Annotated in this window: 44 protein-coding genes (2 of these 44 cut by a window edge); 23 read left to right on the top strand and 21 right to left on the bottom strand. The window is 61.4% G+C overall.

The genetic code is table 11. The annotated features are described in order from the left end of the window. Window positions 1–41, top strand: the final stretch of a protein-coding gene (locus tag ACZ5WW_RS19810; protein WP_377169211.1) for an exonuclease SbcCD subunit D C-terminal domain-containing protein. 1105 nt of this gene lie to the left of the window's left edge; only the last 41 of its 1146 coding nucleotides appear in the window; the start codon falls outside the window, past its left edge; its stop codon occupies window positions 39–41. Between the two features lie 4 nt (window positions 42–45). Continuing rightward, window positions 46–2853, top strand: a complete 2808-nt coding sequence (locus ACZ5WW_RS19805) for an AAA family ATPase (protein ID WP_377169209.1) — start codon at window positions 46–48, stop codon at window positions 2851–2853. 18 nt (window positions 2854–2871) lie between these two features. Here ACZ5WW_RS19805 and ACZ5WW_RS19800 read toward each other — a convergent pair whose 3' ends face one another. Then, complete coding sequence (locus ACZ5WW_RS19800; protein WP_377169207.1) at window positions 2872–4587, bottom strand: amidohydrolase; 1716 nt, start codon at window positions 4585–4587, stop codon at window positions 2872–2874. Window positions 4588–4660: 73 nt separating this feature from the next. Between ACZ5WW_RS19800 and ACZ5WW_RS19795 the strand changes: the two genes are divergently transcribed. Next, window positions 4661–4963 (top strand): hypothetical protein, encoded by a 303-nt coding sequence (locus ACZ5WW_RS19795; protein WP_377169205.1) that lies wholly within the window; start codon window positions 4661–4663, stop codon window positions 4961–4963. Window positions 4964–4966: 3 nt separating this feature from the next. Here ACZ5WW_RS19795 and hrpA read toward each other — a convergent pair whose 3' ends face one another. Next, window positions 4967–8740, bottom strand: a complete 3774-nt coding sequence (gene hrpA / locus ACZ5WW_RS19790) for an ATP-dependent RNA helicase HrpA (RefSeq protein WP_377169203.1) — start codon at window positions 8738–8740, stop codon at window positions 4967–4969. Window positions 8741–8827: 87 nt separating this feature from the next. On the opposite strand from hrpA, the gene ACZ5WW_RS19785 reads away from it, so the two are divergent. After that, entirely contained in the window at window positions 8828–9562 is a 735-nt protein-coding gene (locus tag ACZ5WW_RS19785) for a DUF1003 domain-containing protein (protein ID WP_377169201.1), read from the top strand. A 1-nt stretch (window position 9563) separates the two neighbouring features. Here the strand turns inward: ACZ5WW_RS19785 and ACZ5WW_RS19780 are convergent, their stop codons facing one another. After that, window positions 9564–9989, bottom strand: coding sequence for a hypothetical protein (locus ACZ5WW_RS19780; RefSeq protein WP_377169199.1), 426 nt, complete (start codon window positions 9987–9989; stop codon window positions 9564–9566). Between the two features lie 61 nt (window positions 9990–10050). Next, entirely contained in the window at window positions 10051–10527 is a 477-nt protein-coding gene (locus tag ACZ5WW_RS19775; protein ID WP_377169197.1) for a cupin domain-containing protein, read from the bottom strand. Between the two features lie 132 nt (window positions 10528–10659). Here ACZ5WW_RS19775 and ACZ5WW_RS19770 point away from each other — a divergent pair, with 132 nt between their 5' ends. The 4 genes from ACZ5WW_RS19770 to sufD are packed head-to-tail and all read left to right on the top strand — an operon-like array spanning window position 10660 to window position 14767. After that, the gene (locus tag ACZ5WW_RS19770) at window positions 10660–11115 is read left to right on the top strand and encodes a Fur family transcriptional regulator (protein ID WP_377169195.1); all 456 of its coding nucleotides are present in this window, start codon (window positions 10660–10662) and stop codon (window positions 11113–11115) included. A 19-nt stretch (window positions 11116–11134) separates the two neighbouring features. Beyond that, complete coding sequence (gene sufC, locus ACZ5WW_RS19765; protein ID WP_377169193.1) at window positions 11135–11890, top strand: Fe-S cluster assembly ATPase SufC; 756 nt, start codon at window positions 11135–11137, stop codon at window positions 11888–11890. Between the two features lie 37 nt (window positions 11891–11927). Next, window positions 11928–13376: a Fe-S cluster assembly protein SufB gene (gene sufB, locus ACZ5WW_RS19760; protein WP_377169191.1), complete on the top strand. Its 1449-nt coding sequence runs from the start codon at window positions 11928–11930 to the stop codon at window positions 13374–13376. A 32-nt stretch (window positions 13377–13408) separates the two neighbouring features. Beyond that, window positions 13409–14767, top strand: coding sequence for a Fe-S cluster assembly protein SufD (gene sufD, locus ACZ5WW_RS19755; protein WP_377169189.1), 1359 nt, complete (start codon window positions 13409–13411; stop codon window positions 14765–14767). Window positions 14768–14780: 13 nt separating this feature from the next. Here the strand turns inward: sufD and ACZ5WW_RS19750 are convergent, their stop codons facing one another. The 3 genes from ACZ5WW_RS19750 to ACZ5WW_RS19740 form a co-directional block, all read right to left on the bottom strand. Continuing rightward, window positions 14781–15359, bottom strand: a complete 579-nt coding sequence (locus ACZ5WW_RS19750; protein ID WP_377169187.1) for a 3'-5' exonuclease — start codon at window positions 15357–15359, stop codon at window positions 14781–14783. A gap of 69 nt (window positions 15360–15428) precedes the next feature. Further along, window positions 15429–16550, bottom strand: a complete 1122-nt coding sequence (alr, locus tag ACZ5WW_RS19745) for an alanine racemase (protein WP_377169185.1) — start codon at window positions 16548–16550, stop codon at window positions 15429–15431. Window positions 16551–16565: 15 nt separating this feature from the next. After that, on the bottom strand, window positions 16566–17141 hold the full coding sequence (locus ACZ5WW_RS19740) for a DUF1802 family protein (RefSeq protein ID WP_377169183.1): 576 nt from the start codon (window positions 17139–17141) through the stop codon (window positions 16566–16568). A gap of 87 nt (window positions 17142–17228) precedes the next feature. On the opposite strand from ACZ5WW_RS19740, the gene ACZ5WW_RS19735 reads away from it, so the two are divergent. From ACZ5WW_RS19735 to ACZ5WW_RS19725, 3 genes are read left to right on the top strand one after another with little or no spacing between them, the layout of a single operon-like run. Next, window positions 17229–18626: a DUF1501 domain-containing protein gene (locus tag ACZ5WW_RS19735; RefSeq protein WP_377169181.1), complete on the top strand. Its 1398-nt coding sequence runs from the start codon at window positions 17229–17231 to the stop codon at window positions 18624–18626. Continuing rightward, the gene (locus tag ACZ5WW_RS19730) at window positions 18623–19144 is read left to right on the top strand and encodes a hypothetical protein (protein ID WP_377169179.1); all 522 of its coding nucleotides are present in this window, start codon (window positions 18623–18625) and stop codon (window positions 19142–19144) included. Before ACZ5WW_RS19735 ends, ACZ5WW_RS19730 begins: the two co-directional genes overlap by 4 nt. After that, on the top strand, window positions 19144–19725 hold the full coding sequence (locus ACZ5WW_RS19725) for a methyltransferase domain-containing protein (protein WP_377169176.1): 582 nt from the start codon (window positions 19144–19146) through the stop codon (window positions 19723–19725). The genes ACZ5WW_RS19730 and ACZ5WW_RS19725 overlap by 1 nt, the downstream gene beginning before the upstream one ends. Here ACZ5WW_RS19725 and ACZ5WW_RS19720 read toward each other — a convergent pair. The 4 genes from ACZ5WW_RS19720 to ACZ5WW_RS19705 all read right to left on the bottom strand — a co-directional run bounded on the left by ACZ5WW_RS19720 (window position 19712) and on the right by ACZ5WW_RS19705 (window position 24367). Further along, complete coding sequence (locus tag ACZ5WW_RS19720) at window positions 19712–21103, bottom strand: neutral/alkaline non-lysosomal ceramidase N-terminal domain-containing protein (protein ID WP_377169174.1); 1392 nt, start codon at window positions 21101–21103, stop codon at window positions 19712–19714. The two genes, ACZ5WW_RS19725 and ACZ5WW_RS19720, sit on opposite strands and share 14 nt — an antisense overlap. A gap of 92 nt (window positions 21104–21195) precedes the next feature. Beyond that, complete coding sequence (tpiA, locus tag ACZ5WW_RS19715) at window positions 21196–21996, bottom strand: triose-phosphate isomerase (protein ID WP_377169172.1); 801 nt, start codon at window positions 21994–21996, stop codon at window positions 21196–21198. Between the two features lie 106 nt (window positions 21997–22102). Continuing rightward, on the bottom strand, window positions 22103–23317 hold the full coding sequence (locus ACZ5WW_RS19710; RefSeq protein WP_377169170.1) for a phosphoglycerate kinase: 1215 nt from the start codon (window positions 23315–23317) through the stop codon (window positions 22103–22105). A 120-nt stretch (window positions 23318–23437) separates the two neighbouring features. Continuing rightward, window positions 23438–24367, bottom strand: a complete 930-nt coding sequence (locus tag ACZ5WW_RS19705; protein ID WP_377169168.1) for a LysR family transcriptional regulator — start codon at window positions 24365–24367, stop codon at window positions 23438–23440. A gap of 69 nt (window positions 24368–24436) precedes the next feature. Here ACZ5WW_RS19705 and ACZ5WW_RS19700 point away from each other — a divergent pair, with 69 nt between their 5' ends. Genes ACZ5WW_RS19700 through ACZ5WW_RS19690 form a run of 3 tightly spaced genes read left to right on the top strand, consistent with a single transcriptional unit; the run spans window position 24437 to window position 30210 of the window. After that, window positions 24437–25636, top strand: a complete 1200-nt coding sequence (locus tag ACZ5WW_RS19700; RefSeq protein ID WP_377169166.1) for an efflux RND transporter periplasmic adaptor subunit — start codon at window positions 24437–24439, stop codon at window positions 25634–25636. Between the two features lie 7 nt (window positions 25637–25643). Beyond that, window positions 25644–28826 (top strand): efflux RND transporter permease subunit, encoded by a 3183-nt coding sequence (locus tag ACZ5WW_RS19695; RefSeq protein ID WP_377169164.1) that lies wholly within the window; start codon window positions 25644–25646, stop codon window positions 28824–28826. Beyond that, window positions 28813–30210 (top strand): efflux transporter outer membrane subunit, encoded by a 1398-nt coding sequence (locus tag ACZ5WW_RS19690; RefSeq protein WP_377169162.1) that lies wholly within the window; start codon window positions 28813–28815, stop codon window positions 30208–30210. Before ACZ5WW_RS19695 ends, ACZ5WW_RS19690 begins: the two co-directional genes overlap by 14 nt. 91 nt (window positions 30211–30301) lie before the next feature. On the opposite strand, the gene ACZ5WW_RS19685 is transcribed toward ACZ5WW_RS19690, so the two are convergent. From ACZ5WW_RS19685 to ACZ5WW_RS19670, 4 genes are all read right to left on the bottom strand, one after another. Then, window positions 30302–31219 (bottom strand): anti-sigma factor, encoded by a 918-nt coding sequence (locus tag ACZ5WW_RS19685; protein ID WP_377169160.1) that lies wholly within the window; start codon window positions 31217–31219, stop codon window positions 30302–30304. Then, window positions 31216–31782, bottom strand: coding sequence for an RNA polymerase sigma factor (locus ACZ5WW_RS19680; protein ID WP_377169158.1), 567 nt, complete (start codon window positions 31780–31782; stop codon window positions 31216–31218). Before ACZ5WW_RS19680 ends, ACZ5WW_RS19685 begins: the two co-directional genes overlap by 4 nt. 115 nt (window positions 31783–31897) lie before the next feature. Beyond that, entirely contained in the window at window positions 31898–35074 is a 3177-nt protein-coding gene (locus ACZ5WW_RS19675; protein ID WP_377169156.1) for a UvrD-helicase domain-containing protein, read from the bottom strand. Window positions 35075–35118: 44 nt separating this feature from the next. Then, on the bottom strand, window positions 35119–36000 hold the full coding sequence (locus ACZ5WW_RS19670) for a DMT family transporter (protein WP_377169154.1): 882 nt from the start codon (window positions 35998–36000) through the stop codon (window positions 35119–35121). Window positions 36001–36270: 270 nt separating this feature from the next. Between ACZ5WW_RS19670 and bamA the strand changes: the two genes are divergently transcribed. The 7 genes from bamA (at window position 36271) to ACZ5WW_RS19635 (ending at window position 47292) form a co-directional block, all read left to right on the top strand. Beyond that, complete coding sequence (gene bamA, locus ACZ5WW_RS19665; protein ID WP_377169152.1) at window positions 36271–38598, top strand: outer membrane protein assembly factor BamA; 2328 nt, start codon at window positions 36271–36273, stop codon at window positions 38596–38598. Between the two features lie 72 nt (window positions 38599–38670). After that, window positions 38671–39309 carry an OmpH/Skp family outer membrane protein gene (locus tag ACZ5WW_RS19660; RefSeq protein ID WP_377169150.1) on the top strand — a complete coding sequence of 213 codons (639 nt, stop codon included), beginning with the start codon at window positions 38671–38673 and terminating at the stop codon, window positions 39307–39309. An 88-nt stretch (window positions 39310–39397) separates the two neighbouring features. Continuing rightward, window positions 39398–40459, top strand: coding sequence for a UDP-3-O-(3-hydroxymyristoyl)glucosamine N-acyltransferase (lpxD, locus tag ACZ5WW_RS19655; protein WP_377169148.1), 1062 nt, complete (start codon window positions 39398–39400; stop codon window positions 40457–40459). A gap of 73 nt (window positions 40460–40532) precedes the next feature. After that, window positions 40533–41759 carry a tryptophan synthase subunit beta gene (trpB, locus tag ACZ5WW_RS19650; RefSeq protein WP_377169145.1) on the top strand — a complete coding sequence of 409 codons (1227 nt, stop codon included), beginning with the start codon at window positions 40533–40535 and terminating at the stop codon, window positions 41757–41759. A 139-nt stretch (window positions 41760–41898) separates the two neighbouring features. Continuing rightward, window positions 41899–42519 carry a methyltransferase domain-containing protein gene (locus ACZ5WW_RS19645; RefSeq protein WP_377169143.1) on the top strand — a complete coding sequence of 207 codons (621 nt, stop codon included), beginning with the start codon at window positions 41899–41901 and terminating at the stop codon, window positions 42517–42519. 70 nt (window positions 42520–42589) lie between these two features. After that, entirely contained in the window at window positions 42590–44746 is a 2157-nt protein-coding gene (locus ACZ5WW_RS19640; RefSeq protein ID WP_377169141.1) for a tetratricopeptide repeat protein, read from the top strand. A 38-nt stretch (window positions 44747–44784) separates the two neighbouring features. Continuing rightward, window positions 44785–47292 (top strand): M15 family metallopeptidase, encoded by a 2508-nt coding sequence (locus ACZ5WW_RS19635; RefSeq protein ID WP_377169139.1) that lies wholly within the window; start codon window positions 44785–44787, stop codon window positions 47290–47292. 2 nt (window positions 47293–47294) lie between these two features. Here the strand turns inward: ACZ5WW_RS19635 and ACZ5WW_RS19630 are convergent, their stop codons facing one another. From ACZ5WW_RS19630 to recF, 6 genes are all read right to left on the bottom strand, one after another. After that, window positions 47295–48881 carry an Rne/Rng family ribonuclease gene (locus tag ACZ5WW_RS19630; RefSeq protein WP_377169137.1) on the bottom strand — a complete coding sequence of 529 codons (1587 nt, stop codon included), beginning with the start codon at window positions 48879–48881 and terminating at the stop codon, window positions 47295–47297. A 33-nt stretch (window positions 48882–48914) separates the two neighbouring features. Further along, window positions 48915–51203 carry a penicillin-binding protein 2 gene (mrdA, locus tag ACZ5WW_RS19625; protein WP_377169135.1) on the bottom strand — a complete coding sequence of 763 codons (2289 nt, stop codon included), beginning with the start codon at window positions 51201–51203 and terminating at the stop codon, window positions 48915–48917. Continuing rightward, a complete protein-coding gene (locus tag ACZ5WW_RS19620) occupies window positions 51193–51807 on the bottom strand; it encodes a hypothetical protein (protein WP_377169133.1) in 615 nt (204 codons plus the stop codon). The genes mrdA and ACZ5WW_RS19620 overlap by 11 nt, the downstream gene beginning before the upstream one ends. A gap of 6 nt (window positions 51808–51813) precedes the next feature. Beyond that, window positions 51814–52665 (bottom strand): rod shape-determining protein MreC, encoded by an 852-nt coding sequence (mreC, locus tag ACZ5WW_RS19615; RefSeq protein ID WP_377169131.1) that lies wholly within the window; start codon window positions 52663–52665, stop codon window positions 51814–51816. An 80-nt stretch (window positions 52666–52745) separates the two neighbouring features. Beyond that, complete coding sequence (locus ACZ5WW_RS19610; protein WP_377169129.1) at window positions 52746–53777, bottom strand: rod shape-determining protein; 1032 nt, start codon at window positions 53775–53777, stop codon at window positions 52746–52748. 213 nt (window positions 53778–53990) lie between these two features. Continuing rightward, window positions 53991–55061, bottom strand: a complete 1071-nt coding sequence (gene recF, locus ACZ5WW_RS19605; RefSeq protein WP_377169127.1) for a DNA replication/repair protein RecF — start codon at window positions 55059–55061, stop codon at window positions 53991–53993. Window positions 55062–55137: 76 nt separating this feature from the next. On the opposite strand from recF, the gene hisS reads away from it, so the two are divergent. Continuing rightward, window positions 55138–56427, top strand: coding sequence for a histidine--tRNA ligase (gene hisS / locus ACZ5WW_RS19600; RefSeq protein WP_377169124.1), 1290 nt, complete (start codon window positions 55138–55140; stop codon window positions 56425–56427). A gap of 48 nt (window positions 56428–56475) precedes the next feature. After that, window positions 56476–57671 carry the 5' portion of a neutral/alkaline non-lysosomal ceramidase N-terminal domain-containing protein gene (locus tag ACZ5WW_RS19595; RefSeq protein ID WP_377169122.1) on the top strand. The gene runs 4159 nt beyond the window's last position, so only the first 1196 of its 5355 coding nucleotides appear in the window; it begins with the start codon at window positions 56476–56478; the stop codon falls past the right edge of the window.

Here is a 57671-nt window from a genome sequence, read left to right as displayed (position 1 = left end):
ATGAGCTGCTGGCCATCCGGGAACAAAAAATCACGGCCTGAAGCCATGCGACTCCTTGCTGTAAGACTCCAGAACCTAAACTCCCTCAGCGGCATGCATGAGGTGCGGTTTGATGCGGTGCCGCTGAGCACTGCAGGGGTGTTTTTGATCACAGGTCCGACAGGGGCGGGGAAATCGACACTGCTGGACGCCATGACGCTGGCGCTTTACGGTCGCGCAGCACGCTATGGCAATGACAAGGCGGATGAGATGATGAGCCGGCACACCATGGAGTGCTTTGCCGAGGTGGACTTTGAGACCGGCGGCCGCAAGCTCCGCGCGACGTGGCGGCTGGGAAAGACGAAGGGCGGCAATTTGAGGCCTGTGCAGCGGACACTGGCAGATGCCAGCACGCTCGAGATCCTTGCCGACAAAGGGCGTGAGATGGACCCGATGATCGAGTCCCTGACCGGACTGGATGCGCAGCGCTTTCTGCGCTCCGTGCTGCTGGCGCAGGGGCAGTTTGCCGCGTTTTTGAAGGCGAAGCCGAATGAGCGCGCGGAACTGCTGGAGAAGATCACGGGGACGGAGATCTACAGTGACCTCTCCGTCCTGGCCTATGAAACACACAAGGCGAAGGATGAGGCGGCGCGTCTGCTGAAGGAGCGGCTGGGGGCGGTGCAGGTGCTGGATGAAGAAAAGCGGACGCAACTGGAGACTGACCTGACGGCAGCGCGGACGAGCGCCGAAAGCCTGCGCATGGACAGCGATGCGGCGAGCAGGCAGCTGCATGCGCAGCGGGAGCACGGAAGCATTGCACGAGAGATAACCAAGCTGATAGTGACGAGCCGGTCACAGCAGGAAGCAGTGACGGCTGCGAGTCACGAAGCGAGCCATGCGAAGGCCGGCGCTGAAGCCGCAAAACAGGAACGCGCGAGGCGGGAACCTGTGTGGGAGCAGGCGGCGGGCATGGCAGCACAGAGCGAGCAGTTTGAAAAACAGCTCGGCGAGAGCCGGACGATGTACCAGACATGGGCGAAGGATCAGAAAGAAGCATCCGCCCGCCGTGCAACCGCTGAAAAGGCGCTGGCGACTCACCTGGAGGCCACCGAGGCGCTCGAAGAGTGGCTCAGGCAGAACGCAGGCGATGCACAGCTCGGCGAAGCCCTGCCAAAGCTGCGCACGTCCCTGCGTGCATGGCGTAGTGCGTATGAAAAGCTCGCCGAGCACCGGAAGTGTCACGCCGAAGCGGCGGCTCTGAAGCAAAAACTCGCCGAGGTAGAGGCTCATGCCAATGAGCTGGCAAAGCAACGGGACGAAAAGAATGCGAAGCTGAAACGGGACCGTGCGGAATCTGAGCGCCTGGGCAAAATGCTGGAGGGGCAGAGAGAGGTGGTGCGGCGGGCTGAACTGGTGGCGGGCTTTGATGAACATCGCCACGACTTAAAGACGGGCGAGCCCTGCCCGCTGTGCGGTGCGCTGGAGCATCCGTATGCGCACACCACCACCGATTTTGAATCGCAACTCCAGGGAGCGCGGAAACTTCTCGGCACCTTGGAGAAGCAGTGGGAAAAAGCCGGGCGTGATCTCGGAACGCTCGAGCGTGAGCTGGCAAAAAACGAGGCGGAAGTGGCGGCAGAGAAAAAAAGGGCCGCGGAGATGAAGAAGCGGGTGATGGAGCTGGAGGCGCCCACTGATGAAGAACTGCGGCAATGGGAGGCCGAAGAAAAAGAAAAACGCATGGCTCTGGCGGGCCTGCCGCACTCCGGCGAGCCCGGCTACGGCCCTGACGCGGCCGAACGCGAACTCGGCGCGCTGGAGCAGCGTGTGACGGTCTTTGCAAAGAGACGCGATGAGGCGGCACAAAAACGTGGCGAGCGGCAGAGACTTGAAAGCGACATCCAACTGGCAACGCAGGAAGACGCCGCAAAATCAAAGCGCCTGGAGGAACTGAAGAATGAAGGTGTGACGCTGCGGGCAAAGGCGGATGCGCTGAAGTCTCAGCTGAATGAGCTGCTCGGCGGCAGGACTCTGGCGCAAGACCGCGAGCAGCATGAAAACCGTGTCGCAACAGCAGAGAAGATCTGGCGCGAAGCGGAGGCAAAGCTCAATGCGCTGCAAACCCAGATGGCCGCAACCCTGGCGAAGCTGGAACAGCTCGAGGTGCGAAGGAAGCCCTTTGAAGGCCAGGCGGTGCCAGATGAAGAAGGGTTGCGACATCTGGAAATGGCGGCGAAACGGCTGGATGATGAGTTTGCAGCCAGGCGAACGGAGCTGGGATCTCTGCAACAGCAGGTGATCAATGATGATGCGGCGCGGAAGCGGCGTGAAACAGGTGGCGCAGAACTGCAGGCGGCGGAGGCCGAGGCACTGCGCTGGGGACGGCTGAGGGAGCTGATCGGATCGGCAGATGGAGCAAAGTTTTCCAAATTCGCCCAGTCACTGACGCTGCGGCAGCTCATCGGTCTGGCGAACGAGCATTTGAAGGTCCTGGCGGAACGCTACCGGCTGATGGCGGCGGAGGGCGATGAGCTGGATCTGCGCATCGTGGACCTGTATCAGGCGAATGTGGACCGGCCGATGGAAAGCCTTTCAGGTGGCGAGAGCTTCCTCGCGAGTCTGGCCCTGGCGCTGGGCCTCAGCGAGCTGGCCAGCCGCCATCACCCGATTGATTCGCTGTTCATTGACGAAGGCTTTGGCACCCTGGACACCGGGACGCTGGAGGTGGCGCTGAGCGCACTCGAAAATCTGAGATCGCGCGGAAAGACGATCGGTCTGATCTCACATGTGGAGCTGCTGAAAGAGCGGCTGACAACGCAGGTGCGCGTGGTGCGCGGAGCAGGAGGGACGAGCAGGATTGAGGTGGTGGCGTAAAAGCGCGATATCTTCGAGTCACTCCTTCTCGAAGACGACTTTCCCACCCAGCCAGGTTTTGAGCACCTGGGTTTGCACGAGGTCGTCGATGGGGCAGGTCAGAGGATCGCGATCGAGGAGGATAATGTCGGCGAGTTTGCCGGGCTCGAGGCTGCCGGTGTTTTTTTCGGACTTGAGGAGGAAGGCGTTGTTGGAAGTGTAGAGGCGGATGGCTTCCTCACGGGTGAGGCCGTTTTCAATGTGAACGGGCTGGTCGAGCTTGCGTGCCTTGCGGGTGATGGAGGTCCACATGCCGAGCCAGGGATTGTAGGGATTGATGCTGCGGAAAGAGCCGATCTTCTGCATGTGGTCGCTGCCGCCTCCGACGATGACTTTTTGGTCGAAGCAGGCACGGAGAGGCTGGAAGCGCGACATGCGCGCCTCGCCGAAATGCCCGGTGAGCGTGCGCCCGTCCATGTGCAGCCAGATGGGCTGGAGATCGATGCAGACGCCGAGCTTGGCAGCCTTGGCGATGGAGTCCGGGTGCATGAAATTGCAGTGGGTGACACTGCTGCGCGCGGCGCGGATGCTTCCGGGCTTCTGACCATCGACGGCCTCGTAGGTGTCGATCAGGAGCTGCACGGCGGCATCGCCGACACTGTGGGCGGTGAACTGCAAACCGGAGGCGGTGACTTTTTCGACGAGCTGCTTGAGGCGGTCGGCGGGAATTTTCTGCACACCACGATATTGAGGATCGGTGATGCCGTAGGCTTCGCTGATGCCCCAGGGCTCCAGCATCCAGGAGCTGCCGGTAAGCATGCCGCCGTCGAGATAGACCTTGGTGCCGATGATCTGCAGCATGGGATCTTCCTTGGTCAGCGGATGCTGGATGACTTCGTCGATGGCTTTTTCACAGGCCGGCCAGAGGCTCATGCTGGGAATGCCTGGAGAGGGGCGCATGCGCACGGTGAGATCGCCATTGGAGAGCATCTTTTGATAAAGCTCGCACTGCTTGAGGCTGGAGTCGCGATCTGCCACGGTGGTGAGGCCGACGGAGTTGTAGTCGTGGAAGAGCTCCACGGTGCGGCGGTAGGTGTCCTCGGGTTTGGGAGACTTTACCGAGATGGGTGCCTTGACGTTGTGGCTGAGGCTGCGGAGCAGTCCGGTGGGTTCGCCCTTGGCGTCCACTTCCATTTTGCCGGCGCTGCCTGCGGGCACTTTGTAGTCGCGGCTGTAACCGCCGAGCTTGAGAGCCAGACTGTTGAGCATGGAGTCCGGCCCGGTGGAGAAGACGACAGGATTGTTGGGTGCGATGCGGTCCAGCTCCTCGCGCGTGGGGTAGCGCTTCTCTTCGAGGCGGGTGATGAAAATCTGCCGCACGCTGATGAGATCGCCCGGCTTGGAGACTTTGACGCGTTCGCTGAGGTAGGCGAGCACATCGGCGATGGTCTCCATCGTGGGGATCTCGTGGTCAAACTCGATCATCGCCGCGCCGGGATGGACGTGGGAGTCCATGAGTCCCGGAAGGACGGCCTTGCCCCCGAGATCGACCAGCTGGCTCCCCTCCCCTTTCAGCTTCAGGACGTCGTCATTGCTGCCGACGGCCTCAATGCGTCCATCTGAATCGATAGCGATGGCTTCGGCGATGCGGAAATCTTTGTCCACTGTGACGACCTTGCCGTGATGGAGGATCAGGGCCGGAGCGGCGTGCAGGGAGACAGATGCCAGGGCGGTGAACAGGAGCGCGAGTTTCATCCGCATACCAACGCCGTAAAAATCCAGTTTGTGCTTCTCTGAATCGTCAGCCCGTGCTTGGTTGAATCCAGCAATGGCCATCTCCAATGTCGAAAACAAAGAGTCCCAGATCCGGGTGTATGATGAAAACAGCCAGTGCGTGGGACACATGCCAAACAAGCGGGTGGAGATAGCCGGATTTACCTCCGACTTCTTCGTCACCGTGGAGGGTGGCTGGATCCGCACCTATGACCAGGAATGCGAGCGCCTGGGCAGCATGAGCGGCATCGGTGTCACCGTACGCAGCGTGTCGGGCGGAAACTTCACGGTGTCCGAGGCGGGTGATGTGAGGACGTATGACCGAAAGTGCAAGGAAGTGCGTCCGCGCCGCACTTGACCGTCACACCCACATGGCCTCCAGCCGCTTGGCGCTCACGGGCTGGGCGGTGCCAAGCTCCTGGGCGAAGGTTTGAACGCGGTATTCCTCGAGCATCCAGCGGAAGGTTTCATGCTGCGATTTGGGCACGTGAGACTGCCAGCCGTCGAAGTCGGCGATGAGGTTGTATTTCTCCATGTCCTTGGCGGGATTCGCGAGGCAGCGCTCGTTGCGAATCTGGATGGCTTTTAAGTAGCGCGGCAGATGCTGCAGCTGCTCGTGCGGCGTGGTGGCCAGGAGATCGGCAGGAATGAGGCGGGCGACATCCTGCTCCAGGCCAGGGTAGCGTTTGGGCAGGGCGAGAAGCTTGGCGCGCAGATCGTGGATCTGGGTGAAGAGTGTCTTCACACGATGGGTGACCGCAGGGAGCTCGCGGCGGACGGTTTCGCACAGCTTGAAGAAGCGCTCCTGGGTGAGAGGAAAAGTGGGCTGCAGACGCAGCATGTGCGCGAGGATGTGCTCGTGGGCCTGCTGGGCGAGATTGGACGCGGGCGCTGCAGCGGGAGCATTAAGCTGGCTGAGCGCGGCCTGGAAACTGGCGGGCTGCTGCGGCTTGGCGGAAACTGAACCGCCGATGCTGCGGAGTTCCTTGGGCAGCCAGGCGAGATCTTTGCTCAGCGTGTTTTCGGCAAGCTTTCGGACAGCCGCAGGCGTGCCGCGGGCAGCTTCGGCAGCCGTGCGGAAGAGTCGCACGTCCACTTCGCCGTCACGCAATACGAGACCGAGATAACCGAGAACAGGAGTGCCGTTGATCTCTTCGACGACGATGGATTCCGGCAGATCGCCAAAGGACCAGGTCTTGAGGGCGAAGCGTTCGACGCGGGGCAGTGTCTTTTCCCAGGCATCCGAGCGCGGGTTCTGCTTCTGCACACTGCTGCGGAGCTCGTCCAGATCGCGGCTGGCGGCGATAACAGTGTTCTTTTTCGGATCGAGCACCTCGACACGCGGCTGCAGGTGCGCTGGCAGGCTTTGAGGAGGCCAGTCCTCCGCGCGCACATGGATGCGGTAGCGGCGCGTGATGAAATCAGCGAGCGCCGCATGAAAATCCTCCCGCCCGGGATCAAAAGCGGCGGCAATCTCGCGCGCCTTGGGATCGATGGGCATCAACTGGCGGCGGATGACTTTCGGCAACGCACGCAGCATGACGTTGGCAAGCTCTTCCCGGATGCCGGGCACCATCCACTGGATCTGACCGGTGGTGAGATGACCGGCAAGTTGCGCGGGCACGCGCACGGTGACGCCGTCGGTTTCCTCGCCTGGCTGGTAATTGTAGGTGACCGGCAGCGCGGTATTGGCCAGGGCCACCTGATCGGGAAACATCTGCAGGTCGGCCTCAAATTCTTCGCCAGCCGTGAGATCGTGCTCGGTGGCGCAGAGGAAGTCCGGCTGCTCCTCGATGTGCTCTTTGACGAGACGATTGAGGTCATGAATGGACGAGACGTTTTTAATGCGCTCGTCGTAGAAGCGGAACAGACGCTCCTCGATGGCATAGACGCGATTGCTGCGTACGCGGGTGAGCATGGTCTCGATCTTTTGGCGCAGCTTGTTGTTATGCGTGTAGAAGCGCTGAGTGATGGGCACTTCCTGACTGTCAATGAGCGCAGCGCGAATGAACATCTGAGTAGCCGCCACGGCATCGACCTTGAGGAAGTCGATATGCTGACGCCTCACCTCCAGGCCGTGAATAAGGACACGCTGAGTCACGAGCACGCGCCCCGCTTTGAGGTTCCAGTGTGGCTCGCTGTATTTGAACTGGCAGAGATGCGCACCGAGTTCAGCAATCCAGTTGGGGTCAATTTTCGCGAGCGTGCGCGCAAAGAGCTGCGAGGTCTGCACGATCTCGCCAGCGACGATCCACTGCGGCTGGCGGCCTTTGTCCTGACCCGGCTTGCCCTTGCCATTCTTCTCACGGCGCTCGTAAAGGTTTGAGCCGGGGAAGACGCAGACCTGGCGGTTGCCCGCGGCCTTGTAGAGATTGCGCTCCTCCTTCATGGCGATGTGGCCGAGCTGAGCCGTGAGGATGGAGCGGTGGATGGCGTTTTGCGTGGCCTGATCCAGGCCGCTGTCATCATCGGATGAGCTGGCGGCCTGATTTTGATTTCGCTGCCGCTCCCGGGGGCTGGAGCTGTTTTTCAGATCATCGCTGAAGCAGTCACAGAGCTGCTTCCAGACATCGCGCCACTCCTGCATGCGGGTAAAGGAGAGAAAGCTGCCTTTGCAGAATTTGCGCAGGGCGTTGCGTGAGTTGCCCGTGGGCTCAGGCGAGGCGCTCCAGATCTTAAAGAGGGTGAGAAAATCGGAATCGGGTGCCGCGAAGGCTTTGTGGGCGGCGTTGGCGAGTTCGCGTTTTTCTTCGGGCCGCTCGCGTGGATCCGGGATGCTGAGACCGGCGGCGATGATGAGCATCTCTGGCAGGGCTTTCTCAATGCGTGCCTGGAGCAGCATGCGGCCCAGCGTGGGGTCGAGCGGCAGACGGGCGAGCTCGCGACCTAGCGGCGTGAGTTCATGCACTTCGCTGAGGGAGCCAAGCTCGTGGAGCAGATCGTATCCGGCACGGATGGCAGCGCTGACGGGCGGATTGATGAAGGGGAAGTCCTCGATCTCTCCGAGCTTGAAGGCCTTCATGCGCAGGATGACCTCGGCCAGATTGGCGCGCTGAATCTCCGGCATGGTGAAGCGATCGCGCTTTTCAAAATCCTCCTGCGAATAAAGACGGATGCAGACGCCGTCCTGCACACGCCCGGCGCGGCCCGCACGCTGGTTGGCGCTGCTCTGGGAGACGGGCTCCACGGGCAGGCGCTTGGTGCGGGTGCGGGGATTGTAGCGGCTGATGCGGGCGAGGCCTGTATCCACCACATAGCGAATGCGCGGGATGGTGATGGAAGTTTCCGCCACGTTGGTGGCGATGACGACGCGGCGCTTGCGCCCCGGCTGGAAGATGCGCTGCTGCTCGGCGGAGGCCATGCGGCCAAAGAGGGCGAGGACTTCAAAGCCAGCACCCAGACGGCCATCAAGAAGATCGCGCGTGTCGCGGATGTCGCGCTCGGTGGGCATGAAGACGAGGACGTCTCCGTCGTCGGTTTCGATGAGGGCGTTTTCCACAGCGGCCACGGCGCCGTCGATGAAGCCGTAGTCATCCTCCCCGCCAGCAAGAGGCGCATAGCGAATATCCACGGGATACAGACGGCCTGAGACTTCGATGATGGGGGCACCGCCAAACGCGGCTGAGAAGGCCTCAGTGTCGATGGTGGCGGAGGTGACGAGGAGCTTGAGATCCGGGCGCTTCTTCAGCAAGCCGACGAGGTAGCCGAGGAGGAAGTCGATGTTGAGTGAGCGCTCGTGCGCTTCATCCAGAATGAGGACGGAGTAGGCCCGGAGCATGGGATCGCTCTGGATCTCGGCCAGCAGAATGCCGTCCGTCATGAATTTGATGCGGGTGTCGCGGCTCGTGTCGTCGCTGAAGCGCATCTTGCAGCCCACCTCCCTGCCCCAGGGCACGTTCAGCTCTTCGGCCACGCGTTTGGACACGCTCATGGCCGCCACACGGCGCGGCTGGGTGCAGCCGATCTGGCCGCGCACGTCCTGCAGGGCCTCCAGGCACATCTTCGGCAGCTGGGTGGTCTTTCCAGAGCCCGTCTCGCCCGCGAGAATGACGACCTGGTTCTGACGGATGGCCGCGATGATCTCCTCACGGCGGGCCGTGATGGGGAGGTCTGCGGGATAGCTGATCTGCGGCATGGGGCGAAAAGGGGGCGCGAAGAGTAGGCGGAAAATGAAGAATGACGAATTCCGAATGACGAATGTGCCGGAGATGTATTGTCCAGGATGGAATCCACCCGCGCCAAGTCGGCCCCCATGGGGGTCTGTTCTGTCACCGGCAAGACACAGCCTCTGGCCAAGATGCAGATGCTGCGGGAGCTGCGGCCCAACATCTCTCAGACGCTGCGCAACCGTCATCCTGAGCTGGCTGAGGACTCGCTGCTGTGCGCAGAGGCGGTGAATGCCGCACGGCTCGAGTATGTGCGCCATGTGCTTGAAAACCAGGTGGGCGACCTGACGCGGCTGGACGAGGAGGTGGTGGAGAGCCTGCACAAGCACGAGGTGCTGAGCGAGCGCCCGCTCTCTGAGATCGAGGAGGAGCAGCACCTCACCTTTGGCCAGCGGCTGGCGGACAAGATCGCAGACTTCGGCGGCAGCTGGCGCTTCATCATCCTTTTCTGCTCCTTTTTGCTCGTGTGGGTCGTCATCAACTGCGGCGTGCTGCTCAAGCAGCCCTATGACCCCTACCCCTTCATTTTGCTGAACCTGATGCTTTCATTCCTGGCCGCCCTTCAGGCCCCCGTCATCATGATGAGCCAGAACCGCCAGGAAGCGCGCGACCGCCAGCACGCCGAAGGGGACTACAAGGTGAACCTCAAGGCCGAGCTGGAAATCCGCCACCTGCATGAAAAGATGGACTACCTGCTGCACCAGCACACGACGAAGCTGATGGAGGTGCAGCAGATCCAGCTGGACCTGCTGCGCGAGCTGGCGCATTCACGGACCAAGGCAGCCAATTGATTCAGATAGACCGTGGCAGCGGACCGCGAGGTGTCAGCTCCACGTTCTGGGCAGGCAACGGCGCACCGTCCCTGATCCAATGGCGGAGAATCTGCGCATCCTTCCTGGAGATGGCATGCCCGCTGGGTGGCATGGCCCCCGGGATTTCATCCGGGAAAATGACCACCTGATAAAATCGGCTGGCCTCAGGCCTCCCAGGCACAATCCAGCGGGAGCCGATGAGCTTCGAGATCGCCCGGGTGTCGTTGATCGGCGGCATGGTGGAGAGGCGGTTGTCTCCATGGCAGTGCACGCAGTTGTGCTCCAGCACACGGAGCGCAGCCTCAGACTTGCCAGTTTCGGCACGGGCGGCGGTTTCTTCACTCACAGGCTGTGCGCATGAAGACAGCAATGCGGTGAACACGAGCAGCAGGCGCAGGCTTTTCATGCCGCACAGTTTGCCAGATCTTCGGCCTCAGGGAAACTGCAATGCATGCGCAGAAATTGGCTCACTCCTCGCCTTTGAAGTAGTCCGCCTCCTGCATTTCAAAGACCTTCCGCTGCGGCTTGGTCATCCATTTGCCGGAGTCGGGGTAGTGGATCACATCGGCGCGGGGCTGGTCGGCAACGACGATGAACGTCAGGTCTTCGGAGCCGTTGTTGATCAGCTGATGAGCCTCGCCGGGCGGAAAAACAAGGTAGTCGCCTGCCTTGATGGACTCCTTGCCGGCCGGGGTGCGCACCTGGCCGAAGCCGCTGAGGATGTAGTAGGCCTCCCACTGCGCCGAGTGCTCATGCAGGGGAAAATTGACTTTCCCCGGCGGGATGCGGTGGATCTCAAGGTCAAAAGGGTGCCCCCCTCCCCAGGTGCCCACATCCTTCTGCCCACCGGCGGCGATGGAGAGCGAGCGGCGGGCAAGGCCATACTTGCCCAGAGGCGAGTTTTGCTGGGTCCAGGGGAGATCTTCGGCGTGCGTGCGGGTCATGGATGCAGGATGTAGCACGCCAGTGGTGGTTTGGCGTCGCCGGGAGCAAAGAATTTTCAGGGAAAATGGCATCCCCGCTTGCCAACAGGCCGTACCCAATGCAGTTAGAATCATTCTAATTCTAAAGTTGTCATGCCCCCCTCCCCTTCACGCACTCCTGCCAAACCTTCCGGTCTGGACTGCCGTCTTGCCGTGCTGGGTTCGGACGTACGCCTCACGCCGCATCGGCGCGAGGTCTTTGAGGTACTGGCCTCCTCCACGGACCACCCCACGGCCTACGACATCCTGGACCGGGTCAAAAGCCGCAGCCCGGGCATCTCCCTGGCCACGGTGTACAACTGTCTGGAGCACCTGACCACCGCCGGCCTCATCAAGCTCGTCCATCTGGAGCGCGGACAGTCCCGCTACTGCGCAAACCTGCACGAGCACGTCCATTTCCACTGCGAGTCCTGCGGCAAGGTCATCGATGCACATCCGGTGACGGATTTTGACCCTGCCAAATTCTGGAATCTCCCCGCAGGCACCAAGGTGACCCGGACGGACCTCGCCATCCACGGCACCTGCTCCGCCTGTGCCGCCAAATCATAACCCCCATTTCTCCTCCCACATGTCCCTCGAAATTAAAGCCCTCCACGCCCAGATCCCCGGCCGCGAAATCCTCAAAGGCCTGAACCTCACGATCAACCCCGGTGAAGTCCACGCCATCATGGGTCCGAACGGCTCTGGCAAAAGCACCCTGAGCAAGGTCCTCTGCGGCCACGAAGACTATGAAGTCACAAGCGGCGAAGTCCTGCTGGATGGCGAAAACATTCTCGACATGGCCGTGGACGCCCGCAGCCGTGCCGGCCTCTTCCTGGCATTCCAGTACCCGCATGAAATCCCTGGCGTGAGCAACGCCAACTTCCTCCGCGCCGCGCTGAAGGCCCGCCTGCCCAAGGGCGAGGACATCGACGCCGTGAAATTCTACAAGCAGCTCTACGCCCGCATGGACCAGCTTGAGATGGACCGCAGCTTCACCAGCCGCAGCGTCAATGAAGGCTTCTCCGGCGGTGAAAAGAAGCGCAACGAGATCCTGCAGCTCATGATGCTGGAGCCCAAGTACGCCATTCTCGACGAAACCGACTCCGGCCTCGACATCGACGCCCTCAAGATCGTCTCCCGTGGCGTGAACGCCATGCGCAGCGAGAACCGCGGCTTCCTCGTGATCACCCATTACCAGCGCCTGCTGAACTACATCCAGCCTGACATCGTCCACGTCCTGATGGACGGCCAGATCGTCCACACCGGCGGCAAGGACTTGGCCCTCAAGCTGGAGGAGAAAGGCTACGACTGGGTGAAGGAGGAGATGCTGGCGGCAGCTTGAACATCTCACCGGCTTTAAACCCTCAACTTTTCTTCTTATGGTCTCCGCTCCTGACACAACCCTCGAAGCTCAAGCTTCCGAAATTCCCGACATCTCCGACATCAAGGTGGACAGCGTCGGCGATTTCACTTTCCCTGAGCGCAATAAGTACGACTCCGGCTTTGGCATCACCGAAAAGACGGTCGATTACATCGCCGATGTGAAGGGCGACCCCGACTGGATTCGTGAGTTCCGCCACAAGGCGCTCAAAGTCTTCCAGGAAAAGCCCATGCCCACGCATTGGGCCACCAAGGATCTGGAGAACATCAAGTTTGACGAATTCCGCTACTACCTAAGCGACGGCCAGAAGCCCAAGCGCTCCTGGGACGACGTGCCCGAGGACGTGAAGAAGACCTTTGACCGCCTGGGCATTCCTGAGCAGGAACGCAAGTTCCTGGCGGGCGTGGAGGCGCAGTATGACTCCGAAGCCGCGTACTCGAACATCAAGGCGGCGGTTGAAGAACAGGGCGTCATCTTCGTGAACAGCACCGAAGGTCTGCACAAATACCCGGAGATCTTCAAGAAGTGGTTCGGCAAGGTCATCCCCACGGGTGACAACAAGTTTTCCGCGCTGAACAGTGCCGTGTTCTCCGGCGGCTCCTTCATCTACGTGCCCCCGGGCGTGAAGGTGAAGCACCCGCTGCAGGCCTACTTCCGCATCAACAGCGAGCAGTTCGGCCAGTTTGAGCGCACGCTCATCATCGCTGACGAAGGCGCGGAAGTGATGTACATGGAAGGCTGCACGGCGCCGAAGTTTGAAACCGCCACGCTGCACAGCGCGGTGGTGGAACTCGTCGCCATGAAGGGCGCCAAGATCCAGTATGTGACCGTGCAGAACTGGAGCAGCAATGTCTTCAACCTGGTGACCAAGCGCGGCATCGCGCATGAGGACGCGGAAGTTCGCTGGATCGACTGCAACATCGGCAGCCGCCTCACCATGAAGTACCCCGGCGTGATCATGAAGGGCAAGCGTGCCCGTGGTGAAGTCATCAGCATCGCCCTGGCCAACAGCGGCCAGCATCAGGACACGGGAGCCAAGATGGTTCACGCCGCCGATGACACGACGAGCAACGTCATCTCCAAGTCCATCTCCATCGGCCAGGGCCGTAGCACCTACCGCGGCCTCGTTCACATCCCGAAACACCTCAAGGGCTGTAAGAACAACACCGAGTGCGATGCGCTGCTGATCAACAGCAACAGCCACACGGACACCTACCCCGCGATCAGCGTGCGGGGCAACCAGCACTCCACGCAGCATGAGGCCAGCGTGAGCCAGGTGAGCGCGGATCAGATTTTCTACCTCATGCAGCGCGGCCTCACCGAAGCCGAGGCCATGAGCCTCTCCGTGAACGGCTTCATCAACGATCTCGTGAAGGAATTCCCGATGGAATACAGCGTGGAACTCAAGCGCCTCATCGACCTCGAAATGGAAGGCAGCGTCGGCTAACCAGAACCACCGGCCCAACAACCTCCCCTGCCATGTCCGCCACTCTCGCACCAGCCCCCAAAAACACTCCCGCCCCAGTGTCCCCCGACTCCGACTCCCCTGCTCCTTCCGGCCTCGAAATCACCGTGCCTGTGCGCGATGAAAAATCCGCACCCGGCTGGTTCCTGGCCCGCTCCGAAGCGGCCTGGGCTGAATTCCAGGCGCTGCCGATGCCGGGCATCAAGGACGAGAACTGGCGCTACTCCAGCTCGAAGAAAATTGAGCTCGCTGATCACACCCCTGCCGCCGCACCCACGGCTGCAAACACCGCCGCTGCTCTCGCGGCCACAGAGGGCCTCAAGGAACGTGCCGCACGCTTTGTCTTCGTGAACGACGTGCTCGTCGAGTCCGACACCGCAAACCTGCCTGCCGGTGTGGTCTGCGTGACCTTCGCCGAGGCTCTGCGCGATCACAGCGACGTCCTCAAGCAGCACTTCATGCAGCGCGAGATGACGCTCGGCTCCGCCAAGTTTGCAGCGCTGCATCTCGCGCATGTCAAAGCTGGCGTGGTGGTCATCGTCCCCAAGAACGTGGCCATCGAAAAGCCCGTCGAAATTTTCCACTGGGTGGTGGGCGATCACGCCGCCATCTTCCCGCACACGCTCGTGGTCACCGGAGACAACGCCGAAGTCAGCGTGGTGGATCACTACCGCAGCCTCGACGGTGAAGGCGGGCTGAGCATCGCCATTGCCGACCTCGTGGGCGGTCGCGGCAGCAAGATCACCTACGCCGCCTGCCAGGAGCTGGCGGATGACGCGCAGGCGCTGCACCTTTCCAGCATCGTGGCCGGACGTGATGCTGCGGTGAAGAGCTTTCAGGTGCAGCTGGGCGCGAGCTTCAGCCGCAGCGAGAGCGTGAGCGACCTCATCGGAGAAGGCTCCCGCAGCGACATGCTCAGCGTGTCCCTGCCCATCGGCGAGCAGATCGTGGATCAGCGTACGCTGCAGAACCACAAGGCCCCTCATGCCAGCAGCGACCTTCTCTACAAGAACGCCCTCTACGGCAAATCGCGCAGCATCTTCAGCGGCCTCATCACCGTGGATGAAGGCGCACACTACACCGACGCCTACCAGACCTGCCGCAATCTGCTCAACAGCAACGAGGCCGAAGCGACGAGCCTGCCAGGCCTCGAAATCAGTGCTGACCAGGTGAAATGCAGCCATGGCGCCACGAGCGGCCCCATCAGCGACGAAGAACTCTTTTACCTCAAGGCACGTGGCATCAGCGACAGCGAAAGCCGGAAGCTCATCATCGAAGGCTTCCTGGCCGGTGTGATCGAGCGCTTTGGCAACGGCGAACTGCTCGACACGCTGGTCGCCCGCATTGATGAAAAACTGGAGCGTGCCGAGTAAGGCGGGTCCCGGCTCAGACCACGGCAGGAATCACCCCGACGGACAGATCCACCGGGCATTGGGTGACGCTTGGCGTGAGCCGTTCCCACATGTACTGCACGGCCCTTGCCAGCAGACGCACGTCCACACGCGCGTCATGCCGTTTCACCCCCTTGCTGGAGACCCCCACACGGCCGAGCACGGCATCCAGCCCGTGCCCGCCTTTGCCGCCCCAGATTTTGCGGGAAAAATCACGCGAATCCAGAGCGCTTGTCTCACGCACGGGAATGCCGTGGCGTTTGCAGTTTTCGGCGATGAAGCGCATGTCGAAGCGAATGCCGTTGTGCGCAATGAGCGTGGCATTCTCTCCGACAAAGCGGGAGAAATCCATGAGGACATCCACCGGTGAAGGGGCGTCCGCCACCTGCGCCTGCGTGATGCCGGTCAGCTTGGTGATGAAAGAGGGGATGCGGTTCTCGGGCCGGACGTAGCTGTCAAAATATTCCCCCTGGTCCCACCGTCCAGCCGTCACCTTCATCGCCGCGATCTGGATGATCTCGTGTTGAGAAGGGAGGAGGCCGGTGGTTTCGAGATCAAAGATGACAATATTCATGAATGCGGTCGGAACACGCCTTCGCATCCCGCCTCTTTGTTGCGGTCATCAGAGGCCGATTGCAAGCCTTTAAACGTACACCCTTGGAACACGGGTGTTGATGTTGGTCAGTACCTCGTAGGCGATGGTGCCTGCCGCATCTGCCACATCCTGGGCGGTGATGGACTCAGAGCTGTCGCTGCCGATGAGGGTGACGGTATCTCCATTGTAGGCGGTGCCCCACTCCAGATTCACCATGAACTGGTCCATGCACACACGTCCGACAATGGGGTGACGCTGGCCGCGAATGAGCACGGAGCCACGGTTGGAGAGGGCACGAAAATAGCCGTCCCCATAACCGACCGGCACCGTGACCACGCGCACTTGATGGTCGCTGCTCCAGGTGCCACCGTAGCTGATCGGGCTGCCCGGTTGCACCACCTTGAAAAACACGACCTGGGATTTCCAGCTCAGCGCCGGTGTCAGTTGCACCGGGCGCAGCACGTCCTTGGAGGGATACACGCCATAGAGCATGATGCCCGGCCGCACCAGGTCCAGATGACTCTCCGGCAGTTGCAGCACACCGCCGGAATTGGCAATGTGGCGCAGCGGAGTCTGCAATCCGTGTTTGGGATAGAACTCCAGCACCTCAAGAAAACGGGATAGCTGCTCCCTGGCGGCAGAGAGGTCGGAATCGTCCGAGCAGGCAAAATGGGAGTAGATGCCCGCCACCTCCACATTGGAAAATTGCAGGCTGGCCTCCAGCAGCTTCTCAGCGCTGTACCAGTGCACCCCGATGCGCTCCATGCCGGTGTCGATCTTCAAATGCACGCATGCCTTGGTCTTCACCGCCGCAGCCGCCTCGTCGATCTGCCTCAGCTTGTCCACGGATGAGGCGGCCATCATCAGGCCATGCTGGATGAACTGCGGGATCTGCCGCGTGGCCACACCACCAAAGACGAGGATGGGGATGCTGATGCCCGCCTGGCGCAGGACGATGGCCTCCTCCAAAAGGGCCACCCCAAGGCAGGGGGCCCCGTGGTTCATCAGATGCCGCGCCACCTCGACGATGCCGTGGCCGTAGGCATTGGCCTTGACCACCGGCATGACCTGCGCCGTGCCCACATGGGCGCGGATGGCGTCATAGTTCTGCGCGATGGCGCCGAGGCTGACCTCGACGTGGGCTGGGCGGATGGCGTCGGCTGGGTTCAAGTCGGGGACACTCGACTAACCCAGGATCGCTTTCAACTTCGCAGACACATCGGCAAAGGCTTCGTCGCTCAGCGCAGGTGTGGCAGCGGCAGCCAGTGGCAGTCCTTCCTCCGGCAGGGTGATCCAGGAGCGGCAGCCGCCGTAGCTCTTCGCATAGGGGAAGTGCCAGTTCTGCGGCAGCCTGTAGGCACGCACCAGCGCGATGTGCAGGCAGCTCTCGTCGTCATAGACAAAGCGCTCCTTCACCACGTCCTCGTTCCAGATGTGCAGCGGGGCCAGAGCGGCCACCTTGTCCCAGTCCGTGACCTTCCAGACCTGCTCCAGCGTCGCGCAGCCGTCGATGTCCACGCTGGTGCGCTGCTCCTCGGGCGGGAAGTCGCGCTGAGTATTTTCCGGCACCCAGCTGAGCTTTTCGGCCTGATTGTGAAACCAGGTGGGGAAGAGGAAAAACTGGCGGTGCTTCCACTCAAAGCCGCCGCGGCCTTCATGGATGCCGCCCTTGCGGAGAATGATGCTGAGGCGGCCCTGCGCGAGGGCATCGCAGACGAAGGACCATTCTTTGAATCCGGTGGGGGTGGTAAGGTTGGGCATGTGTGCGGATACATCGCCGCTCAGCCCCCCGCAAGTGCTGGCAGAGCGTGGAAAGTGCGGCATGCTGCGCCACGTTTGACTCCTCACATGTCATCCGCCCGCAATCCCACCGGGGCCTGCACCCAAATCAGCCGCCGCCAGCTCCTTTCCGCCGGCGGGCTGGGGATGTTTGGCCTCACGATGCCCCGCTTTCTCCGTGGCCTGGAAAGCCAGGGGGCGGACAAGCTCATCGCGCGCGCCAAGTCGGTGATCTTCTGCTTTCAGTGGGGCGGCCCCAGCCACCTGGAGACTTTTGACATGAAGCCGGACGCGCCCGAGGGCATTCGCGGCTTTCACAAACCCATCAAGTCCAATGCCGACGGCATCTGGGTCTCAGAGAAGCTGCCAAAGACCGCCAGGGTGATGGACAAGGTGACACTGGTCCGCTCCGTGCATCACACGATGAAGAACCACAACAGCGCCGGCTACTACGCTCTGAGCGGCCATGCCCCGCCCAGCGATGACCAGCGGCTGAAGGATTCGCCGGAGCTTTTCCCCGCCTACTCCTCCGTGGTGGACAAGATCGCGCCGCTGAGGGGCGAGATCCCCACGTCGGCCACCTTCCCGTACATCGTGAGCGACGGCTCGGTGACACCGGGCCAACGCGGAAGCTTTCTGGGCAAAGAACACGATCCTTTCATCGTGCTGCGCGACCCAAACGCGGCGGGCTTTGCCCTGCCAGAGCTGAGCCTGCCCAGCGGGGTGAGCTTTGAGCGGCTCAATGCACGCCGCGAGCTGCAGAAGCTCGTGGACTCCCAGGCCCGGTTGCTGGACTACTCCGCCGAGGCACGGGGCATCGAAAGCTACTACGACAAGGCGCTGGCCATGCTGCACAGCGAGAAGCTGCGCGCGGCCTTTGACCTCACCAAGGAGCCCGACAAAGTACGAGACGGCTACGGCCGCACCCCCTATGGCCAGAGCCTGCTGCTGGCACGCCGTCTGGTGGAGGCGGGGGTGAAGTTTGTCACGGTAAACTTTGCCCAGAGCATCGGCGGACAGAGCACCACTGAAGGCGGCTGGGACACGCACGGCTTCAATGACACACGCATGTTCCCCATCATTGAGAAGTACCACCTGCCCATCACCGAGCAGACGCTGCCGACCTTCCTCACGGACCTCGATGAGCGCGGCCTGCTGGACGAGACGCTGGTGGTCTGGATGGGCGAGTTTGGCCGCACGCCCAAGATCAACAAGAACGTCTCACGCGACCACTGGCCGCAGTGCTACACCGCACTGCTGGCAGGCGGCGGTGTGAAGCGCGGCTACGTGCACGGCGCCTCGGACAAAAACGGGGAACACCCTGCGGACAAACCAGTGAAGCCGGATGATCTGGCCGCCACCATGTACCACCTGCTGGGCATCCAGCCAGACACCGAGGTGCGTGATGTGGTGAACCGTCCCGTACCCATCAGCTACGGAAAAGTCATCCAGGAGATCATCTCATGAAAGCACTGCTCACCACCCTCTGCCTTCTGGCCTGCGCCAGTCTCAATGCCAGGGATCTTGGCATGAGTCCTCTCTTTAAACACTACATCGGCAGCTGGAAAGCCGCTGGTGAACTCAAGGGGGAAAACAACACCCTGGAGATCAAGGAGGAATGGACCGGCGCAGCGGAGGGGGACAATTCCTTTGTGATCAAAGGCACCCGCACCATCAACGGCGACACCCAGCCCTTTCAGTGGACCATCACCTACAATGAGGGCGCAGACAGCTACGAAGCGAACCTCACGGGCGCTGACGGCTCCCAAAACATCCATTTCGAAGGCCATGTGTCTGAGGTGAATCTCACGCTCGAGCTCAAGGCCATCACCGGCAGCGGCCAGAGCAGCATCACCATCACAGAAGCGTTCGCAGGCACAGGAGAAGCCAAAGATGTGATCGAGAGCAAGGTGACCTTCACTGGAGATGCAGGCCAGACGACGCTGGAAGGCGTAATCAAGCACGAGAAGGAGAAACAACCGTAGTGAACATCACCAACTGGGACCAGGCGTATCAGGAGAACTTCACCCCGTGGGACAAAGGCCTGCCAGCCCCTCCGCTGGCGGAATGGCTGGAGCACAACACCCTCACAGGCCGCGTGCTCGTGCCCGGCTGCGGCGTGGGCCACGATGTGGCTCATCTGGTGTCGCGCGGCATTGACGCCCACGGGCTCGACATCGCCCCCACGGCTGTGGAGCGGGCCAGGGCGCACTACCCCCAGCTGGCGGAGCGCTTTGTGTGCGCAGATCTGTTTGAGTTTCGCGGTGAATACGATGCCATCGTGGAGCACACCTGCCTCTGCGCGCTGCCGCCCGAGTGGCGGACGAAATACCGGGATGCGGTGGCGGGCCTGCTGAAGCCCGGCGGGCTGTTCGTTGGCGTGTTTTTCATCAATCCGGAAATGGACCCAGGTGAAACAGGGCCGCCGTTTGGCATCGCTCATGACGAGCTCAGCGCCCTGTTTGCCCCTCGCTTTGAAGTCCTGGAAAGCTGCATCCCGGCCAAGGCCTACCCGGGCCGTGAGGGACGTGAGTGCTTTCGCGTGATGCGGCTTACTGCCGCCTGATCTCCCCGGACAAAGGCGACGCAGGGACCATGACCCGCCGGGTGCTGAAATCCTGCGGCACCAGCTCTTTGACCGTACCTGCGATGATGTCTTCAATGCCGGAGGCAAACCGGGTGGGGCGGCCATAATACACCATGGCTCCGCCGCCTTCATAGCCTCCTTCCTCCCAGACCCGCTGAGATGGGATGTAGCAGGGCACATCGTTGGTGTAGCCGTTCACCCAGGTGCGGGCGGGGTCAAACTCACGTTTGAAACGCAGGCTGTAATCCACCACCACTTCCCCCGGGAGATTGATGGTGATCAAGTCGCTGCCATAATTCCATACCTGGATGCTGTATGGCAGCGCAGATGGAATTTTCTCTCCTCGCCCGAGCATGGCGAGATGCTGCCGGGCATGATATGCCGTCCATTTGTTCGGGTCAGCCGCCCGTGCCTGCCATTCCTCCTGCTTGGGCAGCGTGTCGTATGGGAGCATCACCTCGCGCTGGGCACAGTTGAGCGGGCCGTTCAAAGTCTGCATGGGACTGTTGATGAGGCGCACGGTCTCCTTGGCGATGCTGACGCCATGATCCACGGCAAAACGGTTCTCCCTGCGCGGGTAGGGGTTCTGGTCCGCACCACAGCCGACGGCGATGAGGCAGACAGAATCCGGAAAGCGCAATTCGAGTTCTTCGTGTGCCAGACCCGCCCAGTCGCCGTGCAATTCATTGATGCCCAGCGTCGTACAGTGACAGGCGTAGCTGATGTGCGTGGCAATCAGCTTCTGCCCATCAGCAGAACGGACACACAGCACGGGCAGCGCGCGGTCCGTTGGCCCGCTGAAATTTTGCGCATTTTGGAACCCGGCATCTGTTTTGAGCCGGCGGTTGAAGGCGAAATAGACCTTCCCCACATTCCATTCGAGCTTGGCCGGCACCATCTTGTCCAGAGCCCGGGTCACGATGCTGACGATGTGCGCGGTCAAATCCTCCGTGTAGCGCTCGATGTGCTTGGCGTGCTCCGCCGGCAGGTCTTCCCCGAAAAGACAGGTCAGCACACCTTTGAGCATCGGTGCACAGTGCGTATGCGTTGAGTGCAGGGCGAAGCGCTCGTCAGCAAGGGCCCTGCCTCCGGCAGCAAGCCGTTTCAGCACTTCGGCACGGACAGCCCCCGGCACACCGCAGTTGTCGACACAGACAAGCACTGCGGGCTTGTCGCCACGCCACTGCAGGGCCAGGGCATTGGCATGCAGACGCTGCGCGACCTTGGTGGCTTCCTCTGTCCGGCTGCCGTAGCCGCTGAGCCTTACGGGATAGTCGGGAGTGATGTCCACATCCGCCGCACCAGCTTTCCAAGCCACAGCCTGCTCCGCCAGCAGCGGCGAATGAACCAACAGCAAGAATATCGGGAGGATGATTCGTCGCATTTGTCCGATTATGGACAAATACGACGAATGCTGACAAGGCTAATGTGACCCCAGCCTACGAAATGCTAGGCATTTGCATTGGTCCAGTCGATGGCAGCACGGCAGATTTCCCAGAAACTGCCGGGTTCCATGCTGGCACCGCCCACGAGCGCGCCGTCCACATCCTTCTGGCTGATGAGCTCGGCCATGTTGCCGGGCTTCACGCTGCCACCGTACTGAATGCGGATCTTCGCGGCAACGTCTTCGCCAAAGAGTTCTCCGAGCACCTGGCGCGTGAAGGCGTGGGCCTCCTGCGCCTGCTCAGGGCTGGCGGTGCGGCCGGTGCCGATGGCCCAGACGGGCTCATACGCGATCACACAATCCGTGATGCGGCGGGGGCCGACGTCAGCGAGGGATTCACGAAGCTGGCTGCCGAGCACCTGCTCGATCTGGCCGTTGTCGCGCTCAGCGAGGGTTTCACCGATGCAAAGGATCGGGTGCAGACGTGCCTCGAGAGCCGCGAGCACCTTGGCGTTCACAATGGCGTTGGTTTCGCCATAGAGGCTGCGGCGCTCACTGTGGCCGAGGATGACGTGCCTGCAGCCGCACTCTTTGATCATACGTGCGCTGATCTCTCCGGTGAAGGCACCGGCAGGCTGGGCGCTCATGTTCTGGGCGGCCAGTTCGACGCTCTGCTCACGGGCGTTGATGAGCACATCCTGGGCTTTGGCCAGGCTCACAAAGGGTGGAGCCACGACGATCTGCACCGGCACCTTGTCGGGCACGAGACGGGCAAAGGAGCGGAGGAAGTCATCCGTCTCCTGGGGTGTCATGTGCATTTTCCAGTTGGCGGCGATGATGGGTTTGCGGAAGTGGACGAAGGCCATAAGGGGAGGGTTGCAGTTGTTTACAATGGTTGTCGGTGTTGACAGTGATTGGGCAAACAATTGTCAACCATCGTCAACAACCGTAAACCACCGTCAACGGTTTGAGTTACTTGTCTTTCAGGCAGGCGACGCCGGGGAGGACTTTGCCTTCGAGGAGCTCGAGGGAGGCACCGCCGCCGGTGGAGATAAAGGTCATTTTGTCGCCAAGCTTGGCCTTTTTGACCGCCTTCACGCTATCGCCACCACCGATGATGGTCTTGGCGCTGGAGTTGGCAGCCACGGCTGCGGCCACGTCAAAGGTGCCCTTCGAGCTGTCCTTGATCTCAAAAACGCCCATCGGGCCGTTCCAGATGACCGTCTTGGCCTTGGCGATTTCTTCGGAGAAGAGCTTCACGGACTCAGGGCCGATGTCCACACCTTCCCAGCCGTCCGGGATGCTTTCGCCAGCAGCGGTAAACTTGAGGTTGCCCAGCTTTTTGGTGTCGAAGTCAAAGGAGTCGGTGATCATGGCATCCACCGGGATGAGGATTTTCACGCCACGCTCCTTGGCCTTGTCCAGTGCGGCCTGCGCGATGGGCTCCCACTCCGGCTTGTAAAGGCTCTTTCCGATCGAGATGCCCTCCACGATCTTGCGGAAGGTGTACGCCATGCCACCGCCGATGATGATGGTGTCTGCCTTTTCGAGCAGGCGGTTGATGACGCCGATCTTGTCGTTCACCTTGGCACCGCCGAGGATCACCACAAAGGGGCGCTCGGGGTTTTCGAGTTCATCGTGCAGCCAGGTCAGCTCCTTCTCCATAAGCAGGCCGGAGACTGCTGGCAGGTAGTCGGCAATGCCGGCTGTGGAGCTGTGCGCACGGTGCGCGGAGCCGAAGGCGTCGTTCACAAAGATTTCGGCCAGCTCGGCCATGCCCTTGGCCAGGGCGGCGTCGTTTTTCTCTTCGCCAGCATGGAATCGGGTGTTTTCCAGAAGGAGCACATCGCCATTGCCCAGCGCCAGGGCCTTGGCCTTGGCTTCTTCGCCGATGCAGTCGCTGGCGAAGGCCACAGGCTTGCCGATCAGGGCGCTCAGAGCCGGAGCCACCGGAGCCAGGCTCTGCTTGGGGTCACGCTGGCCCTTGGGACGGCCCAGGTGGCTCGCGAGGATGATTTTAGCGCCTTTTTCGATCAGAAAATTGAGCGTGGGCAGAGTCTCCTGGATGCGCGTTGCGTCGGTGATGACCATCTGGCCGTCCTTCTCTTCGAGCGGCACGTTGAAATCTACGCGCACAAAAACGCGTTTTCCGGCGAGGTCGAGGTCACGAATGGTCTGCTTGGGCATGGTGTTTTTTAATGTGGGGTAAACAGGCCGCAAGGCGGCGGGGGCGTGATTCCTAGCACAGAGCGTGCTCGGTGCGCATGCAATTTTTTGCAGACAGGAACTGCGGGATCGGCGAAATGCCTATCGCTCATTCAAGTCCAGCCGGTGAATTTCCAGAGGAAGCTCCTGCTCCAGGAACTCGATCAGGCTTTTCACCCGCTGCGGCAGGTGCTCGTGCGCCGAATGGGCAATCTGGAGGTCGATGGGGGCCAGATGCCAGTCCGGGAGCAGTTGTACCAGGCGCCCCGCAGTGATGTCCCGGGCTGCCATCCACTCCGGCAAAATCGTGAATCCGGCACCCTCGATCGCGGCTTCTCTCAGAGCTGTCACGGTATCCAGCAGCATGACCGGGCTCAGCTTGAGCTTCTTGACCTGTCGGGACCGCTCCAGCTCCACACGGTCTCTGGAATAGAAATGCGGCTGCAAAATGCCCAGCCACGGCAGATCGTTCAGGTCATCCGGCCGGATGGGCAGACTGTGATATTTGAGCAGGGAGGGAGCCGCCACCAGCCTGCGATGCAGCTTGGCGATCTTGCGGATCGTCACCCTGCGGTCCGTCGGAGCCCCCACCATGATGCCGCAGTCAAAGCCCTCCTTGATGAACTTGGTGGGCCTGTTGATGAGATGCAGTTCGGTCGTGACATCCGGGTGCTGTCTCTGAAAGCGGGAGAGCACGCGCGAGACGATCCACTGCCCCACATCCACCACGGAGACCATGCGCAGGTGCCCGCGCAGGGCACGGCGCTCCGCACGCAGCCGGCTGCCCAGACGGTCTGCCACGGTGAGAAGCTCCCGGGCATCTGCCAGCACGATGCTCCCCGCGTCCGTCAGCCTCATCGTGCGCGTGTCCCGCCGGATCAGCGGAGCGCCAATCTGAGCCTCAAGGGATGCAAGATGCCTGCTCAGCGTGGGCTGAGCCACCCCCAGAACTCTGGCGGCACGCGAGATGCCGCCCGAGTCGGCAATCTGCACAAATTCACGCAAAAGGTGGAGGTCGTTCAAGCTGCTCATGCATTTACTGTATAAGTGATATGTCGATTATGCACTATTTAAGCTGTCGCATTGTTCGTAACTCTGATCATGGCGCGCGCATCGTTCTTTTCCGTCCCCCTTCTTCCAGCTCTGCGGCAGGCCCTTGTCGGCCTGCTCGTCCTGAGTTCCATGACCGCCTGCAAACGCAGCAGCACGGCCACCGCCGGCCCGCCACAGACAGCGGTCCCTGAAGTGACCGTGGCCAGGCCGGTCGCCAAGCGGCTGATGGACTGGGACGAATTCACCGGCCGCCTGACAGCACGCAAACGCGTTGAGGTTCACGCCCGGGTCTCGGGTTATGTGACCAAGGTCAGCTTCAAGGAAGGTGCCGAAGTCAAGGCCGGAGACCTGCTCTTCACCATCGATCCTCGCCCTTACCAGGCCATCGTTGAACGCGCCGAGGCCATGCTCTCCCAGGCAAAATCTGCGGCAGAAGTGGCCAGCGTGGAAGCACGAAACGCCACCGCACTGCGTCAGGGGCAGGCTATTTCTGTGGAAGAGTCCGAACGCCGTCTGAAAAGCGCCACCGGTGAAATGGCGGGCGTGCGCGGCGCTGAGGCAGCCCTGCGCGCCGCCAAGCTGGATCTCGAATTCACCGAAATTCATGCCCCCATCAGTGGTCGCATCAGCGATGCCCGTGTGACTGAGGGCAACCTCGTCAGCGGTGGCAACCAGGGGGCCACCCTGCTGACCACCATCGTCGAGCTGGACCCCATTTACTGCGAGATCGAGGCCGATGAGCGTTCCGTGCTCAAATACCGCGAAATGCACAAGACCGGCGAGCGCACGAGCGCCATGTTCGCCCGCATTCCCGCCCAGATGGAACTGCTGAACCAGGATGGCTGGCCCAACCACGGCGAAATCGATTTCGTGGACAACCAGATCAATCCCGCCACCGGCACCATCCGCGCCCGCGCGGTCTTTCCCAACGCTGACCGTCTGATGTCCCCCGGCTTCTTCGCACGCGTGCGCATCCCCGGCAGCGGCGAATACGACGGCCTGCTCATCCGTGACTCCGCCGTGGGAGACGACCAGGGCAGCAGTTTTGTGTGGGTGCTGGATGCCGAGGACAAGGCTGTTTACAAGCCCGTCACCCTCGGCCCGCTTCTGGATGGCATGCGCGTCATCCGCAAAGGTCTGGCAGCGGACGACCGCGTGGTGGTGCTGGGCCTCATGAGCGTGCGCAACGGCGCCAAGGTGAAGCCCACACTGACAGACATGCAGCCAGCGGCGGAAGCCACCAAATAACATCGACATGAATTTCGCCCGCTTCTTTGTGGACCGGCCCATCTTTGCGGCCGTGCTGAGCATCGTCATCACCCTGCTGGGCGTGCTGGCCTACCTGGCGCTGCCCATCGCGCAGTATCCCGAGGTCATCCCGCCCACCGTCGTGGTCTCGGCCACCTATCCTGGCGCAGATGCGCGCACGCTGGCGGAAACCGTCTCCACACCGCTGGAGCAGGAGATCAACGGCGTGGAAAACATGCTCTACCTCTCCTCATCATCCACCAGCGATGGCAAGGTGCAGATCACCGTGACTTTCCGCCTCGGTTCGGATTTGAATGAGGCCCAGGTGCTGGTGCAAAACCGTGTGAACGCCGCCGTCTCACGCCTGCCTGAAGAGGTCCGCCGTCTGGGGGTGAACGTCAACAAGCGCTCGCCTGACCTCACACTGGCCGCGCAGTTCTACAGCCCCGACGGTTCGCGTGAAGTCTCGTATCTCAGCAACTACGTCACACTCCAGGTGCAAAACGAGATCGCCCGCATTCCGGGCGTCGCCGAGGCCTCCTCCCTCGGAGGTCTGGACTACTCCATGCGCATCTGGCTCGACCCTGAAAAAGTGGCCAGCCTTGGCCTCACAGCGGGTGACGTCGTCCGTGCCATCCGTGAGCAAAACGTGCAGGTGGCCGCAGGCTCGCTCGGCCAGCCGCCTGCCTCCAAGGACTCGCAGTTTCAATACACCCTCACCGCTCCGGGCCGCCTGAAGAAGGCCGAGGAGTTTGGCGACATCGTGCTCAAGACCGGAGAACAGGGCGACGTCGTGCGTCTGGCCAACGTGGCACGCATTGAGCTCGGCTCCCGCGACTACTCCAGCCGCACCTACATGGACGGCTACAACGCCGTCTCGCTGCGCGTTTTCCAGCTGCCCGGCAGCAATGCCATCGAAACCGCCGACGCCGTCTACAGGCGCCTCAAGCAGCTCAAGGAGCGCTTCCCTCCAGGAGTCGATTACGTCATCAATTACGACACCACCAAGTTTGTGCGCGCCTCGATTGAGTCCGTGCTTCACACCCTCATGGAGGCGGTGCTTCTCGTGGTGTTCGTCGTCATCATCTTCCTGCAAAACTGGCGCGCCTCCATCATCCCGCTGCTCGCCGTTCCGGTCTCCCTCATCGGCACCCTCGCCGTGATGCAGTGGATGGGCTTCTCGCTGAACAACCTCTCGCTGTTCGGGCTCGTGCTCGCCATCGGCATCGTGGTGGACGACGCCATCGTGGTGGTGGAAAACGTCGAGCGAAACATCGCACTCGGACTGAGCCCGCGTGAGGCCTCGGTGCGTGCGATGAATGAGGTGAGCGGCGCTGTCATCGCCGTGGCCCTGGTGCTCTGCGCGGTGTTCGTTCCCACGGCTTTCATCAGCGGCATCACCGGCCAGTTCTACCGTCAGTTCGCGCTGACCATCGCGGTGTCCACCGTGATTTCCGCCTTCAATTCCCTGACGCTCAGCCCCGCCCTCTGCGCCCTGCTGCTGCAGCCGCACGGTGTGAAGCAGGACTGGTTCAGCCGCATGCTGAACTTCCTCCTGGGCTGGTTCTTCAGCGCCTTCAACCGCGTGTTCCAGTTTGGCTCCGACCTTTATGCCTCTCTCGTCGGCAAACTCATCCGTCTGGCCGTGCTGGTGCTCATCGGTTACGGCGGGCTCATCGGCCTTGCCGGCAAGCTTTTCAAAGACGTCCCCGCAGGCTTCATCCCCTCCCAGGACATGGGCTACGCCATCGTGCTGGTGCAGCTGCCTGACGCCGCGTCCTTTGAACGCACCGACACCATTGTGCGCCGCATGGATGCCATGGCACGCGAAATCCCCGGAGTGGCACACACCTTCGCCATCTCCGGCTACTCCTCCGTCCTGCAGGCCAACCAGCCCAACGTCGGCGCGGCCTTCCTTGTCTTTGACGAATTTTCCAAACGCCAGTCTCCCGAGCTGAAGGGAGACGGCCTTCTGGCAGTCATCCGCAAAAAATTCTCCACCATCCAGGAAGGCCGTGTGCTGGTTCTTCCACCACCACCCCTCCGTGGCCTGGGCAATGCCGGTGGCTTCAAAATCCAGGTCCAGGACCTCAACAACGCCGGCCTGCCAGCACTGGAGGCCGCCACGCAGAAGCTGCTGGCCGCCGCCCAGCAGGAGCCGGGGCTGATCTCCCTCATCACCGGCTTCCGTGCCCGCACGCCCCAGTTCAAGCTGGAGATCAACCGCGCACAGGCCAAGACCATGGGCGTCTCCCTGGCCGACCTCAATGAGGCGCTGCAGATCTACCTCGGCTCCGTTTACGTCAACGACTTCAACCTTTTCGGCCGCACCTACCAGGTCACCGCTCAGGCAGAAGCCCAATACCGCAAAGACCCCGCCGATGTGAGCCGCATCAAAATCCGCAACCAGGCAGGCGAGATGGTGCCGCTGGCAGCACTGGTGAAAGTGGTTAAAACCGGCGGGGCTGACCGCGTGCAGCGCTACAATCTTTACTACTCCGCAGACATCAACGGCAACACCCTTCCCGGCATCAGCTCCGGCCAGATGATCGAGAAAATCGAGCGCCTCGCCAAGGAACACCTGCCGGTCGGGTTTGCCATCGAGTGGACGGACCTCACCTACCAGCAGATCCTGGCGGGAGACACCCTCATCTACATCTTCCCCCTTTGCGTCATCTTCGTTTTCCTGGTGCTCTCCGCACAGTATGAGAGCTGGAGCCTGCCCATGGCCATCATCCTCATCGTCCCGATGTGCCTTCTCTCCGCCATCGGCGGCGTGTGGCTCCGTGCGCAGGACAACAACATCTTCACCCAGATCGGCCTGGTGGTGCTCGTCGGCCTCGCGGCCAAAAACGCCATCCTCATCGTGGAATTCGCCAAGCAGCTGCAGGACACCGGCATGGACCGCGTGAAGGCGGCCGTGGAGGCCTGCCGGCTCCGCCTTCGTCCCATCCTCATGACCAGCTTTGCCTTCATCCTCGGCGTGCTCCCGCTCGTGCTGGCCACGGGCGCCGGCGCGGAAATGCGTCAGGCTCTTGGCACGGCGGTGTTCTTTGGCATGATCGGCGTCACCATCTTCGGCCTTCTTTTCACCCCGGTGTTTTATGTCATCATCCGCGCCTTCGTGGAACGCCGCGAACACCGCCTCCAGTCAGCCGCCCCCGCCCCTGTGATTCATGAAGCCCACTAATCCGCTCCTCCTCGTCGCCTGCCTGGTTTCCAGCTGCAATGTGGGGCCGAAGTTTGTCAAACCGCAGCCCAAAATGCCCGCGGACTATGCCTCCCGCAACACGCAGGAGCAGCAGTCACACGAAGTGGACGCAGCCTGGTGGCGCAAGCTCAATGACAGCACTTTGAACGAACTGGTGGCCCAGGCCGAGACGCAGAACAAGGACATCGCCGCCGCCCGCGCACGTCTGCTGGAGGCCCGTGCCCTGTGGCGCGAGTCCCGCTTCAACTACGCCCCCACCGTCACTCTGGGCTCCACCTATGAAAACACCCGCAACGGTGCCACTTCCTTCTCCGGCCTGCGCACTCGCGACTTCGAGCTCTACCGCACCGGCTTCGATGCAGACTGGGAGCTCGACTTCTTTGGCCGCATCCGCAACTCCGTCAAAGCCGCCAAGGCGAACTCCGGCGCCATGGACACCAATCTGCAGGACCTCCTCATCTCCCTCCAGTCCGAAGTCGCCAGCAACTACATGGAACTCCGCGGCGCCCAGGCCCAGTTGAGAGTGGCCAATGAAAACGCCAGCAACCAGCGCGACGCCCTCCACATCGCGGAGGCCTCTCTCAAAGGAGGCCGCGGTACGCAGCTCGATGTCGCACGGGCCAATGCCCTCTGGAATGCCACCCTGGCGCAGATTCCCACCTACCAGGAAAACATCGCCAGATCGATTCACCGCATCGCCGTGCTCTGTGGTCAAAACCCCTCGGAGCTGCGCGGAAAACTTCAGGTCAGCAAAAAACAGCCCTCCGTCCCCAGCCGCATCGGCATCGTCAAGCCTGCCGATCTGCTGCGCAGACGGCCGGACATCCGCACCGCCGAAAACATTCTGGCGGCGGAAACGGCACGCATCGGAGTCGCCGTGGCAGATCTGTTTCCCCGCGTCACCTTCAACGGGCGCATTGGCTTTGAGTCCTCCACCCTGTCCTACATGACCAACCAGCCCAACGCTGACGGCTACAGCTTCGGGCCGCGCATCACCTGGGCGGCTTTCAATCTTGGCCGGGTCAGGCAGCAGATCGCCGCCGCCGGAAAGCGGGCAGACGCAGCGCTCGCACGCTATGAGCAGACCGTCCTGCTCGCGCTCGAAGAGGCTGAGAACGCACTCACCGTGTATGATCGTGAGCGCCTCCGGCTGCACCACCTCGAAGCCTCCGCCGCCTCCGCACGCGAAGCCGCCACCCTTGCTCGCAAACGCTACCAGGATGGCATCGCCGACTTCCTGACGGTTCTCGACGCAGAGCGTATGGCTCTGGGAGCTCAGAATGACATCGTCGTCAGTCGCACCCGCGTCGCCACGGCTTGGGTCACGATCTACAAGGCGATGGGCGGCGGCTGGAACGGCTAGCTGCGCCGCCTGGCAAAAACCCGGCACGCGGGCACGCTTTCACACGCGTGCCTCGACGGCAGATTCCCCCCCGGCTTGCCCAGCAGACACATCACGGACCGACCATCAGGAGCTGCCCCTCGCTTTTGGGCACGCCGCCTTTTTTCTCGACACTGAGAGCAAACTTGGCCTCGCCAGTCACCGGTTCCACAGGCCTGAAGCTGACTTTCGCTGACCCTTTGGCATCGATGCTCACCACTCCGGCGCTGACCGGAGCCGGCTTGCTGGGGTCCACCACCCACAGCTGGTAATCTTTGTCAGACTCCACTTTGGGCATCTTTTCGAGCACGATCACCCCCTGGCTGCGCTTTTGGTCCCAGACCACAAGCATTTCGCTCCGGCGGTATTCCCACACTTTGCTCTGCAGCGTGGCGATCTGAAGCTGCGACTGCTGCTCCTGCTCCTTCAAAGTCTTCACTTCAGCGGTGAGCTGGGCGATCTGCCCCTTCGCTTCGGACTCCCGCTTGTTCAAAGATTCGATCTCCAGCGCCAGCGCCCTTTTCTGCGCCTCAAATTCATCGCGCCGTTTTTTGAGCTCTTCTTCCAGCGTACGCGTCTTGCCGTCGTCCACGACAGGGACGGTCTGGTTCACAGGCGCAATGGCGCGCGAGGCTGCTGCAAGCTGCTGGGTCAGGCCAGAACGCTCCTGCCACAGCCACACAGAAGTCACGGCAAAGCTGGCGGCGATGGCCCAGCCGATGCCTCCCACAATCACACCGGGTGAAAGCCCGGCGCCCTTGACCCCGGTGGCACGCATCTTGGCACGGATGCGCTTCTTCATGTCCGCAGGCGGCTCCACCGGCTTGATCAGAGTGCCCATGTCCGCCGCTGCCTGCTCCAGCTCCCAGGCCAGCGCGCGCAGCTCCTTGTCACGTGCCACGGCACCGTCCAGAGAGCGCTTTTCGTCATTCTCCAGCATGCCGAGAGCATTCATGGCAGCCAGTTCTTCAAATCGTTCCTGTTCCATCATGCCCCTCCTTTCAAAAGATCGCGCAGGCGCATCAGCCCGCGGCGGATGTTGGTCTTCACAGTGCCGAGCGGGAGCCCCAGCGATTCGGCGATCACATGGTGTGTGAGCCCCTTCAGGAAGGCAAATTCGATCAGCTGGCGCTGCTCCGTAGGCAGCTCGCTCAGGGCCGCGTGCACCACCACGCCACGCTCACGGGCCTGCACATCCTCGTCAGCCCCGGCTTGGGCGGGTGCACCCAGCGTCGTTTGTTCCAGCAGCGCACTGTCCACCAGGCGGTTGCGCCGGCCCAGCATGCGCATGCGGTCGATCGCTTTGTGCCGGAACAGCATCACCGCCCAGGTGAAGGCTTTGCTGCGCTCCGCATCAAAGGTGGAGGCACGCTCCCACAGCAGCACAAACCCGTCCTGCAGCACATCTTCGGCTTCACGTTCATCGTGCAGCATCTGGCGCAGAAGGCCAAAAAGCCGCGGAGCCATGCGGTCATAGAGCTGGTCAAATGCACGTGAATCCCCACGTCCAGCACGCTGGAGCAGGTCTTCATCGCTAAGTTCTGGCTGGCTCATGTGGGGTTTGGTCGCAGTTCGTGCCGAAAAAGCCTCGATGCGCGGATTCCATGCCAGAGCTAATGCGATCACACAAGTTTTTGCGTCATCAAAGGCGGCCTGGATTCAAAAAAAATCACTTTATGTCCACCAGGCGGCAGCTTCGGGTGAAGAGCAGGGCGGATTCTACCTGCTCCAGCTTCAGCCCGGTCAGCCGCACCAGAGCCTGGCGGTAAAGCATGATCTGCGGGCGGTACCCCGCCACTTTTTCGGCCAAAGCCTCGTCGTCAGCCACCTCATCCGTTTTAAAGTCGATCAGACGCACCGAATCACGCTGGACTACGACCCGGTCAAACACGCCGCTGATCCAGCTCCCCTCGTGAATGAGGTCAAAAGGGCGCTCCCTCCACGCCTCGGCGCCTTCACAGGGCCTGACAAACGCCGCCCGCGCAGCCGCCGACTGCAGCACCCCACGGACCATGGACAGCGCGGCCGCCTCAATCGCCTCACCACGCAGCAGTCCGGAGGCCTGCCAGCGTGACTCCAGCACCGGCAGGCTGTCAGTCTCGGCATCCCACCACTCGACGTGAGCCAGCAGTTCATGCACCAGATTGCCCAGCTTCCGGCCAGGCTCCCGCCCGGCGCTGAAGAGCATGCTGCCTTTCACCTGAAAAGCTTCTTCACCAGAAGGCGTCACGCGCTTGGCCAGCGGCTGAAATTCCCGCAGCAGCTCGCCGAGCGGACGCGAAACCACAGGCACCTCCGCCACCGCGGGGGCCACGCCAGGAGACTCGGCATACCATTGCGCATCCCCCGTCTGCCATTCCACCTCATAGTCCCCGCAGGCCTCGCCAGCCCCCGCCACGCCCAGCATGCGGCGTAAAAACTGCGCCTCCCTCATCGAGGGCTCCTTGGACTTCGGCGGCGGCTCGGCCACGAGATACAGGCCGCGTTTGGCCCGTGTCATCGCCACATACAGGCGGCACAGCGACTCAAAACCCGAACGCTGCTTCGAGGTCTCCAGCTCCTGGTTCAAAGCTTCGTGCAACGGTGCAAAAATTCGCGGCGGCTCCTGCAGCACCCAGGAGATGCCCTGCGCATCCCGGTCCACGATCAGCGAGCGCCGCCGCACATGATCCATGGCATCTCCGTTCAAATCTGGCAGGATGACCACATCAAACTCCAGTCCCTTGGCCTTGTGCACCGTCATCACCTGCACAGCACACGCCGCCCCCCGCACCTGCACCGGCATTTCACGCACATGCTGCAGAAACGCATCGATGTCACGCGAGCCGCCGGCATCAAATTCAGCGGCCATTTCACCAAACTGGCGCAGCCGTAGCTCGTGAAAGGCATCAATCTCCGGCAGCAGGGTGCGCACATGCCGGGTCCAGGCCTCCGTGAAGCCGACAAACCCACGCTCAAAAACACACTCCCTCACCTGATGACAGGCAAGCGGCCAGCCCTGCCCCGGCTGCTCGATCTGCGACCACAGGGGCGTCATTCTCAGATGCTCCAATGCCAGCGCATCCCCCGGATGCGCCGCCAGTTGCAGCAGCGAGAGCAGCGCAAGCGTCACCGCATTGTCCGTAGCGGGATGGATTTGCGATTCGCACACCACCTCCATGCCCGTCGTCGCACGCAGTTCTTCGGCCACGGCGCTGGCGCTCTTGTTGCCGCGCACCAGCACCGCGCACGTCAGCCCGCGCTCCAGAGGACGGATCTCATTGAGCAGGGCTGCCACCGTGGGCGTCGTGGATGGATTGCGCCTGCCATCCTCGCTGGGCACGCTCAGCAGGGCTGCATAGCCGCCAAGCCGCTGATTTCGCTCGGCAGGCACATGGTTTTTAAAGGCAAAGCCGGCGGTGCAGCCCGGAAGCACCGCTTCGATCGCCGCCGCACTGGCAAAGACCGCATTCACCGCATCCAGCACCGCCGGGGCACTGCGGAAGGACTGGCTCAGCGTCTGGGGCTCCAGCCCGTCCTGGCCCTGGTGCGGCCACTCCTTCAGCACATCATCAAACAGCCCGGGCTCAGCCTGCCGCCAGAGGTAGATGGACTGCTTGGGGTCCCCCACAGCGTAGAAACTGCGCCTGCCGGACTCATCCTGCATCACCTCGTCCACCAAGCCCCGCACCACGTTCCACTGCACGCGGCTCGTGTCTTGAAACTCGTCAAACAGCCAGTGGTCATGGCGGCCGTCCAGGCGGAACCACAGATCTCCGCTCTCACCGTCCGCCCACTCCGAGCCATCGTTCGCAGCCGCCGCCAGGAGCCTTTGGACATCGGCAAAAGACAGCCTGCCCCGCGCGCGCACCCGCCGTGCATATTCGGCCTCATACAGTGCCATCAGAGCCGCCATGCCCTGGGTGCGCTGCACACGGCAGGTCAGCTCCTGGTCCAAAATCTCCCTGGCGACTCTCACCCAGGCACGCGCGGTCTCCCCGCTGAGTTCAGATTTTTTGCCACGCCCCCAGGCGATTTCGGCCCGGCCGGATTTGAGGTCCTGCCAGACCGCTGTCGTCTTGTCCAAAAAATACTTCACCCGCGTGGGTAGCGTCGCCCCCGGCTCCAAGGCCGAGGCTTCAGCCACCAATTCGTCAAAAAATCTCGCTCCCTCATCGGTTCGCGGGACGAAGCGGTCCCTGAGTTCGCCGAGGGCCGCCGTGAGACTGCCGGCACGCGCCTGCCCCACCCCCGGCAGCCTTCCCCAGGGGGCCCCATCTCCGCTGTCCAGCCAGGTGCTGTGATGGTCATTGATCCACGCCTCCAGGCTGCCCGCTGCACTGCGCTCCTCAATGCCAAAGGTGGCCTGCTTGAACCCCTCGAGCAGCGCGCGTCCTGCCTGCTCATCCCGCGAGGAATGAATGCGCTCAAGAAGCGCATCCAGCGCCTCCTGCCGGGCTTGGGCGGCTTCATTTTCGGCCATCACACTGGCGCCTAGGGGGAGGCCCAGTTCCAAAGGAAAACAGGCGGTGATGCCCGCAAAGAAACTGTCCATCGTGCCCAGGCGCAGGCGGTGGAGCTGCTGGGTCACCTTGCGCAAAAGCAGCACAAACTCCGGCCACTCCTCCGGCAAGGGCGCCATCCCCGCAAAGTAGTGCTCTGGCAGCTCCCCGTGGCGTGACAGCACCGAGAGCCGCTGCAGGATGCGCTGGAAAAACTCCCCTGCCGCCTTTCGCGTGAAGGTCATCGCCGCAATCCCCTGCGGTGACTGCCCGAGCACGAGCAGATGCAGATGCCGCCGCACCAGCTGGTAGGTTTTCCCGGAACCGGCGGAGGCGGAGACGAGGATGTGGCGGAGGCGGTTCACGTGCCCGGGATGCAAGCCCACGCGCCACCACATGTCCAGCACTCTCACGCCTCCACCCAGCGCCGGATCCAAGGCAGCGCCAGCACGACGGCGACAATCACCGATGCTCCAAGGTAAAAGCCGGCGCTCATATGCTCCGCCTGCCCAAACACCAGCGCCGCCAGCAGGATGCCGTATACAGGCTCCATGTTGTAAACCACGTTGACCGTGAAGACGCTGACACGGCGCAGCACATCCATAAAGCCCGCATAGGCCGCCACAGTGCACACCAGGGCAAGCACCCCGAGCCATAGCGCGGATGCGGCATCCGGCATTGTCGGCATGAAACCACCTTCGAGGAAGGGGCGTGAAAGCAATGCAGCGATGCAGGCACCCCCCATCTGATAAAGGCCGATGACGCTCCAGTCGGTGTCCCGGGCCACCTGCTGCTTGCTCAGGGTGGCAAAAAAGGCGGCCAGCACCGCAGCGGCAATCGCCACGGAAAAGCCGAGCCAGTGGCGGAACTCCACCTGATAGATAAACCAGACGGCCCCGACCATGACCGCACCCACCAGAAGCTCGGCCAGCCGCCAGCGCCTGGAGCCGTCTATGAGGGGCTCGATCAGGGAGCACCACAGCATGGCCGTAGGCATCGCCGCCAGGCAGACTGAAGCCGTGGCCAGCCGGGCAGACCAGAAAAACAAAACCCAGTGCAATCCCAGAATAACCCCCACACCCAGCATGGCCAAACCTCTGCGGTAACTCACCCAAAATGAACACCTTCGAAATCGGGTCAGCACCGCAAAACAAATCACGGCGAGCGCCGTGCGCCAAAACACGACATCCACAGGAGGCAGGACGATGAGCTTGCCTAAAATCGCCGTCAGTCCCCAGGCCAGCACCACGAGATGCAGCTGGATGTAATTGCGCACATTGGAACGGGACATGCTTTGTGACGGAACTGTTGCTCTGGCCGCTACACGTTTGAAGCGCCTCTTTTTAGGGCTTCATACAAGGACGAAACCTCCTCTTTGGCCATCATTTCATCTCATGACTGCAAAAATTGGCAGGAACCCCCATAGAACTTACGCCTTGACGTGGGGCAGTGCGGAAGCAGTAATGCAGGCTTGTCATGCTCCAGTCTGGGCGTGTCCTGCCGCCCGGTCATCCTCCTGTTTGTCTTATCTGCTCTGCCTATGAATTACGGAACTCCCTCCATGTCTCGCCTGACACTTTTTTCTGTAGCGGCCATCGCTTTGATGATGTTCCCAACACAGCAGGCACGGGCGCAAGCAGTGCTCCCCTCGGCACCGGTGGCAAAAAAGATCGTGCAGGATGTCCAGATCGTCCTCAAAGGCGCGGTGAAGCTGGACGAGAACCGCATTCGCAGCCAGCTCTCCACCCGTGTCGGACAGCCCTTCAGCAATGAAGCGGTGGAACGTGACATCCGCGCCCTCTACAGCACCGGCGCGGTGGAAAATCTGGACATCAACGCCGTGGATGTGCCGGGCGGCGTCAAGGTCATCGTCGAAATCGTCGGCCGCGGTGGCATTGCAGAAATCAATTTCATCGGCAACACCGCCATCGACAACAGCAGGCTGCGCAAGGACATCGCAGTCAAGGTGGGTGACCCGGTGGATGACATCAAGCTCTCGGCTGCACAGCAGAAGATCGTCGAGATGTATGAGAAGAAGGGCTTCTCCGACGTGATCGCCAGCTATGACATCACCCCCTCCGCCCGCGAGGGTTTCTCCACGGTGACCTTCAAGATCGACGAAGGCGCACGCGGCATCATCCATGACATCCGCTTTGAAGGCAACACGGCCATCAAGTCCCGCGTGCTGCGTGGCAAGATCAAATCCCAGGAGCATCACATCTGGAACCTCTGGGGCAAAAAGGGCAAGCTCAGCAACCAGGACCTGCAGGAAGACATCAAGAAGATCGAGCAGGCTTTCCAGGACGAGGGCTACGTTTACGCCAAGGTCACCGAAGTGCGGCGTGAACCGGTCTCATCCAAGCAGATGGACCTGGTGTATGTGATCAATGAAGGCGCCAAGTATGACGTCTCCGGCGTCAAGATCTCCGGCAACACCATTTTCACCACGGAAGTGCTCATGCAGGGCATCAAAACGGAGCCCGGATTTCCGTATGTCGGCAGCTTCATCAAGGCAGATGAAAAGATGGTGCAGGACTACTATGGCTCACGCGGCTATGCAGACGCCCGTGTGGAGACCAGCATCCTGGAAACTGGCGCAGGACAGGTCGCCGTGGCCTACAACATCACGGAAGGCACCAAGTCCTACATCAGCAAGGTGAACATCTCCGGCAACTCGGTCACGAAGGATGAAGTCATCCGCCGGGAACTGCCCTTCGCCCCCGGAGAGGAGCTCAACACCGTCAAAATCGAGGCGGGCAAGAACCGCCTGCAGAACCTGAACTACTTCAGCTCTGTGGACATGCGGAACACGCCCACGACCGCCCCCGGCTACAAGGACGTGGACATCAATGTGCAGGAACAGTCCACCGGTACGGTGAACTTCGGCGCAGGTTTCAGCTCCATCGACAGCATCACGGGATTCATCCAGGTGACCCAGACGAACTTTGACATTCGTGACTGGAAGGACTTCCGCGGGGGTGGCCAGCGCTTCAACGCCAACATCCGTGCGGGTGCGCTCCGTCGTGACGTCACCATCAGCTGGACGGAGCCGTGGTTCCTGGGACGCGAACTGGCCCTCACGGTCGAAGCGTTCTATCATAACCTCTACTACCTCTCCAACTTCTTCAACCAGACCAACGTCGGTGTTTCATCAGGCTTGCGCAAGCGGCTCGGAGAACACTCCTACATTGAAAGTACCTACACCCTTCAGCAGGTCAGAATTGACAGCATTGCCAGCGGTGCCTCGGCCCTCATTGCCCAGGAAGCAGGGTCCTACATCCAGAGCAAGATCGACACGAACTTCGTGCATGACACCCGCGACAGCGTCTTCATCACACGCAGTGGCCACAAGATCGAAGCGGGCATCCTGCTTTCCGGTCTTGGAGGTGACGTCCCCGTTTACGGCGGCAACATCGGCGGTCAGCAGTATTTCAACCTGCCTGGAGACACCATCCTCAGTTTTGAAGGAATGTTCCGCGTGGTCAACAGCTGGAACAACAAGCGGGTGCCCATCTTTGAGCGCCAGTTCCTCGGTGGCGCCAACAACCTGAGAGGTTTCACCTACCGTCATGCAGGCCCCAAAGATGCAACCGGTGAGCCTATCGGTGGTCTGACTTCCATTTACGCTTCCAGCGAGTTTTCCGTTCCGGTCCACATCACAGCCAACACTGAAAAATCGCCTCGCGTGGTGTTCTTCGGCGACGTCGGCACCATTTCCGGAGCCAGCGGCGCCACCACCGGCAATGGGTCGATCTACTCCGATGCCGGCATCGGCCTGCGCCTCTTCCTCCCTGTGGGTCCGATCCGCGTTGATTACGCCGTTCCGATCTCCAAGGACGCCACCTCAGGCTCGGGTCGCTTCCAGTTCAACATGGGCTACAAATTCTAGCCGCCTGTTGCCCTGTCTGTCCTCTCTGACGTCTTTTCATCTCTTCCAATCTCGTTCAACCTCCCAAAACTTATGATTCGCAGCGCGTTCATCGCCCTTATTCTCGCCACCGTCACCACTCTCCAGGCCGCCGATCTCAAAATCGGTGTGATCGACATGTCCAAAGTCTTCCAGGAGTACCACAAGACCAAAACCGCGGCGGACAAGTACAAGACTAATTATGAAAAGGCAGCTCAGGAAATGACTGAGTTCCAGAACACCTACAAGAACCTGACCGCCGAGGCCCAGAAGCTTCAGAAGATGGCGCAGGATCCCATCATCACTCCGGAACAGCGTGCCAAGTACGGCGCAGAGCTGGGTGAAAAGGTGAAAGAAATCCGTGCCCTGGAAATGGAAATGCAGGAATTTGCAGACCGCCGCCAGCAGCAGCTCAAGCAGGAGGACATGCAGATCCGCAAAGGCCTCTATGAGGAGATCCTTGTCGTCGTCCGCGCCCGCTCCAAAGAAGACGCCTACGACTTCGTCTTCGACAAGACCGGCGTCAGCCTCTCCACCGTGCCGATCATCCTGCACGTCCGGGAAGGTGCCGCAACCGACCTCACCGACCAGCTCATCGTTGAGTTGAACAAAAACGCACCGCCTCCAGGAGCCGAGCCCAAGAAGGAAGACGCCGCCGCTCCGGCAACCAAGGCAGCGGAGCCCAAAAAATAAGCCAGCGGCTGTCAGTTTCCCAAAGGCACGCCGCTAGCAACAGCGACGTGCCTTTTTTCGTTTTAGCGTTAATATGCCTGTCTGCACCATGAGCCATTCCATCACCCTGCAGAAACTTGCCGAGCTTGTCGGAGGGACCCTCTCCGCAGGCAGCCCTGAATCCGTCATTTCGGGATTGAACTCCCTGATGGAAGCAGGCCCTGGTGACGTCACCTTCCTCGGCAATGCACGCTACCTGCCTGCCCTGAAAACCACCCGCGCCTCCGCCGCCCTTGTCCCTGAGGACCTGGATGCCGGTGAGGCCAGAGAGGGGCTCGCGCTCATCCGCCTCAAAAACCCGACGCTCGCTTTTTCACACGTCATCCGCTTCTTTGGCCCGCCTGCCGTTGAATTCGCGCCCGGGGTTCACCCCACAGCCACCGTGGCCGAAGATGTGGTTTTTGACCCGCAGAAAGTCAGCATCGGGCCTCATGCCGTCATTGAGAGCGGGGTCCGCCTGGGTGATGGCTGCAGGATCCACGCCGGAGTCTATCTCGGGCGGGGGGTGCAGCTCGGCGCTGAATGCGTCATCCACGCCAACGCCGTCATCAAGGAATACTGCGTCCTGGGCCGGCGTGTCATCCTCCACAGCGGCTCCGTCATCGGGAGCGACGGCTTTGGCTATGAACTCGTCCAGGGACGCCACCAGAAGATTGACCAGGTCGGCATCGTGCAGATCGATGATGATGTGGAAATCGGCTCCTGCACCACCATCGACCGCGCCCGCTTTGGCCGCACCTGGATCGGCGAGGGCAGCAAGATCGACAATCTCGTGCAGATCGGCCACAACTGCACGCTTGGAAAGCACTGCATCATCGTCTCTCAGACCGGCATCTCCGGCAGCACACGTCTGGGCAACTACGTCACCATGGGCGGTCAGGTCGGCGTGGCCGGGCACCTCGAGATCGGAGACCGCGTCATGTTCCTTGCCAAATCCGGCGTCACCAAAAGCATCCACGATGCAGGCGCCTACACCGGCTACCCCGCCCGCCCGCTGATGGAAGGGCGCAAAATGCTCAGCCTTCCGGCCAAAATCCCGGATCTGCTGGAGCGCGTGCGCGTTTTGGAAAAAAAACTCGCCGCGCTCGAAGGCGAAGCAGTCCGCTCCTAGTCAGAAGCGTAACTTTGCCAGAAGCCAGAGCGGACGTTGCCAAGGTCCGCTCTTCGATCTAACGTCTCCACCCATGACAGCCGCCTCCCCCCTTCCCCTTCCCGTGATGCCGGACAGCCACGGCCACTATGGCCAGTACGGCGGCATGTTCGTGCCCGAGACTCTGATGTCGACGCTGAAGGAGCTTTCGGACCACTATGAGAAGGCGAAAGCTGACCCTTCTTTCCAAAAGGAGCTCGACAGGCTCCTGCATGAGTATGTCGGCCGCCCGACACCGCTCTACTTCGCTGAGCGCTGGACCGAAAAGCTCGGCGGCGCAAAGATCTACCTCAAGCGCGAAGACCTCCTGCACACCGGCGCCCACAAGATCAACAATGCCCTCGGGCAGATCCTTCTGGCGCAGCGCCTGGGCAAGAAGCGCATCATCGCTGAAACCGGGGCTGGCCAGCACGGCGTGGCAACGGCCACAGTATGCGCACGTTTCGGCTTCGAATGCGTCATCTACATGGGCAAGGTGGACATGGAGCGCCAGGCGCTGAACGTCGCACGCATGCGCTTCCTGGGAGCCAAGGTGGTCGCCGTGACAGCGGGACAGGCCACGCTCAAAGAAGCCGTGAACGAAGCCATGCGCGACTGGGTCACCAACGTGCGCAGCACGCATTACATCCTGGGTTCCGCTCTCGGCTCACACCCCTTCCCGATGATGGTGCGGGATTTCCACCGCGTCATTGGCGTCGAGGCCAGGCGCCAGATCCTGGAGCGTGAGGAGCGTCTGCCAGACCTCCTCGTCGCCTGCGTCGGCGGCGGCAGCAACAGCATCGGCCTCTTCCATCCTTTCCTCAATGACAAGGATGTGCGCATGACCGGCGTCGAAGCCGGCGGCGACGGCATCATTCCTGAACGCCATGCCGCACGCTTTCAAGGCGGACGCCTCGGTGTTCTCCAGGGGACCAAGACCTGGCTGCTCGCCAACGCCGACGGCCAGATCGAACTCACCCACAGCGTCAGCGCCGGCCTCGACTACGCCGCCATCGGCCCCGAGCACGCCTGGCTCCATGAGCAAGGCCGTGTCACCTACAACTACGCCACCGACAGCGAGGCGCTGGCGGCCTTCCAGGAGCTGAGCCAGGTCGAAGGCATCATTCCCGCCCTCGAAAGCAGCCATGCGATCGCGGAAGTCCGCAAAGTGGCCCCCACCATGCGCAAGGACCAGATCATCCTCGCCAATCTCTCCGGCCGTGGCGACAAAGACGTCGCGCAGGCTGCACGCATGATTTTTGGCGAAGAACTGAAGTTTTGACCTCGGGTCATGAAACTGCTGAGCATCGCTCTGAGCCTGCTTTCAAATGCCGAAGCCCGCACCGGCTCTCAATTCCTGAACCGGTGCAGCTGCAAGCACTCAAAAACCGCAGCGGGAGTGTTTTCCAACCTGCAGTAAAATGACCCCCACCGTTCCACCCGTCATGCAGGCGCAGCCCACGAATGCAATCCAGCAGGACATGCAGAAGCTGAAATCTCTTCTGCACGACTCGCTCTCTCCACACCTGCCTGCGGGGCAGAAGGACATGCGCATTCTGAATCTTGCCTGCGGCCGCTGCGACGAGGCGGAAACCCTGATCCAGGTCGGCTCCGAGCTCACCCAGGGCGGCGGCGTGGAGATGATCGGCGCAGACATCCGCATCCGCGAAATCCGCCAGGCACGTGAAACACACGGCCACCTGCCCGCACAGTTTTTGATCGAGGACGCCACCAGGATCGACCAGCACAAAGAGCTCAGCGACGACTTCAACATGGTCTTCCTCCGCCACCAAAACTTCTGGCACGGCCAGGAGCTGTGGAAAAAGATTTTTGACCAGGGCATCGCCAAACTGCGCCCCGACGGCATGCTCGTGATCACCAGCTACTTCGATGTCGAGCACCGGCTCGCGCTCCGGGCGCTGGAATCCCTGGGCATGGAGGTCGTCAGCAACAAACGCAACAAGGAAAGCAGGGCCCTGAAGGATGCTCCCGGCAAGTCCGTGGACCGCTGGGTCGCCGTTTTGCGGCAGAGGCGCGCCTGAGACAGCTCGCCAAGACCATTTACAAGGCTGCCGCCAGGCGGTAAACTTCACCCCCCTTCCCTAAAATCCCATGAATCGCCCCTTTTACGTCCTCACCCTCCTGGCGGCGCTTGTCCTGGCCACCCCGGTGACGCATGCCCAGTCCGTCGATACCAGCAGCGAGGTGGCAGACCAGTATTTCCGCGGCTTTGTCCTCAACAACGAGGCGGCCTCGCTCGAGGCAGCCGGAGACTACACGCTCGCCCAGACCAAGTTCAAGCAGGCTGGCGAGATCATGGACAGCATCGCCAGGAACTACCCCACCTGGCAGCCGGAAATGAGAGCGGCACGCCAGCATAAAATTCAGGACGCCCTCACCCGTCTGCAATCACGTTCTGCGCAGGCCCAGGCCCAGGCACAAGCCCAGGCTCCAGCCGCCACCCCTGCCCCGGCACCCGCAGCGGCAGCCGCTCCTGTGATGCCTGCAGCCACCATTCCGACCCCTGGCGCTCTGGCGCAGCCTGCGGTCACCATGCCCACCACCCCAGGCTCTCTCCCCAGCCTCAGCGACCTCCTCAGCCAGTGGGAGCAGATGCACAAGCAGCGCGTTCTCGAGCTCGAGGCCAAAAACAACCAGCAGCAGATCGACCTCGGCAAATGGCAAAACTGGTACCAGTGGGCCTCTGGCGAAATCACCACCGCACGCCAGCAGAACGACACCCTCGGAAAGAAGGCCGCCGCTCTGGAGCAGAGCATCCTCGCCATGGGCAGAGATGTCGAGGAAGGCCGCGCAGCTCAGACCCAGCTCGCCAAGCTCATGGAGGAAAAAATGGCCGTGGACCTCGAGATGCGCAAAAACGCCCAGAAGCTCACAGCCGCCGAAGCCGCAGCCAAGGAGGCCTCTCAAAAGCTGGCCGAAGCCTCCACTCAGATGGCCGCCGTTCAGCAGGAGCGCGACAAGATCCTCGGCGAGCGCGACAAAATTGTGAAGGAACGCGATGACGCAGTGAAACAGCGTGAGGTCGCAGTCAAGGAACGCGATGCCGCCAGCGCCCGCAGTCTGGGACTGCAGGCGGAGGTGGACGATCTCAAAAAGAAAACCGGCAATGCGGCGATGCAGCGCCTCATCGCAGAAAACGAGCGCCTCAAGAAAGAGGTCGCCGAAGCTCAGAAACAGGTCGAAACACTCAAGGCCGATGTCGGCCGCAAGGATCAGGAAATCGCCGCCCTGCGCGGGCAGCTCACCGGTTTGCAGGGCCAGCTGGCCGAGCTGCGCAAAGAGAGCGCCGCCTACCAGACCCAGGTGGCCGAGCTGACCAAGCAGCTCAAAGAAGTGCAGAACGGCATGGGAGGCAAGATGGCTGCCACCCCTGAGCTCACACAGGAAAATGAAATGCTGCGCGGCATCATCATGCGCCAGCTTCGCACGCAGCACCGCCAGCAGGCCGCCAAGGACCTCATGATCGCAGAGCTGCAGAAAATGGAGAGCGCCTCCAGCGAGCTCGTCAAGCAGGTCGAGGAAATGAAAAATGCACGCATGATCCTCACCCCCGAGGAGGAAAAGCTCTTCTCTGACCCCGTCGTGCGTGAACTCCTGGGCCCCAAGGGCGTGCAGGCCACCCTCATTGCCAATGCATCGCCCGACAGCGACAAAAAGGCCGCCCCACCCGCACCGACCTCCGTGGAAAAACTCATCAGCCAGGCCAACGAAGCCTACATGAACAAAGACTTCGAAAACGCCGCCAAGCTCTACCAGGACTCCCTGCGCGCAGAGCCCAAAAACGTCACCGCCCTCATCGGGCTTGGCATCACACGCCAGCGTGAAAACAAACATGCCGATGCCGAGGTCTCCCTCCAGAAGGCGCTGGCCTACGATCCCACGAACGAACCGGCCGCTTTTGCCCTCGGCGTCACCTACTTCAAGCAGGAGCGCTGGAAGGATGCCATGACCTACTTTGAGAAGAGCCTTGCCAAACGCCCTGACAATGCCAGCGGCAGACACTACCTCGGCATCATCGCCACCAAGCTGAACCTGATCGAGCGCGCTGAGCGCGAGTTCAAAACCGCTCTGGCCATCGATCCCGCCTATGGCGAGGCCCACTTCAATCTGGCCGTGCTCTACATCACCTGGGATCCGCCCCAGTGGGACAAGGCACGCGAGGAATACGGGGAGGCCATCAAAAAAGGCGTCCGGCCCGACAAAAATCTCGAAAAGCTCCTCGAAGGCGGCAAGGTTTCGCAACGTTGATGAGATGGCGGGCTCGCAGTCTCCGCTGCGCTTCCGTCATGAAAATCCTGTTCGTTTTCTTTCTCGCGGTATCGGGCATCCAGGCCCAGTCTTTGGTCGAAATCGGCGGCAAAGACGACGGCTTGGTGATCGATCTGCGCTACACCACGGCAGACAATTTTTTCAAAACAGCGTTCTATCCCGCGCACGCACGCGCCCTCCTCCGTCCTGAGACGGCCAAGAAACTGGCCCGCGTGCAGGCAGAGCTCAAGCCCCAGGGGCTGGCCCTTAAAATTTGGGACGCCTACCGCCCGCTCTCTGTGCAGCGCGCGATGTGGAAAACCCTGCCAGATGCTCGCTTCGTGGCAGACCCCGCCAAAGGCGGCCGTCATAATCGAGGCGCGGCGGTGGATGTGACGCTCGTCGATGCCCGGGGCATGGAGTTGCAGATGCCAACGGCACACGATGACTTCTCCGAGAAAGCCGGTGCTCACTTCAAGCTGGTGCCACCCGAAATCTTCAAAAACCGCGAAAAGCTCCAGCAGGTGATGACCAGGCATGGCTTCGCCGTGTTTGAGAGCGAATGGTGGCATTTTGACGACGCAGACTGGGAACGGTATGAAGCACTCGACGTTCCCATAGCCCCGGCGGAGGCCTTCCTGCGGCAAAAGCATCTCCTGCTCGACTCACGGGTGGTTAAAGAGGCGCGAAATGCCACACTGGTCCTGGGCACACCGCAGAAACATCCGGCCAATCCGCTGTTTCAGGCGGACAAGCCCTGGGAAAACTCGCTCAACAACCTCTATCCCAACGTTGTCTGGGATGAGGACAAGCAGATTTTCAAAATGTGGTACAAATGCGTTTTGGCTGACAAGGAAGTCATCGCACAAATGGATCAGCCCAGCACAGTGCATGAGGTCGGCTGGTATTTGCTTTACGCCACTTCCAAAGATGGCGTTCACTGGGACAAGCCCGAACTTGGCATCCACAAGTTCGCCGGCAGCAGCGCCAACAACATCGTCGCCCGTGACTGCCCCAATGTCGGCGTGTTCAAAGACCTTCACGATGCTGATCCCGCACGACGCTACAAAATGGTGAGTGATGTCGGCCTCGGCAAACCGCAGGTGCGCTTCTCAGCCGATGGCATTCATTGGAGCCCAGCCCTGGCCGCCCACGGCTTCGGCGCGCAGAACGGAGACACCCACAACAACGCTTTCTGGGACGAACGCACCGGCAAATACCTCTGGTTCACCAAACTTTACCTTGGCGAGCGGCTGGTCTCCCGCTTTCAGAGCGCTGACTTTCTCCATTGGCAGAATGACGGGCTGGTGCTGCGCTCCGGCATCGCCGAAGGCCGCGCCAGCCAGACCTACTGCATGCCGGTGTTCCGCTACGGCAGCATCTACCTGGGATATGTGATGATGTACCACGTCGGCGACGGCCGCTCAGTTGACTGCGAGCTTTCCTGGAGTCCTGACGGCCTGCAATGGCAGCGCGTGGCCCCAGGAACGCCATTCATTCCACGCGGGGCACAGGGCGGCTATGACAGCGAATGCATCTATGCCATGGCTGGACCGCCCATCCTCAAAGACGGCAGGCTCATGATCTTTTACGGTGGCGATGACTTTCCTCACACAGGCTGGAAGCGTCATTGCCTCCCCTGCCTGGCCACTCTGCGGCCAGATGGCTTCGCTGGCTATGCCCCTCTGGAGCAGGCAAAGCCCGCCCAAATCGTGACCCGTCTGCTCAGGCGCACATCAGAGCCCGTCTGCATCACTGCGGATGTGGCCGCAGGTGGGAGCCTTCGTGTCCTGGCGCTGGATGAGCAGGGCCAGGCGATCGCTGAAGCAGAGCGCATCACCACCTCTGTGACGGACGCCCCGCTCAGATGGCAGCCCGCCGACTGGCAGGCTTCCGCATTCCGTCTGAGGATGGACCTGGATCATGCAACCGTTTACGCTTTCCAAGCCGGTGAGCTGTTGGACCAGGAGCTTCCGAAGCCCAGTAGCCCATTGAAAGCAGCCAATCGCAAAATGCCTCCCCCGGCAGCACGGACGCTTTCATTCGACGCGACTGCCGAGGGCTGGAAGGGAGTGGACCGGCTCGAGCACCATGCCGCAGGAGGCGCAAAAGGCGGCTACATACAGGTATCACGCAGCGGCAGGGCGCTGCCCATTGCCCTCTCTCCGGCGACTGCCAAAGAATCACCGCTGGCGGGGGACTGGTCGCAGCTCTTTGGCGGCAAAGGCGCGGAGATCTCCTGCCATGTGCGTTCCTCAGAGAAAGGTGGACGCGTCATGATTGAGCTCTTCGCCAGGGATGTGGCGCAGTGGCAGTATGAGACTCAGACCACGTTTGCACCTGAATGGAGCCGCGCGGCTGCCGCACTACGCTATGACTGGGACGATGCCGAGGCGCTCGCCGCAGGCTGGAAGCGTGCGGCCAACGGCTTCTCATGGTCGGAAACGATCCAGTGCATCGGCAAAGTCGTGGTCGTCCCCAGCGCTGCTGGAGCGCTGGAGAGCTTCGACCTGGACGAACTGACCATCAGCGGCTCAGACCGCTGAGATCAGGGGCGGATCTCCTCGCCTGTGACAGCATTCGCCAAAGTGATCTGCTCACGATGGAAGGCAGGGTCACTGCGGAAGGTCAGGCGTGCCTGGTACTTGCGTTCGAGATCGACCAGCAGCTCACCATCTTCGGTCTTGAGGCGGGTCATCACCTCGGGATGCACGATGACGATGAGGCTCTTCTGGTCTTCCTTGGCTCGGCCCAGCACCGAAACAAGACGGCGCTGCAGCTCCACGCTCATGGTGAGGGGTGTTTTGACCTGGCCATGGCCTTTGCAGTACGGGCAGGGTTCATACAGCGTGGTGCCCAGGCTTTCATTCAGGCGCTGGCGCGTCATCTCCATGAGGCCAAACTGCGAGATCGGCAGCACCTGCGTCTTGGCCTTGTCGCGCTTCAGGTGCTCGAGCATGAGCTTGTACACGGCCTGCTGGTCACGACGGTGCTTCATGTCGATGAAGTCCACCACAATGAGCCCGCCCATGTTCCTCAGGCGGAGCTGCCGTGCGACTTCAGCCGCGGCTTCCAGGTTGGTTTCGAGCAGGAGCTTGTCCACATCCTTGTGGCCTTTGTTGCGGCCGGTGTTGACGTCGATGGAGACGAGAGCCTCAGTCTGATCGATCACAATGTAGCCACCGCACGGCATCCAAACCTGCCGGTAGAAGGCGTTGTCGATCTGCTTTTGAATGCCGTAGTGCTCAAAGATGGCGCTCTGCCCCTGGTAAAAGTTGATCCGGCGCTTCGCACGCCCGGAGATGTGGGCGGCCATGCGCTGCATGCGCTCCACGGTGGCGGCGTCATCGCAGGCCACTTCATCGATGTCCTCGGTGAGAAAATCACGCACAGTGCGCTCCACAAGATCAGGCTCCTGGAAGCAGCAGACCGGAGCGTTCTGTCCGTCACGCTTGGCCACGATCTGGTCCCACTCATCGAGCAGGATGTTCAGATCACGCACAATGTGCCGCGCACGCTTGCCGGAGGCTTCGGTGCGCAGGATGATGCCCATGCCTTCGGGCAGGCTGATTTTCTCGATGATCTTGCGCAGCCGGGAGCGCTCCTTCGGGTCCTCGATCTTGCGGGAAATCCCGCAGGTGTCGTTCAGCGGCATCAGCACCAGCAGACGGCCTGCGAGGGAGATGTTCGTGGTGACGCGCGGCCCTTTGTTGCCCACCGGGCCTTTGGTCACCTGCACCATGATCTCGGACCCAATCGGGTAGAGGCTCGGGATGTCCTTGGCCTCGATCCGCTTTTTCTTTTTGCTGCCGCCACGGTTGATCTCCTCCAGGCCGGCGTCCAGTGCGGCCGGGATGGCATCCCAGAAATGGAGGAAGGCGTTTTTGTCGAACCCGATGTCGATGAACATGGCCTTCAGGCCCTGCTCAATGTTGCGGATGCGGCCCTTGAAGACACTGCCGATGAGGCTCTGGGTGCCGACACGCTCGATGTTGTATTCTTCGACGACGCCTTTGTCGAGCAAGGCGACTCGGTTTTCCAGCTTCTCACAGTTGATGACGAGGCGCACACCGCTTTTGATGTCGCGTTTGCCCGTGAGCAGTTCTTTGATTCTTTGAACGAAGGTCAATGCCATAATGTAAAGTCTCCCTGAAAATGAGGCAGTTCTTCAGCGGAAGATCCTGCGTAAAAATCCGCCACCGCCGGGAGCGGGGTCGGATGGTTTGCTATCCTGGGAGCTTCCCCGGTTGAAAATACCGACCCTGCGCACTGGCACGGCCTTGGGCACGTTCTGTCCGGAGTTGCTCCCCGCCGATCCCGCTGAATCGGCTTTCGGCTTGATGTTGGGCGCCGTTTTCACGCGCGGCGCGTCAGCATCGACCGACTCTGGCGCGGACACACCCGTGCCCACGTCTCCGTCCTCATCCCCGCCGAGTGCCTCAGCGGGCACTGCGGCATCGGCGTATTGGACGGATGCGATATGATTGAAATGACCTTCCGCAGGTTCCATCGGCGTGACATCGACGACGAACTTGGGATTGTCCAAAGCCAGGCATTGCTCCAGCACGCGCCGGGCCACAGGCGCCGCGCAGCCGCCGCCGGACTTGCCGTTTTGCACCAGCACAGCCACGGCAAACCTGGGGTTTTGATAAGGCGCGAAACAGATGAACCAGGTGTGGTTGTCGTCATGCTTGACCCCCTTCTCGTCACGCCGCCAGTTCTGCGCAGTCCCGGTCTTGCCCGCGACTTCCACCCCGGTGATGCGGGCGCCTTTGCCCGTTCCGGAAGGATCGTTGACCACCTTCCACATCCCCTTGCGGATGACTTCGATCTGCTCCGGTTTGACGCTGGCGGAAAGGTCTCCCCGCAGGCTGGGTGGGTTGTCCAGCACCGCCCGGTCATGATCCATCACCCTTTTCAGCAGGTGCGGGCTCCAGGCCTTGCCGCCATTCGCCACCGTGGCGCTGACAGAGGCCATCTGCAAAGGAGAGGCCAGCACATACCCCTGCCCGATGGAGGTGTTCGCGGTGGCACCGTCGCTCCAGCGTTCATTGGGGTGGTTCGCGCGGAGCCAGTCAGGGTTGGGCAGAATGCCCGGGCTTTCATCTTCCAGCTCGATCCCCGTCCTTGTCCCGATGCCCAGGATTTTACCCACTTTGGTGATGTTGCTGATGCCCGCCGCATTGCCATAGCGGTAAAAGAAGCAGTTGCAGGAATACTTGATGGCATCACTCAGTCCCAGCGTGCCATGAGAGCCGCCGCTCTGACGTTGGATCCAGCACTGCATGGCCTTGTTGCCATACGTCACACTGCCGCTGCAGTTGAAGTGGCTCATGTTGATGCCGGCCAGACACCCGGCAAACGAGATCGGAATTTTGAAAGTCGAGCCCGGCACGTGCCCTTTCACCGCCCGGTTGAGCAGCGGCACGGTGTTGTTGTTCAGCAGCGCATCCCAGTCTGACTGCTGGATGCTGGGAATGAACTGGTTGGGATCGAAAGAGGGAACGGACACCATGGCCAGCACCTCACCGGAACTCGGCTCGATCACGGCTACGGCCCCACGCCCGACCTTGGCATCCCGCAGGGCTTTGTCCGCAATGATCTGCATGCGGGCATCCAGTGTCAGATACACGTCGTTGCCCTTTCTGGGCTCCTCGTATTCCTCATCCACTTCTCCCACGGGCCTGCCGCGCTGGTCGCGCTGCATGACACGCACACCGGGCTTGCCACGCAGGTAGTTGTCGAAGCTTTTTTCCACACCGGCCCCGCCAAAGTCATCCGGCACATAGTAGTCCCACCCCTTGCGGTCTTCAGCCGAGGCACGCTGATCATCCGGCAGGCGCACGTAACCCAGGATGTGGCAGGCGACTGATTTCAGAGGATACACTCGCGAGGCACGCTCGGCCACGGTGACCCCTGGCAGGCCCAGGTTGTGCTCGGCAATGCGGCTGAACTCGGCAAAGGTGAGGTCATCCCGGTAAACCCAGGGCACCGCACCGCCAAAGCTGCGGTAATGCACCCTCAGTGAATCCACGGAATAGTCCTTGTGCACGCCCATCTCCATCATGCGGCGCGTGATCGTCTCTTCAAAAACCTTGTAGATGTCGAGCTCCGGCTTTTTCCGCTTGATGCCCTTTTCGACAATCTCAAACGTGATTTCAGGAATGGGAGCCTTGGTCTTCTTGGCGATGCGTTTGAACTCGGTGACGACCTCGGCCAGATTGATCCGCACCTCGAAGCTCGCCTTGTTCGTCGCAAGCACGACACCGTTGCGGTCCTTGATCTCACCGCGCGGCCCGGGAATGCGCGCACGTTCCTTCTTCGCCCCGGGAATCATCTTCGCAAACTCCTCGCGGCGGTCGATCTGCAGCGACCACAGCCGGAACACAAGCAGCCCAAACCCGCACAGCATGGCGAGTGAGAACAGGTAGAGACGGAAGCGGTATTTAACGACCATCGAAACGGTACCTCAGGCCTTCGTATTTAATTTCATAGCTGGACAGACGGGCCAGCGAGTACAGCAGAAGAAAGATGAGCGGCGCGGCCAGCATCGCAAGCAGGCTGTCAGTGATCATCTTTGACCATACCCCTGTGGGAAACTGCAGCGAACCGCGCAAAAAGGTCATGATGAGATACTGCGAGAGCAGCCAGGAAAAAGTCGCCAGCCCGACCATCAGCACCGGGAGCTCAAGTCGGCCGCGCTTGAACAGCGGGCGTATGCCCTGCAACAGCGTCCCCAGCATGCCAAACAGCACGATGGAGAGCCCAAACGGCAGAGGATGGCTGCCAGCCCCCAGTTCCACATCGGCTCCGGTTCCAAAGACATCCTCCGCTCCTGCGAAGCCCTGCATCACCCCCGGCAGGTGCCTTGCATCCCAGATGAACCCGGTGATGAACGCCAGCAAAAGCATCATGGAAAAAGGGGCCGCCACCGAGGCGCTGAAAAAAAACACCGCCGGCAGAAAAAGCGTGGCAAACTGGGCGATCTCCAGCCCAGGAATGAACTCCTGCACCATGAAGGTCAGCAGGAGCAGAATGATGGAGATCGGGTGGAACAGCATGGCGGCTCAAGGCTTGGTGCGTGCCGGTGTCGCCGCAGGCTCCGGCGTGGGCTCGGCCACCTGCATTTCGATCACAAAGACATAATCCAAGGTGGAGAAATCAACGGCGGGTTCGATGACGGCCTCTCCGGAAATTTCACGATTCTCAAAGCGCTTCACACGGCCCAAAAGCAGGTCCGCGGGGAACACGCCTCCTTCACCAGAGGAGTAAACCCCGGCACCGGCATTGATGTTCGAGTTGCGATCAAGAAAACGCAGATGCAGCTCCGGGCGCACTTCCAGAGCAGCCCGCTCACCAACAAGAATGCCCTGATCCCGCGTGCCTTCGATCTTGGCGGACACGCGGCACATTTCATCCGTCAGCAGGATGACCTTGGCCATGTGGGGGGCCAGCGTGGAGGTTTTTCCCACCAAGCCTACCGAGGTGATGACCGGGCTGTCCGTGCCGATTCCATCGAGCGAGCCTTTGTCGATGATGAGGCTGTTCCACCAGGTGGTGGAGCTGCGGCGGATGACCTTGGCGGCGGTCATTTTAAAAGGAGCGGACTGCTTGAACTCAATGAGCTGGCGCAGCTTGGCATTCTCCTCGATGATCTGGTTGTACTTCTGCTGGATGATGCGTAGCCGCTCCAGCTGGACCCGCTGCTCGTCGTTTTCCCGTTTCAGCTCGGCCGGATTGACCTGCGGAGCCACGGCAGATTCCGCCGCCTGCTCCATCGCCGCACTGCTGTGGATGAAAGGGGACAGCAGACTCAGGACACGCGACTGGATCTGCCGGGTGGTCGCAGTGTCAAAGGTGAACACGGCAACCAGCCCTGCCACGAAGATCAGAAGCGCGAGGATGTTGAGCTTTTTCATGATTGGCCTTTCCTCCGGGCTGGGTGCGCTGCTTTTCGGCGGATGCTTTCAAGCAGACACAGTGCAGCGCGAAATGGTCATCAGACTTCGGTCGTGCTCACTTTGCGCAGGAATTCGAGTTCGCTCAGCACCCGTCCGGTGCCTTCGCCGACGGCGCTGAGCGGATCCTCCGCCACATGCACCGGCAGCGCCGTCTCTTCCTGCAGCAATTTGTCGAGGCCGCGCAGCAGCGCACCGCCACCGGCAAGCATGATGCCACGATCCACAAGGTCGGCTGAAAGCTCCGGCGGGCAGCGTTCCAGCGTGGTGCGCACGGCGTCGATGATCGCATTCAGCGGCTCCAGCATGGCCTCGCGCACTTCCTGGCTCGTGATGGTGATGGTCTTCGGCAGGCCGGCCACCATGTCGCGTCCTTTGACTTCCATGGTCGTTTCCTTGCCCAGCGGGAAGGCGGAGCCGATGCGCAGCTTGATTTCCTCCGCAGTGCGCTCGCCAATCATCAGATTGTAGGCACGCTTCATGTAGTTGATGATCGCCTCGTCGAGTTCGTCCCCTGCAACGCGCACACTGCGGCTGTAAACAATGCCGGAGAGCGAGATGATGGCCACCTCCGTGGTACCGCCGCCGATATCGACGATCATGTTGCCGGCGGCTTCCTGCACCGGCAGGCCCACTCCGATGGCCGCGGCCATCGGTTCTTCGATCAGATAAACCTCACGAGCGCCCGCCTGCTCCGCGCTTTCCTTCACCGCGCGCTTCTCGACTTCCGTGATCCCTGAGGGCACGGCGATGACCACACGCGGTCCGCGCATCTTGCGGCCGCCGCCTTGCACCTTCTTGATGAAGTGGCGCAGCATGGCCTCCGTCACGCGGAAGTCGGCGATCACCCCGTCTTTCAAAGGGCGGATGGCCGTGATGCCCCCCGGTGTACGCCCCAGCATGCGCTTGGCGTCGTCACCCACAGCGACGACTTCGTTGGTGCCGGTTTTAACCGCCACCACTGAGGGTTCTCTGAGGACGATGCCGTGGTCTTTTACATAAACGAGCGTGTTTGCCGTGCCGAGATCGATGCCGATGTCTTGGGCGACGAAGCCAAAAAGTTTGCCGAACATTGAGAATAAATGGGAAAAGTGTTGATGCGATCAGGAATCAGAACGGTTTGCGCGACGTGGAATTCCATCTGTTTTGAGAATCACGAAAGGCAACGCGCGCGCGTTATTCTAACCCAATACAAAACTAAAACCGCCTGAAAATGCGTCAAGGGATGTTTCTAAGAAGCTAGGAATTGGCGATTTCAGGCCATTTCTGTCACCACCCCGCCCTTTTCAGCCGCGAACATGGGTGAAAACGGACTTTTCGACGCCAAAGACCCGTCCGGCCAGGTGGTCTGCCTCCACCCAGTCCAGATTCGTGGTCGTGATGATCTTCTGCGTGCCCGGCGGCAGGCAGGCAAGCAGCGCACGCCGGCGGTGGGAATCCAGTTCGCCAAAAACATCATCCATCAGCATCAGGGGGGGCGCACCACAGGCATGCTCCAGCACCCTCGCCTGGGCGAGCTTCATCGCCAGCGCAAACGAACGCTGCTGGCCTTCCGAGGCAAAGGTGGTGGCATCCAGCTCGTTGAGCCCCATTTCAAGGTCATCACGATGCGGCCCAAGCGCCGTCGAACGCACACGGGCCTCTTCATCCCGCATCGTCAGCAAGGCCTCAAACAAACCCAGCGCCTCATCGTGGGTGCGCCGGTAGGCCATGCTCACCTTTTCCACCCCCTCGCTCAGCCTTGCATGCGCCAGCGAGACCTCCGGGCCCAGGGCGGCGCACAGCTCGGCACGCCTCTGCCACACCGTCCTGGCAAAGCCATCCATCACATGCGCAAAGGCGTCCGCCTGCTTCCAGGCGATGCTGGCATCCCTTTTCAGCACATGATTGCGCCCGCGCAGCGCACGCTCATACCCGCGCAGGGCATGCAGGTAATCTGGAAACATCTGGCTGGCGGCAAAGTCCAGAAACCTGCGCCGATGCTCCGCTCCACCACGCAGCAGGTTCATGTCGCGGTGGTCCATCCACACCACCACCCCGGAGGCCGCCAGATAGTCCGCCGACCGGCCGCACGTGACGCCGTCCAGCGCCAGCCGCCGCGTCGTGGCAGACTGCGCATAGCGCAGGCGTCTGCCATGCCACTGCGCCTCCACGAGGCATGTGGCGGCACCAAACCGCACCAGCTCCGCGCGGTTCGATGTCCGGGGCGACTGCAGCCGCAGCAGCACGCACGCTGCCTCAATGAGCGAAGTTTTTCCCTGCGCATTCCTCCCCACCAGCAGCGTCACATCAGGATGCAGTTCCAGCTTCGCCTCGGCGAAGCAGCGGAAATCACGCACAAACAGGTCGGTCAGCATGCAGTCAGACTCTTCTGCACCACGCTGCATTTCCGGTTGCGTTCACGTTGCACATGAAGATCAATCCCGCCCCTCTATGGCCTCCATCCAAACAGTCAAAGGCTTTCGCGACTTCTTCCCCGAAGAATGCGCTCTGCGTAACTACATTTTCGACACCTGGCGCGCAGTCGCACGTCGTTACGGCTTTGTGGAGTATGAAGGCCCCGTGCTGGAGCCCACCGACCTCTTTCGCAAAAAAAGCGGCGATGAAATCACCAGCCAGCTTTTCTGCTTCGTGACCAAGGGTGAGGATGACGTGGCTCTGCGCCCCGAGGTCACCCCTTCCCTCGCCCGCATGGCCACAGCCCGGCAGCGTGACTTCAAGAAGCCCATCAAGTGGTTTCAAATCGGCTCCTGCTTCCGCTATGAGGCCCCTCAGGAGGGCCGCACCCGAGAGTTCGTGCAGTTCAATGCGGACATCCTCGGAGATGCCTCCCCTGCCACGGACGCGGAGCTCATCGCCCTGGCGATCGACACCGTGCGCGAGTTCGGCGTGAGCACGGAGGACTTTGCCATCCGCCTGAGCAATCGCGAGATCTGGAACTCCTATCTGGCCGAACGCAACATCCCCCCTGAGCACACCTCGACCTTCCTTCAGATCATCGACAAAATCGAACGCGCCAAGCCCGAGGACACGGAAAACAAGCTCGCCGCCATCGGCCTCAGTCTCGCAGACGTGCGCGCCTTCATGGCGTCCGCAGACGAAAATCACCCCGCCTTCGCTGCCCTGCGCGAAAACCTCTCCGCACGCGGCCTCTGGCAGCAGGTGCGCATTGATGCCACCATCGTCCGCGGCCTCGCCTACTACACGGGCACCGTCTTTGAAGTCTTCGATCTCAAGCACGGCCTCCGCGCCGTCGCAGGCGGCGGCCGCTATGACAAGCTTTGCTCCCTGATGAGCGACGGCAAGGTGGACATGCCCGCCGCCGGCTTCGCCATGGGCGACGTGGTTCTCGGCATCCTGCTGAAGAAGACCCCGGGCGCACAGATGAAGCTCACCAGCGCCCTGCTCGCCTCCAGCAGCATCGATGCCTACGTGGTCGTGGCCGACGAAGCCCAGCGTGGAAACGCGCTCGCCGCCGTTCAGGCGCTGCGCTCAGCCGGCATCCGCGTGGACTACAGCTTTGCTGCGCAAAAAGTCGGCAAGCAGTTCCAGGCCGCCGAGGATCGCAAAGCACGCTTCGCCATCACCTTCGGTGCCGAATATCCCGAGGTCGTCGTCAAGAACCTCCTCGCCCGTTCTCAAAGCACCGTCCCAGTGGACGGCCTCGTCGCAGAAGTTCAGCGCCTGCTCGCCGAACCCGCACTGGGTCCGCTGATCGCCTGATCAAAGGCAAACAAGTAGCCTTCATGAGCGTTGGTTTGAGCCACTCTCATGAAGTCTCTCCTGTTTCTTCTCGGCCTCGCTGCCATCACCGCACAGGCTCAGCCGGCCTTCCGCGCAGGCGTCTCCGCCATCGACATCACTCCAAAGACCTTTCCACGCATCATCGCAGGCGGCTTTCTCGAAGGACGCGGGGACAAGATCGCCGACCGCCTGCACGTCCGCAGCTTTGTGCTCGATGACGGCAAGATGAAGATCGCCTTCGCCATCGTGGACACCTGCATGATGGAGCAGACGCTCATCGATGAAGCCAAGGCGCTCGCTTCAAAACAGTGCGGCATTCCGGTGGACCGCATGATGGTCAGCGCCACGCACACGCACTCCGCACCCGCCGCCATGGGCTGCCTCGGCACGCGCAAAGACACCGAGTATGGCCAATTCCTCACGCCAAAAATTGCCGAAGCCATCGTCGCGGCGGACAAGGCACTGCAGCCCGCGCGCATCGGCTGGGGCAGCTTTGACGACTGGGAGCACACGCACAACCGCCGCTGGATTCGACTGCCAGGAAAAGAGGTCATCGACCCCTTCGGCAATCCCACAGGCCGCGCCAACATGCATCCCGGCTACCTCAGCAAAGACGTCGTCGGCCCCAGCGGCCCGGTCGATCCCCAGCTCTCCGTCATCTCGCTGCAAACCATCGACGGCAAACCGCTCGGCGTGCTGGCAAATTACTCCCAGCACTACTTCGGCAGCGGCCCGATTTCGTCCGACTACTACGGCCTCTTCTGCAAACACCTCGCCGCCAAAATGGGCCAGTCGAACGAAGGCAACGGCCCCTTCGTCTGCGCCATGAGCCAGGGCACCAGCGGTGACCAGATGTGGATGGACTACGGCGCGGAGAAAAAGAACATCACCCTGGATGAATACGCCAGTGCCGTCGCTGAGAGTGCAATGAAAGCCCTTCAAAAGGTGGAGCATCTTGATTATGCCCCATTGGGAATGGTGGAGAAAACGCTGGAGCTCAGCTACCGCGTCCCCGATGAAAAACGCCTCGCTTGGGCACGCCCAATCGCAGCGAAGATCGTGAACGACGTGCCGAAAAACAAGGAGGAAGTCTATGCCCGCGAGGCTCTGATCCTGCACCAGCGGCAGAAGACGAGCGTGAAACTGCAGGCCATCCGCATTGGAGCACCTGACATTGGAGAGCTGGGTATTACCACGATGCCCAATGAAGTTTTTGCACTTAC

This window comes from Prosthecobacter fluviatilis, from assembly GCF_055388355.1.
This window is presented reverse-complemented; position numbering and strand designations above follow the sequence as displayed.

Bases quoted from the DNA above. Each gene is read 5' to 3' on its own strand.
- ACZ5WW_RS19805 (WP_377169209.1), top strand. From the start codon at position 46: ATGCGACTCCTTGCTGTAAGACTCCAGAACCTAAACTCCCTCAGCGGC.
- ACZ5WW_RS19800 (WP_377169207.1), bottom strand. From the start codon at position 4,587: ATGAAACTCGCGCTCCTGTTCACCGCCCTGGCATCTGTCTCCCTGCAC.
- ACZ5WW_RS19795 (WP_377169205.1), top strand. From the start codon at position 4,661: ATGGCCATCTCCAATGTCGAAAACAAAGAGTCCCAGATCCGGGTGTAT.
- hrpA (WP_377169203.1), bottom strand. From the start codon at position 8,740: ATGCCGCAGATCAGCTATCCCGCAGACCTCCCCATCACGGCCCGCCGT.
- ACZ5WW_RS19785 (WP_377169201.1), top strand. From the start codon at position 8,828: ATGGAATCCACCCGCGCCAAGTCGGCCCCCATGGGGGTCTGTTCTGTC.
- ACZ5WW_RS19780 (WP_377169199.1), bottom strand. From the start codon at position 9,989: ATGAAAAGCCTGCGCCTGCTGCTCGTGTTCACCGCATTGCTGTCTTCA.
- ACZ5WW_RS19775 (WP_377169197.1), bottom strand. From the start codon at position 10,527: ATGACCCGCACGCACGCCGAAGATCTCCCCTGGACCCAGCAAAACTCG.
- ACZ5WW_RS19770 (WP_377169195.1), top strand. From the start codon at position 10,660: ATGCCCCCCTCCCCTTCACGCACTCCTGCCAAACCTTCCGGTCTGGAC.
- sufC (WP_377169193.1), top strand. From the start codon at position 11,135: ATGTCCCTCGAAATTAAAGCCCTCCACGCCCAGATCCCCGGCCGCGAA.
- sufB (WP_377169191.1), top strand. From the start codon at position 11,928: ATGGTCTCCGCTCCTGACACAACCCTCGAAGCTCAAGCTTCCGAAATT.
- sufD (WP_377169189.1), top strand. From the start codon at position 13,409: ATGTCCGCCACTCTCGCACCAGCCCCCAAAAACACTCCCGCCCCAGTG.
- ACZ5WW_RS19750 (WP_377169187.1), bottom strand. From the start codon at position 15,359: ATGAATATTGTCATCTTTGATCTCGAAACCACCGGCCTCCTCCCTTCT.
- ACZ5WW_RS19740 (WP_377169183.1), bottom strand. From the start codon at position 17,141: ATGCCCAACCTTACCACCCCCACCGGATTCAAAGAATGGTCCTTCGTC.
- ACZ5WW_RS19735 (WP_377169181.1), top strand. From the start codon at position 17,229: ATGTCATCCGCCCGCAATCCCACCGGGGCCTGCACCCAAATCAGCCGC.
- ACZ5WW_RS19730 (WP_377169179.1), top strand. From the start codon at position 18,623: ATGAAAGCACTGCTCACCACCCTCTGCCTTCTGGCCTGCGCCAGTCTC.
- tpiA (WP_377169172.1), bottom strand. From the start codon at position 21,996: ATGGCCTTCGTCCACTTCCGCAAACCCATCATCGCCGCCAACTGGAAA.
- ACZ5WW_RS19710 (WP_377169170.1), bottom strand. From the start codon at position 23,317: ATGCCCAAGCAGACCATTCGTGACCTCGACCTCGCCGGAAAACGCGTT.
- ACZ5WW_RS19705 (WP_377169168.1), bottom strand. From the start codon at position 24,367: ATGAGCAGCTTGAACGACCTCCACCTTTTGCGTGAATTTGTGCAGATT.
- ACZ5WW_RS19700 (WP_377169166.1), top strand. From the start codon at position 24,437: ATGGCGCGCGCATCGTTCTTTTCCGTCCCCCTTCTTCCAGCTCTGCGG.
- ACZ5WW_RS19695 (WP_377169164.1), top strand. From the start codon at position 25,644: ATGAATTTCGCCCGCTTCTTTGTGGACCGGCCCATCTTTGCGGCCGTG.
- ACZ5WW_RS19690 (WP_377169162.1), top strand. From the start codon at position 28,813: ATGAAGCCCACTAATCCGCTCCTCCTCGTCGCCTGCCTGGTTTCCAGC.
- ACZ5WW_RS19685 (WP_377169160.1), bottom strand. From the start codon at position 31,219: ATGATGGAACAGGAACGATTTGAAGAACTGGCTGCCATGAATGCTCTC.
- ACZ5WW_RS19680 (WP_377169158.1), bottom strand. From the start codon at position 31,782: ATGAGCCAGCCAGAACTTAGCGATGAAGACCTGCTCCAGCGTGCTGGA.
- ACZ5WW_RS19670 (WP_377169154.1), bottom strand. From the start codon at position 36,000: ATGTCCCGTTCCAATGTGCGCAATTACATCCAGCTGCATCTCGTGGTG.
- bamA (WP_377169152.1), top strand. From the start codon at position 36,271: ATGTCTCGCCTGACACTTTTTTCTGTAGCGGCCATCGCTTTGATGATG.
- ACZ5WW_RS19660 (WP_377169150.1), top strand. From the start codon at position 38,671: ATGATTCGCAGCGCGTTCATCGCCCTTATTCTCGCCACCGTCACCACT.
- lpxD (WP_377169148.1), top strand. From the start codon at position 39,398: ATGAGCCATTCCATCACCCTGCAGAAACTTGCCGAGCTTGTCGGAGGG.
- trpB (WP_377169145.1), top strand. From the start codon at position 40,533: ATGACAGCCGCCTCCCCCCTTCCCCTTCCCGTGATGCCGGACAGCCAC.
- ACZ5WW_RS19645 (WP_377169143.1), top strand. From the start codon at position 41,899: ATGACCCCCACCGTTCCACCCGTCATGCAGGCGCAGCCCACGAATGCA.
- ACZ5WW_RS19640 (WP_377169141.1), top strand. From the start codon at position 42,590: ATGAATCGCCCCTTTTACGTCCTCACCCTCCTGGCGGCGCTTGTCCTG.
- ACZ5WW_RS19635 (WP_377169139.1), top strand. From the start codon at position 44,785: ATGAAAATCCTGTTCGTTTTCTTTCTCGCGGTATCGGGCATCCAGGCC.
- ACZ5WW_RS19630 (WP_377169137.1), bottom strand. From the start codon at position 48,881: ATGGCATTGACCTTCGTTCAAAGAATCAAAGAACTGCTCACGGGCAAA.
- mrdA (WP_377169135.1), bottom strand. From the start codon at position 51,203: ATGGTCGTTAAATACCGCTTCCGTCTCTACCTGTTCTCACTCGCCATG.
- ACZ5WW_RS19620 (WP_377169133.1), bottom strand. From the start codon at position 51,807: ATGCTGTTCCACCCGATCTCCATCATTCTGCTCCTGCTGACCTTCATG.
- mreC (WP_377169131.1), bottom strand. From the start codon at position 52,665: ATGAAAAAGCTCAACATCCTCGCGCTTCTGATCTTCGTGGCAGGGCTG.
- ACZ5WW_RS19610 (WP_377169129.1), bottom strand. From the start codon at position 53,777: ATGTTCGGCAAACTTTTTGGCTTCGTCGCCCAAGACATCGGCATCGAT.
- recF (WP_377169127.1), bottom strand. From the start codon at position 55,061: ATGCTGACCGACCTGTTTGTGCGTGATTTCCGCTGCTTCGCCGAGGCG.
- hisS (WP_377169124.1), top strand. From the start codon at position 55,138: ATGGCCTCCATCCAAACAGTCAAAGGCTTTCGCGACTTCTTCCCCGAA.